This window comes from Luteimonas suaedae (assembly GCF_008312895.1).
Classification (GTDB): Bacteria; Pseudomonadota; Gammaproteobacteria; order Xanthomonadales; family Xanthomonadaceae; genus Luteimonas; species Luteimonas suaedae.
In genome coordinates, this window is the sequence record NZ_VSSP01000002.1 from 57,672 (window position 1) to 115,342 (window position 57,671).

Genomic DNA, 57,671 nt, shown 5'->3' on the forward strand with positions numbered 1-57,671 from the left:
CTGTCGCGACTTCCGTCGCTCCCACATGTCTCCGGCCTCCCCCAGGTGTTCTTCACTTCCGCCGGCATTTCAATCCGCCGCCGCCCCGTCGCGGATACAAGCGAATGCCGGCAACGTATGGCGTGCACTTAAAGCATCGTCATTCCCGCGCAGGCGGGAATCCAGGGACGGCAAACCATCGAAAATCAAACGTCCTTGGATTCCCGCCTGCGCGGGAATGACGAGCAAAAGCGGACGTCGTCGGTCAAGCAAGTCCCATTCAATGCCGGCACTTTTCCACGGCCGGCGGACCGTCTCCAGCGGCTGTGGTTCAATCACGCCTCGCCAACCGGAGTCCGCCATGTCCGTCACCGCCGTTCGCCGCACGCTCGCGATCCTGCTCTTCCTGGCACCGGCCGCCGCGCCGGCCGCCGACGCCGTGCTCCACTGCGGCAAGCTGTTCGACAGCCGCAGCGGCCGCATGCTGACCGAGCGCACGGTGACCATCGAGGATGGCCGCGTCGCCGCAGTGGCCGCCGGCTACCTGCCCGCGCCGACCGCCGGCGACGACGCGCGCTACGTCGACCTGCGCGCCCACACCTGCCTGCCCGGCTGGACCGACCTGCACGTGCACCTGGGCGGCCAGTCCAGCCCGCAAAGCTATTCCGAGGGCTTCCGCCTGGACCCGGTGGATTTCGCCTTCCGCGCCGTCGGCTATGCCGAGAAGACCCTCATGGCCGGCTTCACCAGCGTGCGCGACCTCGGCGGCGAGGTCAGCCCGCACCTGCGCGACGCGATCAACCAGGGCTTGGTGAAGGGGCCGCGGATCTTCGCCGCCGGCAAGTCGATCGCCACCACCGGCGGCCATGCCGATCCCAGCAACGGCTACAACTCGATGCTCTCGCACCTGATGGGCCCGCCTGGGCCGACCGAGGGCGTGATCAACTCGGTCGAGGACGCCCGCCAGGCGGTGCGCCAGCGCTACAAGGACGGCAGCGACTTGATCAAGATCACCGCCACCGGCGGCGTGCTCAGCTACGCGCGCTCCGGCGACGCGCCGCAGTTCATGACCGACGAAATCCGCGCCATCGTCGAGACCGCCAACGACTACGGCTACCGCGTCGCCGCGCACGCCCACGGCACCGAGGGCATGAAGCGCGCGGTCGAGGGCGGCGTGGCCAGCATCGAGCACGGCACCCACATGAGCGACGAGGTGATGCGGCTGATGAAGCAGCACGGCACCTGGTACGTACCGACCATCTATGCCGGCCGCTTCGTCGCCGACAAGGCCAAGGAAGACGGCTATTTCCCCGAGATCGTGCGGCCCAAGGCGGCGACCATCGGCGCGCAGATCCAGGGCACCTTCGCCAAGGCCTACAAGGCGGGCGTGCCGATCGCCTTCGGCACCGACATGGGCGTCGGCCCGCACGGCGACAACGCGCGCGAGTTCCTCTACATGGTCGAGGCCGGCATGCCCGCGTCCGAAGCCCTGCAGGCCGCCACGGTGCACGCCGCCGAGGTGCTGGGGGTCGACGACCAGGGCGTGATCGAGGCCGGCCGGCGCGCCGACATCATCGCGCTGGCGGCCGATCCGCTCGAGGACATCGAGGCGGTGCTGGACGTGCGCTTCGTGATGAAGGACGGCGAAGTGTTCCGCGGCCCGGATACGCGATGAGCCCGGACTGGTTCGGCTATGTCGCCGCCGCGCTGACCACGCTGGCATTCGTGCCGCAGGCGCTCAAGACCATTCGCAGCCGCGATACCCGCAGCATCTCGCTGGGCATGTACGTGGTGTTCACCGTCGGCGTCGGCTTCTGGTTCGCCTACGGCGTGCTGCTCGGCTCCTGGCCGATGATCGCCGCCAACCTGCTCACCTTCGGGCTGGCGGCCACCATCCTCGTGCTCAAGCTGCGCTACGGCTGACCCGACCTCCGTAGGAGCGCGCCACGCGCGCGATGCCGCGGGTCTCGGCAGGATCCGGCGGATGCCGCGATTCTGGACCGGCAGGTGCGCCGGTCGCCGGAATTCGCGGGCGGCGAAATGCCCGCGGCATCGCGCGCATGGCGCGCTCCTACGAGGGCGTCAGTAGCCCTGCCGCGATCCGGCCAGCCACGGCGCCAACGCCTGCCAGCCGAACCACGCCGCGAACGCGATCCGCTGCGCCAACGCCGGCGGCAGCGGTTCGACCGGCAGCACCGACAGGGCCGCCACCGCACAGGCGGCGATGATCCCGGGCAGCCGCAGGCCGCGCACGCCGGCGGCCAACAGCAGCGCACCGGGCACGAAGGCGATCCACCACACCATCCAGGCCGCGGCATGCAGGCGCCCGGCCTGGCCGTCGAGGTCGCGCGGGTCCAGCGGCAGCACCCCCTGCGCGGCGAATGCCAGCGCCGACAACAGCAGCAACCGTGCCCCGATCCGCGGCAGCCAGCCCGCCTGCGGCGGCAGTGCCCGGTACAGCGCCAGCGCCACCACGGCCGCCAGCAATCCCGGCAGCACCAGGCCCGCCATGTTGAAGACCCAGGCACCGGGCACGCCGTCGGCGCCGAGCAAGGCGACCGGATGCCAACGCTGCGAATAGCCCTCGAGCAGCGCCCCGCAGCCGAGCAGCGCGGCTGCGAACACCAGCGCCGCGACCCAACCCGCATGCCGCTCCACATGCCTCATTTCGGTTTGCAAGCCGTCGTCGCCCCGTTTCTCGCTGTCGACCGGCGAGCTTACATGCGGCCGCGACGTATCGACGTGTGGGAGCGGCGGCAGCCGCGATGCTCGGCTGAGCGAGGCGGCGCGATCCCGGGATCAGCCGTGCAGATATCGCGACTGCCCGACGGCGGCATGCCGCCGTCACTCCCACAGCTAGTGCGGACGGCGGCCGGGCGCCGACCGCGGGTTGGTTTCGCGCGCATCTGGCACCATCTGCCCCTGAACGCATTCCGGAAACCACGATGCCCGCCGAATCCACAACGCCCCACGTCTTCGACGCCACCGCCGCCAACTTCGAGACCGATGTTCTGCAGAAATCGCTGCAGACGCCGGTGCTGATCGATTTCTGGGCGGAGTGGTGCGGCCCCTGCAAGACCCTCGGCCCGATCCTGGAGAAGCTCGCCGCCGACTACAACGGCGCCTTCGTGCTGGCCAAGGTCGACGTCGACCAGGAGCAGCAGCTCGCCGCCGCGTTCCAGGTGCGCTCGATCCCGACCGTGTTCCTGCTGGTCAACGGCCAGCCGGTGGACGCGTTCCCGGGCGCATTGCCGGAAGGCGAGCTGCGCGAGTTCCTCAAACGCCACGGCATCGAGCCGGCGGCGCCCCCGCTGGCCGGCGTGGACATGGACGGCACCGGCGAGGCGCCGCCGCCGCCCGATCCCCACACCGAGGTCCTGCGCCTGCGCCAGGCGACCGCGGACGAGCCGGACAAGGAGGAGCTGAAGCTCGATCTCGCCCTGGCCCTGCTGCGCACCGGCGCCATGGACGAGGCCAAGCAGCTGCTCGATGCCCTGCCCGCCAACCTCGCCGCCGACGATCGCTGCGTGCAGGCGCGCGCACGTCTGGGCTTTGCCTCGATGCTCGATCACGCGCCCCCGACGGAGGCCCTGGAGGCCGCCATCGCCGCCGACCCGGACGACCTGCGCGCACGCCATCTGCTCGGCGTGCGACGCATCGTCGGCGGCGACGCCGAGGCCGGGCTGGAGCAGTTCATCGAGATGCTGCGGCGCGATCGCGATTTCGACGACGGCCTGCCCAGGCGGGCGTTGATCGATGCCTTCCGCGTGGTCGACGATGCGGCACTGGTCGGGCGCTACCGCAGGCGGATGGCGTCGCTGCTGTTCTGAAGAGCGAGAAACGAGTGGAGAGGAGTGAGAAACGAGTCAAGGGCTCATCCGCCTCCACCGGTCCTAGTCAGCTCCCTCGAGGCACCCTCTCGTTTCTCACTTCTCACTCTTCACTCCTCACTCCCCGATGAAGTCTTCCACCCTGCGCCGGGCCATGAACCTGTGGCCGCCCTTCCTGTTCTCCGGGATCCGGGTCGTCGAAGTCGCCGACGACTGGCGGCGCGCACGGGTCGAGCTGCGGATGCGGCCGTGGAACCGCAACTACGTCGGCACCCACTTCGGCGGCAGCCTGTTCTCGATGACCGATCCGTTCTGGATGATCCTGGTCAAGGAATGCCTGGGCCGCGACTACTACGTCTGGGACAAGGCGGCCGCGATCGAATTCGTCAAGCCGGGCCGCGGCACCGTGCACGCCACCTTTGCGCTGGACGAACCTACGCTCGAATCCCTCCGCGCCGCCACCGCCGGGGGCGACAAGCACCTGCATTGGTTCGCGACCGATGTCGTCGATGACGGGGGCGAGGTGATCGCGAAGCTTCGCAAGCAGATCTACGTACGGCGCAAGCGCGCCCACTGAGTCCGACAACCGCTCCCGGCGACCCGCTGGACGGGGCCGGGACCCCGGTATCGCGCTGCCACCCCAGGGCGACGCGGCAACGTGATCTGGATTCACAATACGTAGTCACCGGATCGCTATGCTGGCGGGCGAACAGGGGGTGGAATGCAAGACGCACCAGGCCAGCGCGACGCCACGCCGTTGCCGGAGATCGCCGGTTACCGGCTGCTGCGCGTGATCGCCCACGGCGGCATGTCGACCGTCTACCTGGCCAGGCAGGAATCGCTGGGGCGCGAGGTCGCGATCAAGGTCATGCGCCCCGAGGCCCTGGCCGATGAGGTCAGCCGGCGCCGGTTCGAGAACGAGGCCCGCACCATCGGCCGGCTCGAGCACCCGCACATCGTCGGCATCTACCAGATCGGCCGCACCGTCGACGACCTGCCCTACTACGTGATGCCGCACATGCCGCACGGCCACCTGGGCCAGCGCGACTTCGGCGGCGACGAGGGCCGGGTCCGTGCGATCCTGCGAGCGCTGCTCTCGGCACTGGCCTATGCGCATGCCCGTGGCGTGATCCATCGCGACGTTAAGGCCGAGAACGTGCTGTTCGACGAAGCCGAGCGCCCGCTGCTGGCCGACTTCGGCATCGCCCTGCGCCGCGGCTACGGCAGCCGCGTCACCAGTGCCGGGCTCGCGCTCGGCAGCACCGCCTACATGGCGCCCGAGCAGGCCCGCGGCGACGAGGTCGACCCCCGCGCCGACCTCTACAGCGTCGGCGTGCTGGCCTGGGAGCTGCTGACCGGAGAGCTGCCGTACAAGGCGGGCGACGCGCTGTCGATGGCGGTGATGCACGCGCAGGATCCGGTCCCACGGCTGCCGCGGCATCTGCGCCACTGGCAGCGTTTCATCGACCGTGCCATGGCCAAGGGGCCGCTCAGGCGCTACCACGACGCCGACGAGATGCTGCGTGCGCTGGAGGGCGTCTCGCTGCGCGGGCCGGGCCGCACGGCGGCATTGCAGGATGCACTGCAGGCGCTACCGGCAAGGCTACGGCGTCTGCCGAAGGCGACCTGGGTGCTGGGCGCGCTGGGCCTGGCCGCAGTGGTCGGAGTGGCGCTGCGGCAGACCGATCCCGTTGCCGCCGAGGGATTTTTCCGCGCACAACCGGCGAGCATCGAGACCGCCGGCGTCGGATCGTCCACACCCGCCGCGACGCGCATCGGCGTGCTTGCCAACCCGGACGACGCGCTGCTGCGGGCGGCACCCGAATCCGAGGCCAGCAAGCTGATCGCCGCGGCCGAACGCCAGACCGCGGCGCGGCGGCTGTACCGGCCGAAGCACGACAACGCCTACGACAGCCTGGTCGCGGCGGCGGCGGCCGATCCTGGCCACCTGCAACTGGCGCAGGCGGCGACGCAGCTGGCCGGCGCGCTGGCCGCGGAAGCGGACCGCAGGATCCGCGCCGGCGACGCCGCGGGCGCCGTCGAGCCGCTGCAGCGGATGGCGCGGCTGTCGCAACGGATGCCGGACAGTGAGATTCCCGGCCTCGCGAAGCTGCGCCGCGACGCCGCCACCGCGATCGCCGCGCGCATCGATGCCGAAGCCGCGCGCTTCGATCGCGAGCAGGCCCTGCGCCTGGTCGACATCGCCCGGGCGTCCGCGCTCGACGAGGCCAGCGTCGCAGCGCTGCGCAAGCGCGCGTCTGCGATTCCCGAAGTCGGGCAGACGGTTCCAGGCGAAGCCTCCGGCATGACGGTCATGCGCAAGGGCGACGGTGCCTACGCGATGGCGCGGCGCGCGGTCAGCCGCGACGAGTACCGCCGCTTCGTCGAAGCCACCGGCCGCGAGTCCGCGCTCTGCCGCGAACGCGCCTCGGTGCTGCGCGTGTTCTCGCCGCGCGACTGGACGTCGCCCGGCTACGGGCAGAGCGGCAGCGATGCAGTGGTATGCGTGTCCTGGGCCGACGCCGAAGCCTACGCGCAATGGCTGAGCCGCGAGACCGGTCACCGCTACCGCCTGCCCACTGCATCCGAAGCGCGCGAACGGGCACACGAGAGCGGCGCAACGCCGGTGGCGGAATGGCTGCTCGACTGTGCCGGCGACTGCGAGCGGCGCGCGGTGCGCGGAACCAGTTGGCGACGCGACGCGGCGACACGCGACGCCGACGCCGGGCGCGGCTACGACGACGTCGGCTTCCGGCTGGTGCGTGAGCCCTGAGGGGCGTGATTCGTGATTCGTGATTCGTGATTCGTGATTCGTGAAAAGCGTAAGTCACCGTCATCCCGGCGCAAGCCGGGATCCATTCCGCAGAAGCCTGGTCATTGCAAGGCAACGACAAGGCAGCTGGATCACGGCTTGCGCCGGGATGACGAGCAAAGACTGTTCAAGCTTTTAACGAATCACCAATCACCAATCACGAATCACGAATCCACGAATCCGCGAATCACGAACCCCCCGACCGCTCCGGTAAGATTGCGCCCATGCCCGCCTCCTCCTCCCGCGCGCGCCGCCTGCAGCGGTTGTTCCTCACCGGCCTGCTGACGCTGCTGCCGATCTGGCTCACCTGGGTAGTGGTCAAGTTCGTGTTCGTGCTGCTGGGCGATGCCAGCAAGCCTTGGGTCGGTCCGCTGTCGCGGCGGATCGCCGCCTGGTTCCCGGATGCCCTGGGCTGGTTCGATGCGCTCTGGGTGCAGAACGCGATCGCGCTGCTCGCCACACTGGCGCTGATCCTCGTCTCCGGCTGGATGGCCCGGCGCGTGGTCGGGCAGCGCCTGCTGGGCTGGTTCGAACGGCTGATCGCGCGCATTCCCCTGGCCAGCGTCATCTACTCCAGCGCGCGCAAGCTGCTCGATATCCTGCAGACCAAGCCGGGGACCACCCAGCGCGTGGTGCTGATCGACTTTCCGCACACCGAGATGAAAGCGGTCGGCTTCGTCACCCGGGTCATGCGCGAGCACGGCAGCGAGCGTGAACTCGCCGCCGTGTACGTGCCCACCACGCCCAACCCGACCTCCGGCTATCTCGAGATCGTGCCGGTGGAAAAGCTCACGCCGACCGATTGGACCGTCGACCAGGCGATGGCCTTCATCATCTCGGGCGGAGCTTCCGCGCCGGACACCATCCCCTTCACTCCTCCCGCCGCCGCCCCGCCGACGTGAGTGCGCGCCTGCTCGACGACCGTGCGACGCGATTGTTCATCGCGCTGGCGGCGTTCTTCTGTGTCAATGCGGTGCTGGCCGAGTTCATCGGGGTCAAGATCTTCTCGCTGGAGAGCACCCTCGGCATCGCGCCGTTGCAATGGGACCTGTTCGGGCAGAGCGGCGGGTTGAGCTTCACCGCCGGCACCCTGCTGTGGCCGATCGTCTTCATCTTCACCGACGTGATCAACGAATACTTCGGCCGGCGCGGCGTGCGCCTGATCTCGTGGATCGCGGTGGCGCTGATCGTGTACGGCTTCTGCTTCGCCTTTGCCGCGATCGCGCTGGCGCCGGCCGACTGGTGGGTGACCGCGGCGCAGCGTCAGGGCGTGCCGGACTACCAGGCCGCATTCGCGGCGGTCTTCGGCCAGGGCATGTGGACGATCGCCGGATCCGTGGTGGCGTTCCTGATCGGCCAGCTGATCGACGTCGCCGTCTTCCACCGCATCCGCCGCGCCACCGGCGAGCGCCTGGTGTGGCTGCGCGCCACCGGCTCGACCGCGGTGTCGCAGCTGATCGACAGCTTCGTGGTGATCTGGATCGCCTTCGTGCTCGGCCCGCAGCAGTGGCCGACCTCGCTGTTCCTCGCCGTGAGCTCGGTCAACTACGGCTACAAGATGGCCGCGGCGATCGCACTGATCCCGCTGCTGTATCTGATGCGGCGCGCGATCCGCGGCTACCTGGGCGAGGCCCGCGCCGCCGAACTGCGCGCGCAGGCAGCAGAAGCGTAGAAACGAGCGGAGAGGAGTGAGAAACGAGAGAGAGCCTGACGGTGCGCTCTCTCTCGTTTCTCACTCCTCGCTCCTCGCCCTTCGCCCCAATGACCTTTGACCCTTGCCGTTCGACGGCAGCAGCCCGACGCTGCCGCCTCCCCCGACCCGGAACCTCCCGCATGGCCGTCCGCCCGCTCGCACTCTCCATCTCCCTCGCACTGGCCGCCGCGCTGACGGCCTGCGGGCCCTCGACCACCACCACCGATACCGCGGAACGCACCGGAACCGCGACGACGCCGGCGACGGCCAGCGACAAGGCCGCGCAACTGGCCACGCTCTACGAAGGGTTCTGGGAAGAGAACCTGCAGCTCAATCCGGTCCAGGCCACCTTCCAGGGCGACCATCGCTACGACGACCAGCTGCCGGACTTCGGCTCGGCCGAGTACCGCCAACAGATGCACGAGTTCAACGACCGCTGGCTACGCCGGGTCGAGGCCATCGGCGAGGACGGGCTGGAGGGCCAGGACCTGCTGAGCTACCAGATCTTCGTCCGCGAGCGGCGCGATGCGCTGGAAGCCGAACGCTTCCCGGACTGGATGCTGCCGGTCAACCAGATGGGCAGCCTGGTCAGCTACGCGGTCATGCTCGGCTCCGGCTCGGTCGCGCAGCCGTTCAAGACGGTCAAGGACTACGACAACTGGCTGGCGCGCGCCGGACGCATCCCGGTCCTGATCGACACCGAGATGGCCAACATGCGCGCCGGCATCGAGGCCGGCGTGGTGCAGCCGCGCGTGGTGATGGAGAAGGTGCTGCCGCAGATGGACGCGGTGATCACCGACGCGCCGGAGGACAGCCAGTTCTGGGGCCCGATCACCAACATGTCGGCGGACTTTTCCGAGGCCGACCGCGAGCGCCTGACCGGCGCGTACCGGGCGCTGATCGGCGAGCAGCTGATGCCGGCGCTGCGCAAGCAGCGCGCCTTCATCGCCGACGAATACCTGCCGGCCACGCGTGACACGGTCGGCCTCGATTCGCTGCCCGAGGGCGAGGCCTGGTACGCCTTCTCCGCCAAGCAGAGCACCACCACCGAGCTGTCGCCGGCGCAGATCCACCAGATCGGCCTGGACGAGGTCGCCCGCATCCACGGCGAGATCCGCAAGGTGATGGCGGAAGTCGGCTTCGAAGGATCGCTGCAGGACTTCTTCGCCTTCATGCAGACGGACAAGCGGTTCGAGTTCGAATCCGAGGATGCGCTGCTCGCGCACTATCGCGCGCTGGAGGAGAAGGTCAACGCAAAGATTCCGGACCTGTTCTCGCTCACGCCCAAGGCCGGCTTCGAGATCCGGCCGGTGGAACCCTTCCGCGCCGAATCCGCCGCCGGCGGTTCCTACATGTCGCCGAGCGAGGACGGTAGCCGCCCCGGCATCTTCTACGTCAACACCTTCGACCTGCCCACGCGCAAGATCTGGGACGCGGAGGACCTGTTCCTGCACGAGGCGATTCCCGGCCATCACTTCCAGCTGGCGTTGCAGCAGGAGTTGGAAGGCGTGCCCGCGTTCCGCCGCTTCGGCGGCGAGACCGCCTTCATCGAGGGCTGGGGCCTGTACTCCGAAGGGCTGGGCAAGGACCTGGGCGTCTATACCGATCCCTACAGCTATTTCGGCCGCCTGCAGGGCGAGCTGTGGCGCGCGGTGCGGCTGGTGGTCGACACCGGCCTGCACAGCAAGGGCTGGACCCGGCAGCAGGTGCTCGACTACATGTTCGAGAATTCCTCGGTCAGCGAACCGGACGCCGTCGCCGAGGCCGAGCGCTACATCGCCTGGCCGGGCCAGGCGCTGGCCTACAAGATCGGCGAGCTGAAGATCAAGGAACTGCGCGCGAAGGCGGAACGCGAACTCGGCGATACGTTCGACATCCGCGCCTTCCACGCCGAGGTGCTGAAGGACGGCTCGGTGCCGCTGGACGTGCTGGAAGCCAAGATCGACCGCTGGATCGCGACGCAGGGCTGAGCCGGGCCCCAGGATCGCCGTCCCCGTAGGAGCGCGCCATGCGCGCGATGCCGCGGGCATTTCGCCGTCCACGAACTCCGATGGCCGGCGCGCCTGCCGGTCCAGGATCGCGGCATTCACCGGATCCTGCCGGCACCCGCGGCATCGCGCGCATGGCGCGCTCCTACGGAGGCCGCCACCGCGGCCCCAACCGAAAGACGAAAGGGCCGGCATTGCCGGCCCTTTCCTTTCCTGCAGTCGCGACCCGAAAAAATCAGGCGCGAGCGCCGCGGCGCGCACTGCCGGGCTTGCCGCTGCCACGGTGCTGCTTGGGCCCGGCATGCGGCTGCGCGCCGCGCACCTGCGGCTTGCCATGCGCGCGGTGCGCCGGCTTGCCTGCGGGGCGGCCCTGCGAGCGCTGGCCACTGCCGCCGTTCTTCGGGATCGGCGCGTTCAGATCGATCGGCCGGCTCGGCGCAAAGCCTTCCACCGTGTCCATCACGATGTCGGCCTTGAGCATGCGCTGGATCTGGCGCAACAGGCCGCCCTCCTCGGGTGCCACCAGCGACAGCGCCTCGCCCGAGGCGCCATTGCGGCCGGTACGGCCGATGCGATGGATATAGTCCTCGGCCACCATCGGCAGGTCGTGGTTGATCACCAGCGGCAGGTCGGGGATGTCGAGCCCGCGCGCGGCGACGTCGGTCGCCACCAGGATCCGCGCCCTGCCGGCCTTGAACGCGGCGAGCGCCTTCTGCCGCTGCGCCTGGCTCTTGTTGCCGTGGATCGCCACCGCCGGCAGGCCTGCCTTCTCCAGTTGCTCGGCGAGCCGGTTGCAGCCGTGCTTGGTCTTGCCGAACACCAGCACCCGCTCGGTGTGGCGCGTGGCCAGGATGTCGACCAGCAGGTCGTGCTTGCGGCCGGCATCGACCGGATGCACGCGGTGCACGATGGTGTCGGCGATGGCGTTGTTCGCCGCCACCTGCACCTGCTTCGGATCGCGCATGAACTCCAGCGCCAGCGCCTTGATGCGCGGCTCGAACGTGGCCGAGAACAGCAGCGTCTGTCGCGCCTTCGGCACCCGCGCCAGGATCCGCTTCATCGCCGGCAGGAAGCCCATGTCGAGCATGCGGTCGGCCTCGTCCAGCACCAGCACCTCGACGGCGTCGAGCTTGGCGTGGCCGTTCTCCATGTGGTCCAGCAGGCGGCCCGGGCAGGCCACCAGGATGTCCACGCCGCGGCGCAAGCTGTCGATCTGCGGGTGCATGCCGGCGCCACCGAACACGGTGGTGACATTGAGGCGCAGGTGACGGCCGTAGGCCTTGAGGCTGTCGCCCACCTGCACCGCCAGTTCGCGGGTCGGCACCAGGATCAGCGCGCGCGGCTTGCGCGGGCCCTTGGGCGGGGTTTCCTTCGCCAGTCGCTGCAGCAGCGGCAGGCCGAACGCGGCGGTCTTGCCGGTGCCGGTCTGGGCGCCGCCCAGCAGGTCGTGGCCGGCCAGCGCCAGCGGAATCGCCTCGGCCTGGATCGGCGTGGGCACGGTGTAGTTGGTTTCGGACAGCGCGCGCAGCAGCGCGGGCGAGAGCCCGAGGGTTTCGAACGTCATGAATCATTGCTCCGGGAGGTCCCGGCGCCGGAATACCGGGCACACGCGTCTGCGTCGTGTCCGGCCGGACGGCCGTGACGGCTTACTCGGAGCTATCCAGAACCGCGCTGCGAGTAATGGGTGACGGCTCGGAAGGTTCCGGACCGTGTCTGCGCGACGAATGACGTGCGGGATAAGGGCCGGAGCACGGGGCCGCGGCGGGTCTACCAGGATCGTCTCCGCCCGAAGGCGGGGGCAACCGTGTTGCAGGACGCCGCGGAGTCTACGCGAGCCAGGCCAAGACCGCCAGCACGGGCTCCGGCGCCCGTTCAGCCATCACGATCATTGCCTCTGCGTTCGGTACTCCCTCGCGTCAAAGGCCGAATCCTGCGCCGCGCTCATGCCCTGTGGGAGCGACGGAAGTCGCGACTGGGCCCCGCCTGCCCAGCGCCAATAGGGAGCCCATGTAGGCTGACGCCCTCTCCATGGCCTCATGGGGTGCGGCTCCGCTCGTCGCGACTTCCGTCGCTCCCACAGGGGGAGTGCAGCCGCGATCGTGGCGCGGCAATGGCATGCCGCTGCCGGCAGTCGTGACTTTCCGGTGCGTGGTCACCGGGCGTACCGCGCGTCGTCGTCCCGGGAACCCGGATCGCGGGCGATGCCCAGCGCACGGCGCAGCGGCTCGCGATAGCTGCGACCGGAGGTCATGCAGGTGCCGTTGCGCAGCCGCAGCCAGTACTGCGCGGCGCCGTAGGGCTCGATCTGGTCGATCAGGTCGAGGCGTACGATGCGCGAACGGTGGATGCGCACGAATCGCCGCGGGTCCAGGCGCCGGACGAAGCCGGTCATGGTCTCGCGCAGCAGCAGCGTGCGCTCGCCGAGATGCAGTTCCAGGTAGTTGCCCTGCGCCAGCACGTACTCGATGTCGTCGACGCGGATCATGCGCAGCCGCTGGCCGTCCGGCACCGCCAGGCGTTCCGGATAGTCCGCGGTTGCCGCCGGCGCGGCGGCCGCCTCTGCCGCCAGCCGCTGCCGCACCCGCGCCACCGATTCACCCAGCCGCTCCGGCGCCACCGGTTTGACCAGGTAGTCGATGGCGGAGGCGTCGAACGCGCGCAGCGCATGCGCCGAGAACGCGGTGACGAAGACCACCAGCGGTCGCCGCGCCGGCGGCAACCGCTCGAGCATCGCGAAACCGTCGGCATGCGGCATGCGCACGTCGAGGAAGACGACGTCGACCACCGCCGCCGCGAGACCGGCAGCGGCCTGCACGCCGTCGCCGTACTCGGCGACGACGTCGACGTCGCCCTCCGCCAGCAGCAGCCGCGACAGCCGCGCCCGCGCCAGCGGCTCGTCGTCGACAATGGCCGCACGCACGTGGCGGGTCATGCCGCCATTTCCTGGCGCGGGCACGGGATCCACAGCCGCACCGTGGTGCCGCCGGCATCGCCCGGGCCGATCTGGAAGCCGTGCGCATCGCCGAACAGGTACGCCAGCCGCGCACGGAGGTTGCGCAGTCCGGTGCCGTGGTGTGCGGTCGCCGGGCCGCCGCCGCCGTCGTCGCCGACCTCCAGCCACAGGCGCCCGCCTTCGCGCCGGACCGCCACTCGCAGCAGCCCCGGCGCGGTCTTGCCGGCGATCGCATGCAGGATCGCGTTCTCGGCCAGCGGCTGCAGCACCAGCGGCGGCACCGGCAGGTGGTCCAGGCCGGGCTCGACCTGCCAGTCCAGCCGCAGCCGCTCGCCCAGCCGCACCTTCTCGATCTCCAGGTAATGCCGCAGCAACCGCAGTTCCTCGTGCAGCGGCACCAGCTGCGAACGCTGGTGGTCGAGACTGCTGCGCAGCAGTTCGCCCAGGCCGACCAGCATGCGGTCGGCGGCGTCGGCGTCGCGGTGCACCATCTCGGCGATCGAGTTGAGTGCGTTGAACATGAAGTGCGGATTGAGCTGCGCACGCAGCGCATCGAGGCGGGTCTCCGTCAGCCGTGCCTGCAGCTGTTCGGCCTCGCGCTCGCGCGCCAGTGCCCGGCGCGCGTACAGCCAGACATGGGCGACGCCGACCATCAGCCACAGCAGCAGGAAGTTGTTGCCGAAGCTGGCCCACAGCAGCGCCGGCAACGTGGGCAGCTGCTGGTACCAGCCGATCCACGGGTTCAACGCCGCCACCGCGCCCGCGCGCAGGACCACCATCAGCAGTACGAGGCCGGTCATCGCCAGGGTCGAGCGCAACCATCTTCCGCGTTCGATCGGCCACCGCCGCACCCACCACAGCAGCAATCCGCTCAGCGGGATCCACATCAGCCCCGATGCCAGGCCCAGCCGCAGGGCGTGCGCCGCCGGCATGACGCCGCCGTCCGGGCCTTCCATGCCCAGCAGCTGGGCGGCCAGCAGCAGGCCGTACAGCGTCCACCAGCCCACCACCGCCACCAGGAGCTTGAGCGTATTCCCATGCATGCATCGCATGCTGCGACCGGCCGTGGACGCTTGCAACCGTCCGCAGACTGTTCGTCACCGCCTGCATGCGGTTGGTCCCGGCGCGATGGCCGCAGGCCGCGCGCGGGGGGATGTTCGACCCTGGTTTCGACCCGAGGAGTTCCGCATGCATGCCCGCCTGCTCGTGCCTGCCCTGGCGATCGCCCTGCTCGCCTGCACCACACGCCCTTCCGCCGCGGCGCCCCCGGCTGCCGCCGGGTCGCAACACTGTCCGGAGGTGGAGATGTTCGCCCCCGGCGTCATCAGCGACGCGGACTGGCAGTGGCGCATCAGCTTCACGCCGAACCGCTTGCGCGCCTACTGGTCGACCAGCAAGGGCTGGTGGCCCGGCACGCGCGAACGCGCGGTGATCATGAGCGCCTACCGCCTGCCCCGGGACCACTGGAGCCAGCCGGTGGTCGCGTCGTTCTCCGGCCTGCACGCCGACATGGACCCGTTCGTCTCGCCTGACGGACGCACGCTGTACTTCTCCTCGATGCGACCGCTCGACGGCGTCGAGCGCGGCGACATGGACCTGTGGATGGTCCGGCGCACCGCCCGCGGCTGGGGCGACCCGGTCCACCTCGGGCGCGAGGTCAACGTCGAGGGCCAGGACGAGCTGTATCCGAGCATCGACCGCCACGGCAACCTGTACTTCGCCCGCGTCGACGCACCGGTGCCGCTCGGGGACGTCGACATCTGGCGCAGCGAACGCCGCGCCGACGGCAGCTTCGCGCCGCCGACGCGACTCGGTGCCGGCGTCAACACGCCCGAACGCTGGGAATACAACCCGGAGATCTCGCCGGACGGCCGCACCCTGCTGTTTGCGCGCCTGGACCGGCGCGACGACGGCCTGCCCGACCTGGGCCACGGCTGGGGCGACCTGTACGTCAGCCGCCTGGGGCGGACCGGCTTCGCACCCGCCGCGAATCTCGGCCCCTGCATCAACAGCGCCGCCGATGAATATCATCCGACCATGCTGTGGGAGCGCAACGAGCTTTACTTCGTCCGCGATGCCGGCACGCCGGGCGACTTCTATCGGACCCGGCTGCGCCTTCCGCGCTGACGTCGGCCGGTCGCCGCCTGCACCCAGGACCCGATCGAGGCATCTTTGCTCGTCATTCCCGCGAAGGCGGGAGTGATGCTACCAAATAAGCGCCATTCGATCCCGGCACCGGAATGACCGACGCTCGGGACCCTCCTGAACGGCTCTCGGGTCCACGGGCAGCCCAATCCGCTTCACGGGACCCGGCCGCCCGGCTCCTGGCTGCGGGCGCTCATGCCACATACGGTCGGGTACTTTCATCCACTACAATGACCGCCGTGCAAGTACAGGCGCCGGCATTTGAAGCGTAGCCTCCGCAGTCACCCGCCACCGGACGGCCACGGAGCCCGTCAGGCAGCGCCGACTCCGTTTATGCGGCTCGCATGGCTGTTGCCGATGCTGCTGGCCCTGCTCGGCAGCACCACCGCATCGGCACAGGAGTGGCGCTATCGGGTCCGCCCCGGAGACACGATCTGGGACCTGAGCCGGACCTACCTGCGACACGATGTGCGCTGGCAGCGCCTGCAGGCGCACAACGATGTCGAGGATCCGTGGCAGATGGCGCCGGGCACGCAGTTGCGCATTCCGGTGGTCTGGCTGCGCGTGCAGCCGGCGAAGGCAACGGTCGTCGCACTGCGCGGCGAAGCGACGGCCGCCCCCGTGGACGCGCCCGACGAGGTCTCGCCGATCGCGCAGGACATGCGGTTGGGCGCCGGCACCGTGCTGCGCACGGCGGCGGACGCCACGCTCACCCTGCGCTTCGCCGATGGCTCGCGCCTGCTGCTGCATGGCGACAGCGAACTGCACCTCGACAGGCTCAGCGCCTATGGCGCCACCGGCATGGTCGACACCCGGATGCGGCTGATCCGCGGCCGTACCACCAATTCGGTCGAACGCGCGCGTGGACCGGCCTCGCGCTTCATCGTCGACAGCCCCGGCACCATGGCCACCGTGCGCGGTACGGAGTTCCGCATCGGCCGCGATGCTTCGCACACCCGCTCCGAGGTGCTGGACGGACGCGTACAGGTCAGCGGCGGCGGGCGCGCCCTGGAGCTCGATGCCGGCCATGGCACGCTGAGCGGCCAGGACAGCCGTCCACTGCCGGCCAGTCCGCTGCTGCCGGCACCCGACCTGTCGGGCTGGCCCGACGCGTTGCAGCGGATGCCAGCCGCCGTCGACTGGCCGGTGGTGGACGGCGCCGCCGGCTACCGCCTCCAGGCCAGTGCCGATCCGGAGTTCCTGACGCTGCTGCAGGACATGCGGGTGGATGCGCCCCGTGCCGAAATGATGGTGCCCGGCGATGGCGACTTCCACGCCCGGGTGCGGGCGATCGATGCACAGGGCCTGGAAGGCCACGACGCCACCCGTAGCTTCCGCGTCGCGGCGCAACCGGCGCCGCCGTTCGCCATCGCCCCGATCCAGGACGGCAGTGCCACCGGTCCGCGCCCGCGCTTCCGCTGGACCCTAAGCGAAGGCGACGACATGCGTTACCGGCTGCAGGTCGACCGCGACCCGGCGTTCGCCTCCCCGCTGATCGACCTGGACCGGCTGCGCCGCAACGAGCAGCGCGCGCCGGACGCGCTGCCGCCGGGCACGTACTACTGGCGCGTCGGGGCGACCGATGCCACCGGCAAGCACGGCCCATTCGGCGATCCGGTGCGCTTCGTCCTGCACGAAGCGGAGCCGGGCCCGGCGATCGGCGCCGACGGCGTCGAACGCAGCAAGCGCGACCTGCACGTCCGCTGGGCCGCCGGCAACGACGACCAGCGCTATCACTTCCAGTTGTCGCGCGATGCCGATTTCGCGCGGATCGAACTCGAGCGCACCCTGGACGAGAACCAGATCGCGCTGCCGGCACTGCGCCCCGGCACCTGGTACATGCGCTCCCGGCTGATCGACAGCGATGGCTACGCGCATCCGTTCGGCCCCACCCAGAGCGTCAAGGTCGGATGCTTGCCGTGCCGGATCGCGCTGGGCGCCGCCGGCCTGTTGCTGCTGGTGCTCTGAGCATGCGCGACGGACGCCGACGCAAGCTGGCGGCACGCCTGCTGATCGGCCTGCTCGCCGCGCTGTGTGTCGGCGTGCTGCTGTCGCAGCAGCTGACCTGGCGCATCGACACCTGGATCTACGACACCCTGCTGTCGCACTTCGAGCAGCCGGTGGACGAGCGCATCGTGATCGTGGCGATCGACGAGCGCAGCCTGTCCGAACTCGGGCGCTGGCCGTGGTCACGCGGCGTCCATGCCGAGCTCGTCGACCGCCTGCAGGGTGCCGGCGTGCGCGGGGTCGCCCTGAACATCGTGTTCGCCGAACCGGCCCGCGACGATCCCGCCGGCGATGCCCTGCTCGCCCAGGCACTCGCCGAAAGCGGCAATACCATCCTGCCGGTCATGGCCGAGCCCGCCGAACCGGGCGGCATGCTGATCGAAGTGATGCCGATGCCGTCGCTGATCGAGGCCGCCGCCGGCCTCGGCCACGTGGACGCCGAAACCGACCGCGACGGCGTCGCGCGCCATACCTATCTCCGCGCCGGGATGGGCTCGCCGCACTGGCCCTCGCTGGCAGTGGCGCTGCTGGACACGCGTGCCGAAACCGACGCCGACCGCGCGTTGCCGGGATTGCGCAGCACGCGACGGCAGCGCGCCGCGCCCTATCAGTGGGTACGCGACCATCACATCATGATTCCATTCGCCCCGAGCGGCGCATTCGCGCAGGTGTCCTACCTCGACGTGCTCGACGGCACGGTCGACGACGCACTGCTGCGCGATCGTTGGGTCCTGGTGGGTGCGACCGCCGCCGGCATCGACCAGGGCCTGCTGACGCCGCTGACCGAAGGCGGCCCGCGGCTCTCGGCCACCGAGTACCACGCCAACGTCCTCAACGCGCTGACCACCGGGCAGGCGATCATCCCGCTCTCCGGGCTGCGGCAATGGTTGCTGTCGATCGCGCTCGCGCTGCTGCCGCTGGCGCTGTACAGCGAGCGCAGCCCGTGGAGGCGGCCATGGGTCGCCGCCGCCACGGGCGCCGCCGCGACGCTGCTCTGCTGCGCGCTGCTGCTGCGCTATGGCCGCTACTGGTTCCAGCCGACCCCGACGCTGGCGGTGCTCGCGGCCGGCTACGTGGTATGGACGCTGTCGCGCCTGCGGCAATCGCAGCGTCAGGCGCATTCGGACGCGTTGACCCGCCTGGCCAACCGCCGCATGTTCGATCTCACGCTGACGCGCGAGGTGAAGGCAGCACAGCGTTCCGGCCGGCCGCTGTCGCTGCTGCTGATCGACGTCGATCATTTTAAGCACTACAACGATCGCTACGGCCACCAGGCCGGCGACGATGTCCTGCGCCGGATCGCCAACGTGATCGGCGTGCACGCACGCCGGCCGCGCGACCTGGCCGCGCGCTACGGCGGCGACGAGCTGACGGCGATCCTGCCCGAGACCTCGGCCGCCGCCGCCGCCGCCCTCGCCGAGGCGATCATCCGTGATGTCCGCGCGCTGCGGATCCCGCACCTGGGTTCCGAGATCGCACCCTGGATCACCCTCACCATCGGCATGGCCACGTTCGATCCGGCGCGCGAACCGGGTCCGGTCGACCTGGTGCAGCGTGCGGACGCCGCCCTGTATCGCGGCAAGCACGAGGGCCGCGACCGCAGCCAGCACGCGGCAGGGGTCGCGCTCGCCTGAACCGCGGGCCGTGCCGGTGCGATCGGCACGCGTCTGTGACACGATGCCCTCGGAGCCCACACGCGAAGGCCGACCCGCATGCGTCAAGCAAATCCCGCAATCGTATTGCCTCGGCTGCTGCTGGCCAGCATGTTCGTGGTGATGGGCAGTTGGCGCCTGTGGGGTGCTGCGCAGGGTGCGTCGACCAGCGGCGCCACCTTGACCTTCAGTGCCGCCGAACTGCTGCTCGGGCTGCTGATCGCACTCGGCTGGAAGCTGCGCTGGACCGCCCTGGCCGCGGCATTGCTGATGGTCGTCGACGCACTGCTTTCGCACCCGTTCTGGGCGGTGGCCGGAGCCGGCCACGATGCGCAGTTGCTGCACTTCATGAAGAACATCGGCATCGCCGGCGGCTTCCTGCTGCTGTCGCTGACGGCGCCCGCACACAGGCGCTGAGCCGCGACGGTCGCAGGCGAGGTCCGGCAATGGGTCGAACCTGTTACCATGTTGCGATGCAGCAGCAGTCGATCTTCGCACCCGACAGGACCGCCCCGCGCGGCAACCGCGCCGTGCCGGACGTGACGCCCGCAACGGCCCGGACGACGCCACCTTAGCGCCAGCGTCCTGATCCCGCCGCGCGCACCACCGGCGTTCCGCTCCGCCTCCCCGACCGTCTCCCATCGACCGCCCGTCTCCACGGCCGCGGTCCAGGATCCTGCCCCCAATGACATTTTCCAACTTGCGCGCGGAATGGTTTCCGAACGTCCGCGCCGACCTGCTTGCCGGCCTGGTGGTCGCCCTCGCCCTGATCCCCGAGGCCATCGCCTTCTCGATCATCGCCGGCGTCGATCCCAAGGTCGGGCTGTACGCCTCGTTCTGCATCGCCGTGGTGATCGCCTTCACCGGCGGCCGCCCGGGCATGATCTCCGCCGCTACCGGCGCGATGGCGCTGTTGATGGTGACCCTGGTGCGCGACCACGGCCTGCAGTACCTGCTGGTGGCCACCGTCCTCACCGGCGTGCTGCAGATCGCCGCCGGCTACCTGCGCCTGGCCGATCTGATGCGCTTCGTCTCGCGCTCGGTGATCACCGGCTTCGTCAACGCGCTGGCGATCCTGATCTTCCTGGCGCAGGTCCCGGAGCTGATCGCGGTGCCGTGGATGGTGTATCCGATGGTCGCGATCGGACTGGGCATCATCTACGGACTGCCGCGGCTGACCCGCGCGATTCCGTCGCCGCTGGTGGCGATCGTGCTGCTGACCGCGGCGGCGCTGCTGTTCGGCATCGAGGTGCCCACCGTCGGCGACAAGGGCGAACTGCCCGACAGCCTGCCGGTGTTCCTGCTGCCCGACGTGCCGTGGAACCTGGAGACGCTGCGGATCGTCCTGCCGGTCTCGCTGACGCTGATGGTCGTCGGCCTGCTGGAGTCGTTCCTCACCGCCAGCATCGTCGACGACCTGACCGACACGCCCAGCGACAAGCACCGCGAGGCCAAGGGCCAAGGCGTGGCCAACATCGCCGCGGGCTTCCTCGGCGGCATGGCCGGCTGTGCGATGATCGGGCAGTCGGTGATCAACGTGAAGTCAGGCGGCCGCGGCCGCCTGTCGACCCTGACCGCGGGCGTGTTCCTGCTGCTGATGGTGGTGTTCGCCAGCGACTGGGTGGGCATGATCCCGATGGCGGCGCTGGTGGCGGTGATGATCATGGTGTCGATCGGCACCTTCAACTGGCGCTCGGTCGCCAACCTGCGCACGCATCCCAAGACCTCCAGCCTGGTGATGATCGCCACCGTGGTGGTCACGGTGCTGACCCACGACCTGGCCAAGGGCGTGCTGACCGGCGTGCTGCTGTCGGCGCTGTTCTTCGCCCGCAAGGTCGGCCAGGTGCTGCACGTCGGTTCGGTCTCCGCCGAGGACGGCGCGGCGCGGCACTACACGGTGACCGGGCAGGTATTCTTCGCCTCGGCGGAGAGCTTCATCGCTTCGTTCGATTTCGGCGAGGTGCTGGACCGCGTCCGCATCGACGTCTCCGATGCGCACTTCTGGGACCTGAGCGCGGTCGGCGCGCTGGACAAGGTGGTGCTCAAGTTCCGCCGCGAGGGCACCGAGGTCGAGCTGGTGGGCATGGACGAAGCCAGCCGTACACTGGTCGACCGGCTGGGCGTGCACGACAAGCCCGGCGCCGAGCACCTGATGGGCGGACACTGAGGAGAGGAATCGGAAATGAGCGCAAACGGCTACGAAATTCCGGTCGACGGCAAGGTACTGGCTTGCATCGACGCTTCGGTTTACGCCGACAGCGTCGCCGACCACGCCGCCTGGGCCGCCCAGCGGCTCGGCGCGCCGCTGCAGTTCCTGCACGTGCTCGACCGCGAGGGGCATCCGACCGCCGCGGCCGACTACAGCGGCAACATCGGCCTGGAGGCGCAGGCGGAGCTGTTGCAGGAGCTGGCCGAACTCGACGAGAAGCGCAGCCGCCTGTCGACCGAACGCGGCCGCCTGCTGCTGGCGCGGGCGCGCACGCGCGCGGCCGAGGCCGGCGCCAAGGACGCCGAGGGCCTGCAGCGCCACGGCAGCCTGGCCGAGACCCTCACCGGGCTCGAAGCCGGCGTACGACTGCTGGTGCTCGGCAAGCGCGGCGAGTCGGCCGACTTCGACAAGGGTCACCTGGGCGCCAATCTCGAGCGAGTGGCGCGTGCGGTGCATCGTCCGCTGCTGGTCGCCTCGCGCGCGTTCCGCCCGGTCGCACGCTTCGCGATCGCCTTCGACGGCAGCCCGACCACGCGCAAATGCGTGCAGATGGTGGCGCGCAGCCCGCTGTTCCGCGACCTGCCCTGCCACCTGGTCAGCGCCGGCGAAGGCAACGACGCGCTGCGCGAGGCACAGGCCTGGGCCAACGGCGTGCTGACCGAGGCCGGTTTCGAAGTGCACGCCTCGATCGCCGCCGGCGACGCCGAGTCGGTGATCGGCAACCACGTGCGCGAGCACGGCATCGACCTGCTGGTGATGGGCGCCTACGGGCATTCGAAGATCCGCCAGCTGATCGTCGGCAGCACCACCACCACGATGATCCGCAGCTGCCTGGTCCCGGTGCTGCTGCTGCGGTAACCGCGCAGGCCGAAGCGCGCGTTTCCCGCCCCAGCCGCTAGCAGCCATGTCTACTGCAGACCATGCCCCGCTGATCGCGCAACTCGAACGCAAGCGCAGTGCGCTGCTCGATGCGCTCGCCGCGCCGGACGAGTCCGCCCGTCCCGTGGCGCTGGACCAGACCCTGCAAGGGCGCGTCAGCCGCATCGACGCCATTGCGCAGCAACAGATGGCGAAGGCCGGACGCTCGCGGCTCAAGCCGGAACTGGACCGGATCGACGCCGCACTGGAGCGGCACCGGCGCGGCCGTTACGGCCGCTGCTGCCGTTGCGGCGAAGACGTTCCGCTGCCGCGGCTGCAGGCCGACCCTGCGACGCCGTTCTGCCGCGACTGCGCCGACGAGTTGGCGGAAGAACGCGAGAACGCCGGGCGCGGCTACCGCGACTAGAGCGGTTCTGGCGCAAGCGTCGGCGGATCCCTTCTCCCGCTCGCGGGGTGAGGGCGTGCTGCTTGCGGGCTCAGCGCGATGTCGACGCCGGGACGGCCGCCGATGTTGAATGCGGCTGGAGCCGCTGCGGCCGCCGGCTGTGGCGCGACGGGCCGATCCGCCCATGACCTTCGACACCCCTGCCCCGGCACCGCGGGGCGTACAGTGCCCGGTGCCCCGCCGTCCGGGGCCTTCCTGTCGATCTGATGCCCAAGCGGGCGGAGTGTGCGCGTGAATTCCTGCAAACCGAACATCCTGCTTCTGTCGCTGGCGGTGACGCTGGCGCTGTCCGCCTGCAACCGCGAGGCGCCCGACGCCGCGGCCGATGCCACGGCCGACGCCGATGCACCGGCGCCGGTGCTGACCTTGGACGAAAGCGCGCTGCCGCCGGTCAACCGCTTCCAGGGCAGCGACCTGGACCAGGCGATCGGCGCCTGCCAGGACTTCAACGCCCACGCCAACGGCAAGTGGCTGGCCGCCAACGACATCCCCGGCGACCGCACCTCCTGGGGCTCGTTCGAGATGCTGGGCGAGCGCACCCTTGCGATCCAGCGCCAGCTCGCCGAACAGGCCGCCGCGGATGAAGGCGCCGCCGGCGTGGAAAAGATCGCCGGCGACTTCTGGGCAACCGGCATGGACCGGGCGCGCATCGAGGAACAGGGCATCGCGCCGCTCCGCGAGCGCCTGGACCGCATCGAGGCGCTCGACGGCCCCGAGGCCGTCGCAGGGTACCTGCGCGACAGCGCCGCCGCCGGCGAGAACGTCCTGTTCGGCTTCGGCGCCAGCCCGGACTTCAAGGACTCGAAGGTCAACATCGCCTATGCGATGCAGGGCGGCCTGGGCCTGCCGGACAAGACCTACTACTTCGAGGACGGTCACAAGGACAAGCTGGCCGCCTACCAGGAGCACGTGGCGCGGGTGCTGGCGCTGTCCGGCGTGGCCGCCGACGGCGCCGCGGCGCAGGCCGAGGCGATCGTCGCCTTCGAGACGCGCCTGGCCGACAAGTCCAGGGCACGGGTCGAACTCGCCCGCGACGCCGAGCTGCGCTACAACCCGGTGACCCCGGCCGAGGCCGACGCGCTCACCCCGAACTTCCCGTGGACGCGGTTCTTCGAATCCCAGGGAATCGACACGCCGGAGATGTTCTCGCTGGCGATCCCGGAATTCCACCGGGAAGTCGACGCCATGCTCGTCGACGTGCCGGTAGACACCTGGAAGGCCTACCTGCGCTTCCGCACCGTCGATCGCGCCTCGCCGTTCCTGTCGGACGACTTCGTGCAGGCCAACTACGACTTCTATGGCAAGACCCTGCGCGGGCAGCAGGAAATCGAGCCGGAATGGAAGCGCACCCTGGGCACCATCAATTCGCAGGTCGGCGAGACGCTCGGCCAGCTGTACGTGCAGGTCGCATTCCCGCCGGAATCGAAGACGCGCATGGACGAGCTGGTGAAGAACCTGAGCGATGCGTTGAAGGTGCGCATCGAGAACCTCGAGTGGATGGGCGAGGAGACCAAGCAGAAGGCGATGGAGAAGTGGGCCACCTTCAAGCCCAAGATCGGTTACCCGGACAAGTGGCGCGACTGGAGCGGGCTGGAGACCGGCCGCGACAGCTATATCGGCAACGTGCTGGCCGCCAACGCATTCAACTACCGCTGGAACATCGACAAGATCGGCCAGCCGGTCGATCCGGACGAGTGGTTCATGCCGCCGCAGACGGTGAACGCGTACTACAGCTCGCAGCGCAACGAGATCGTGTTTCCGGCCGCGATCCTGCAGCCGCCGTTCTTCGACCCGGAAGCCGACGACGCCCTCAACTACGGCGGCATCGGCGCGGTGATCGGCCACGAGATGATCCACGGCTACGACGACCAGGGCAGCCGCTTCGATCCCAGCGGCAACTTCGAGAACTGGTGGACCGAGCAGGACTCGGCCGGCTTCAAGGCGCTGACCGACCGGCTGATCGAACAGTTCAACGGCTACGAGGCGGCGCCCGGACAGTTCGTCAACGGCAAGCTGACGCTCGGCGAGAACATCGCCGACCTCGGCGGCCTGGCGGTGTCCTACGACGCCCTGCAGCGCGCGCGCGAGGGCGAGCAGGACCCGATGATCGACGGCCTCACCCAGGACCAGCGCTTCTTCCTCAACTGGGCCACCGTGTGGCGCCGCAACTTCACGCCCGAGGAGCTGAAGGTGCGCCTGGCGACCGACTCGCACGCCCCAGCCGGTTTCCGCGCCGCGGGCGCGCCCTCGAACCTGCCGGCCTTCGCCGCCGCGTTCGAGTGCAAGCCGGACGATGCCATGGTGCGCGACGGCGAGGCGCGCATCGTCATCTGGTGACCCGCCGTCGCTAGCGCGGAATCAGACAAAGGCCCGGCGATGCCGGGCCTTTGTCGTTTCGGGCTGCATGGTCATCACGGACCGGCAGGCGGGCGATCCGATGCGGCGCGGCGGCGGTGACCGGGTGGTGAGCTTCCGCGACTGGCATCGCGCAGGCACCGAAAGAAAGGTCCGACATCCGGCCGGACCTTTCTTTTATGTGGCGGCGGCCGCGTTCAGCGTGACCGGGCTTGCTAGACTCCCGCGATCGTTTCGATGGATTCCGCGATGCCCAACACCAAACCGCTCACCCTCACCCTGGCCGCCTGCCTGGCGATTGGGATGTTCGCCACTGATGCCGGTGCCCAGCGCCGCGGCGCAGCCAAGACGCCCCCCGGGCCCACGGCCTGTACCGATTTCTACAGCTTCGTCAACAAGGACTGGTTGACCGCGAACATGATCGTGGGATCGGGCAGCGTGTCGGCCTTGGGCGAGCTGCAGGCGTTGGCCCTGCAACAGCAGCGCGCGCTGCTTGACGCGGCGATGCAGTCGCCGCAGAACAATGTGCAGCAGCTGCTCGGCGATTTCTGGGCCAGCGGCCTGGACGAGGCCGCGGTGGAGGCGGACGGGGCGCAGCCGATCGCGCCACTGCTCTCGCGCATCGACGCCATCCGCCGCGCCCGCGACATCCCGCCGGCGATCGCGGCACTGCACCAGGTCGGCATCCCGGTGGTGTTCAATTTCAACGCCGATGTCGACCTGGCCGACCTGACGCGCCACATCGGTTATTTCACCCAGGGCGGCCTCGCCCTGCCCGACCCCGCGTACTACACCCGCGACGACGCCGATACCAAGGCGATCCTCGACCGCTATCGCGACTACGTGCGCAGCATCCTGGCGCTGACCGGGGTCGAGGAGAAGGCGCTCGACGCCGAGACGGCCGCGGTGATCGACCTGGAGACCGAGATCGCGCGGCACTGGCGCGCGATCACCCTCGCCCGCGACCCGCGCAACAACTATGCGCCGGTGCCGACCGCCGGCTTCGACAAGCAGTACAAGCGCCTGCAGCTGGACGAATTCCTGGAGACCAACGGCATCGAGGCCGAAACGGTGTCGATGGCCAACCCGGAGCTGTTCGCCCGGCTCGACGAGCTCGTCGGCAGCGTGAAGCCGGCGCAGTGGAAGTCCTATCTGCGTTTCCACGTCGGCAACGCCATGGCGCCCTACCTGTCCGGGACCTTCCGCGAGGCCGAGTTCGCGTTCCACGGCCGCGTGCTGCGCGGCCAGGCCGAGCCACTGCCGCGGCAGACGCAGGTGCTGAACGCGATCAACAAGGCGGCGGGACCGATGCTCGGCCGCGAATACGTGGCCAGGCATCTGCCGGAGGGCACGCGCCTGCGCGCGACCACCATCGCCACCGAGGTCCGCGATGCGCTGCTGCGCGGCATCGACCGCAGCGCCTGGATGAGCGAGCCGACCAAGGCCGAGGCGCGCAACAAGATCCAGACGCTGCGGATCGAGATCGGCGCCCCCCGGCACGACCTCGACTACAGCGTGCAGCCGATGGGGCGCGGCAGTTTCGGCGGCAACATGCTGATCGCGTCCACGTGGCGCCACCGCGAGGAGATGCGGCGCATCGGCCGGAGCAACGCCGACCAGCGCTGGGACGTGCTGCCGCAGCAGCCGGCGCTGGCGTACGACATCGCCCAGAACCGGCTGATCGTGTCCGCGGCGGTGCTGCAGCCGCCGGTGCTCGACATGACGAAGGACGCCGCCGCGCACTACGGCAGCTATGGCGCGCTGGTCGGGCACGAGCTCGGCCGCAGCATCGACATCCGCGGGCGCGTGGTCGACGCCGCCGGCAACGTCCGCACCTGGTGGAACGACGGCGACGAGGCCGCCTGGACCGATCTCGCCAACCGCCTGTCCGGCCAGTACAGCGGCTACGCCTATCCCGCCGCCACCGCGCTGATGGTCAACGGCACCCAGACCCGCGACGAGAACGCCGCCGACCTGGCCGGCGTGGAACTGGCGTGGGACGCACTCACCACCGCCAATGCCGACCTGCCCAAGGAATCCGCGCAGGCGTTCTTCGAGGCCTGGGCGCAGCTGTGGCGGCAGCAGATGTCGCCGGACGTGGCCAGCCGCATGGCCGCCAGCAGCGTGCAGGCGCCCGGCCAGTGGCGCGCCAACGGCCCGCTGGTCAACCTGCCGGCGTTCGGCACCGCCTTCGACTGCAAGGCCGGCACCGCGATGCAGGCCGCCGAGGACGGGCAGGTGCGGATCTGGCGCTGACTGCGGGGAATCGGGAATCGGGAAGAGCGTATGCCCTTGCTCGTCATCCCGGCGCAAGCCGGGACCTGGTTTCGGAAGTCGCGAAAAAGCAAAGTGGATCCCAGCTTGCGCTGGGATGACGGTACGGGCGCTTTAGCTCGTCATTCCCGCGGAGGCGGGAATCCATGGACGTCATGCCGTCGAAAATCAACGTCCTTGGATTCCCGCCTTCGCGGGAATGACGGTGCTCAAGTAAGCGCCATTCGTCGCTGGGGGCCGGATGTTGAATCCGGAATGGCACCGGTCATCCGATGCCGGATCCACCTAGAACCGCCGGACGTTGTTGCCCGAGCGCCGGCTGAAGGGTGGCCGTCCGCGCCACTGCTGGATCAGCAGCCATCCGAACAGCATGCCGCCCAGGTGGGCGAAGTGGGCGACGCCCGAACGCGTGCCGCTGATGCCGAACGCCAGTTCGATCACGCCCAGCACGATCACCAGCGTGCGCGCCTTCATCGGGATCGGCGGGATCAGCAGCATCACCCGCTGGTGCGGGAACAGCATGCCGTAGGCCAGCAGCACGCCGAACACGCCGCCGGAAGCCCCCAATGTGGGGAACGCGCCACCGCCCTGCGCCAGCCCCCACGACACCACCACCAGCTGGCACAACCCGGCACCGACCACGCAGACCAGGAAGTAGGTCAGGAACCGCTTCTGCCCCCACGTGTACTCCAGCGGCGCGCCGAACATCAGCAGCACCAGCATGTTGAACATCAGGTGGAAGCCGCCGCCATGCAGGAACCCGTAGGTGACCAGCTGCCAGGGCAGGAAGCTCATGCCGCCGACCTCGGCGCCACCGAGCGGCCACAGCATGAACGGCCAGAACGGCGCGTTGCCGAGGACCAGTTGCAGGACGAAGATCACGCCGTTGAGGATCAGCAGCGTCTTGGTGACGGGGGGCAGATTGGAGAACATCCGGGTTCCTTCGAGCGACGCGCCATGATACCGGGATCACGAAGGACGCCCGTGATCCCGCGCTTCACGCGCGCGGGACGCAGCGTCCGGCGAATCGCGCATCAGCGCTCCGGCCCCCACAGCGCCGCATCCAGGTTCGCGGCGGGCTTCGCCATGCGTACCCGGCCCTGCTCCACCCGGACGCCCTCCGCACGCAGGCGCTGGACCTGTTCATGCCAGCCGCGGCTGTTCTCCGGCAGCGCGATGCGGCCGTCGCTGCGCAGCACGCGATGCCAGGGCAGCGCGGCGTCGGCGTTCGCGGACAGGATCCGCGCCACCAGCCGCGCCCGCCCGGGCAGTCCCGCGCGCCGCGCGACCTCGCCATAGCCGGCCACCTGCCCGCGCGGGATGGCGCGGATCGCGGCGAGGATCCGCGCTTCGGCAGACAGTTCGTCCATGGGGGATTAGGATAGCGGCACGATCCACCCCAGGCATCATCAGGTCCGACGCATGCAGAATTTCGAGCAGATCCGCAGCCATCTCCGCAGCGCGGACTTCCGCATCACCATGCAGGAACCGTACGTGATCTGCGTGGAACTCTCGCTCGACAACGGCCGGCGCCACCAGGCGATCTTCCTGTCCGAACTGCAGGACGACGACGGCCGCGCGTACCTGCGCGCGAGCACCGTGATCGCGCCGATCACCGGCGTCGATGCGCGACGCGCGCTGGTCTTCAACTGGGAGAGCCGGGTCGGCTATCTCGCCGTCGGCGACCTCGACGGCGTGCCCTACCTGCAGCTGTGCGAGAACCGCCCCTACGCCGCCCTCGACGCCGCCGAGCTGGGCCGCCTGGTACTCGAGATCGGCGGCATGGGCGACCGCCTGGAGCGCGCCCTCTCCGCCGACGGCGATTTGCTTTGAAGCTAGAAACGAGAAACGAGAGAGGAGCGCGGTGCCCTCTCTCGTTTCTCACTCCTCTTCACTCGTTCCTCGCTCCTACGCCCAGCCCATCGCCTGGAACAGCCGGAACAGGCCATAGGCGATCCCGCCCGACATCGGGATGGTCAGGATCCACGCCCAGATCATCTTGTGCACCACGCTCCACTTGATCGCGTTCAGGCGCTTGGCGGTGCCCACGCCCATGATCGCCGAGGAGATGTTGTGCGTGGTCGAGACCGGGATGCCGAGCGAGGACGCCGCCAGGATCACCGACGCCGCGCTGGTCTCGGCGGCGAAACCGTGGATCGGGTGCAGCTTGACCAGCTTGTGGCCCAGGGTCTTGATGATCCGCCAGCCGCCCGCGGCAGTGCCCGCCGCCATCACCAGGGCGCAGGTCACCTTGATCCACAGGTCGATGTCGCCCTCGGCCAGCGCCGCCTCGGACGGGTGAAGAAAAGCCAGCAACGCCGGCAGGCTGTCCATCGTGCCCGCCGCCTCGGCGCTGATCAGGGTCAGGGCGATGATGCCCATGGTCTTCTGTGCATCGTTCATGCCATGGGCGAAACCCATGCTCGCGGCGCTGACGATCTGGCTCTTGCCGAAGAACGCGTTGACCCAGCGCGGCCGCGCGATCCGCGCCAGCCAGCCGCCCGAGCGCGCCATCATCGCGATCGCAAAGAACAGCACCCCCATCATCAGGAAGCCGGCCATGAAGCCGAGCACCGGCGAGCTGACCATCGGCACGATCACCTTCCACAGCACCCCGGCGCTCTGCCACACCGGCTCGGCCGGCTGCGACCAGATCACCACGTCGAAATTCATCGACGCCGCGGCCAGTGCGGCGCCGAGCAGGCCGCCGATCAGCGCATGCGAGGACGACGACGGCAGGCCCCACCACCAGGTGATCAGGTTCCAGACGATGGCGCCGATCAGCGCGCACAGGATCAGCTGCGACCCGACGTCGACCACCCCGGCGTCGATCAGCCCGGAGGCGATGGTCTTGGCGACCGCGGTGCCGGCCAGCGCACCGATCAGGTTCATGACCGCGGCCATGCCCACCGCCTGCATCGGCGAGAGCACCTTGGTGGCGACCACGGTGGCGATCGAATTGGCGGTGTCGTGGAAGCCGTTGATGTATTCGAACACCAGCGCGGTGAACACCACGATCAGGACCAGGGTCAGCATCCATGGCCCCTCAAGGGGGCGGTCCCGCCGCACCGCGGCGAGACCGGGGTTGGGGAGGAATGACGCAAAGGCATCGGCGCAGCCGATGCCCTTTTCTTCGGTGCCGGCAAACAGCCATCCGTCAGCGCGACGATCAGCATCCCATAGCCCCCCTTAAGTTAAGAGGGGCGGCCTCGCCGCGCAGCGGCGAGGCGGGGGTTGTGGAGGAATGACGCAAGGGCATCCGCGCAGCGGATGCCCGCCACTCCGGAGCCCGGGATCCAGAAGCTCGAAAGAGAGTCATTACGAATTCTTCAGCACGATTTCGTACGCGACCACGCCGGCGCCGCGGCAACGGTCGATCGCCTTCTCCAGGATCTCGAAGAACTCCTTGAGCAGGAACATCTGCAGCGGATCGAGCTTGCCGGAATAGATGTCGCCGTAGAGCTCCAGCATCAGCCGGTCGGCCTCGGTCTCGATGGTGCGCAACTCGTCGCTGAGCGCCTTCATCGGCTCCAGCTTCATCTTGCGCAGGTCGCGGACCATCTTCACCACGACCCCGGCGGCCTGCTCGAGCATCGCCGCGCGCGGGGCGAAATCGATGTGCTCCAGGTGCTGTATCGCCAGCGAATAGCGGTCGGCGAACTTCTCGATCTGCTTGGGGATCTTGTACAGCGCCGATGCCAGCGCCTCGATGTCCTCGCGCTCGATCGGGGTGATGAAGCTGTCCACCAGCTCCTGGCTGATCTGGTTGGAGACCTCGCGCTCGCGCATCCGCGCCAGGCGGAAGGCGTCCAGCGCCGGCTGGCGGTCGGATTCGCGCAGCATCGCGTGCAGGGCCCGGGCGGCGTCGTGCGCGGCCACGGCGGCTTCTTCCAGCAGGTTGTAGAACTGGTTGCCGCGGCCGAAGATGGTTTGCAGGGAGAGCATGCGTGGCCCTTGTCGATGCCCCCGGCAGGCCGCCGGAGCTTCCGGATGCGGATTATGACGGTTTGATGACGGCAATGCCCACCCGTCCGGCCACCGCCGGCGCCGCGCCCGCCCGGCCTGCACGGCCCGTTCACGCCGGCTGCTATGATTCCCTTCCGCGCTGCCGCGCCCCGATGCCGATGGCTGACGACCCAAGACCGCCGCCCCGCCTACCGCCCCGCCCCGACAGCGCTCCGGCCCGCTTCCGCCCCGACCCGACCCAGGAATTCCGACGATGCTGGAATTCCTGATCGTCCTGGTGCTGATCGTCTGCAACGCCTTCTTCGCGTTGTCGGAGATGTCGGTGGTGACCTCGCGCAAGGCGCGGCTCAAGCAGGCGGCCACCAGCCGCGGCGCACGCAAGGCGCTGGAACTGGCCGAGCACCCGGAGCGCTTCCTGTCCACGGTGCAGGTCGGCATCACCCTGATCGGCATCCTCACCGGCATGCTCGGCGGCCAGGCGATCGGCGCCTCGATCGGCGCGCGCCTGGCGGAAGGCATTCCGGCACTGTCGGACTACGCGGACACCGTCGGCGTGGTGCTTGCGGTCGGGCTGATCACCTACCTGACCATCGTGCTGGGCGAACTGCTGCCCAAGCGCCTGGCACTGCTGGCGCCGGAGCGGCTCGCGGCGACGGTGGCGCTGCCGATGCACGTGATTTCGCGGATCGCCACGCCGGCAGTCTGGCTGCTCAGCGCCAGCGTGCGCGGCGCCTTGCGGCTGCTGCGGCTCAACAACACCCAGGCCGCGCACGTCTCCGAAGAGGAAATCCGCTTGCTGGTGAGCGAGAGCCACGAGCAGGGCGTGATCGACGTCGAGGAACGCAACATGATGAACCGCGTGCTGCGGCTGGGCGACCGCAGCACCGAAAGCCTGATGACGCCGCGCACGCGCATCGCCTGGCTCGACGCCAACGAGAGCTTCGCCGAGAACCTGGCGGCGATGCGACAAACCCCGTTCTCGCGCTACCCGGTGCTGCGCGGCAACGACGCCGACGTGGTCGGGGTGCTGGAGGTCAAGTCGCTGCTCGACCGCATCGACGAAACCGAGTTCGACCTGTTCAAGTACCTGCGCGAGGCCCTGTTCGTCTCCGAGTCCACCCCGGCGCTCAAGCTGCTGGAGATCTTCCGCGAGGAACAGCAGTCACTGGCGCTGGTGGTCGACGAATACGGCGACGTCACCGGCCTGGTCACGGTGCACGACCTGCTGGAGGCGGTGATCGGCCGCACCCAGAGCGGCGAAGGCGCCGAATCCACGCCGCTGGTGACCGTGCGCGAGGACGGCTCGTGGCTGGTCGACGGCGCCCTGACCGCCGACGGCGTGCGCGAACTGCTCGGCGGCGGCGCCCTGCCGGACGAGGAGGCGCACGACTACCACACCGCCGCCGGCATGGTCATCGCCCACTTCGGTCGCATCCCCGATACCGGCGAATCCTTCCGCTGGAACGGCTGGCGGATCGAAGTCGTCGACCTCGACGGGCCGCGCATCGACAAGCTGCTGCTGCAGCGCCTGCCCGAACCGGTCGATGATGCCGAGTGACACGCCCCCGCCGCGGCACCGGGCGGGCGACGCCGAAGCAGACGGTCGCCGGCATCGCCGCCGCGGCCCCCGGGAAGCCGGCATCCGCGCCCTGCTCGCCGCGTATGCCGTCGGCGACCCGGACGACGTCCTGACCCTGCGGATCCTGCTCTCCGGCCTCGGCAAGCGCATGTTCGGCATGCTGCTGCTCATCGCCGCGCTGCCGGCCTTCATCCCGATCCCGATCGGTGGCGCGATCAGCGGCCCGCTGACGATCCTGATCGGCCTGCAGCTGCTGCTCGGCCTGCGCCGCCCATGGCTGCCGCAATGGATCGCCCGCCGCGGTCCGCGCCGGCACACGCTGCTGCGTTTCGAACGCAAGGTCGAACCCTGGCTCATCCGTCTCGAACACCTGATCAAGCCACGGCTGACGATCCTGCTCGACCAGCGCGTCGCGATCCTGCTCACCGGCGTGCTGCTGGTGGTACTTGGGGTGCTGCTGGCATTGCCGATCCCGTTCACCAACTACCTGTTCGGCGGTCTGATGCTGCTCTACGCCCTGGCCTTGCTGGAACGCGACGGCGTGCTGATGCTGGTGGCGTGGACGGCGGGGATCGCCGCGATCGCGGTATTCGGCGTGCTCAGTGGCGCGCTGGCAACCACCGCGATGCAGTGGATCGACGCATTGTTCTGAGATCGATCCGCCGGATAGTCGGTATGGTCGAGAAAGCACCCATGCAGCTGAAGCGAAATCTTCGTCAGACGATCAGCTGCGCCAGCTCCTGCACGCTCATCGGGTGCCCGAGCCAGTAGCCCTGGGCGAGATCGCAGCCGCGCTCGCGCAGCACGTCGAACTGGCCTTCCTGCTCCACGCCCTCCGCCACCACCGTGATGCCCAGCGAATGCGCCATGGCGATGATCGCGGTGGTGAGCGCCAGGTCGTCCGGATCGCGCAGCACGTCGGCGATGAAGCTGCGGTCGATCTTGACGCCGTCGATCGGCACCCGGCGCAGGTGGCTCAGGCCGGAGAATCCGGTGCCGAAGTCGTCCAGCCACACCTTCACCCCGGACTCGCGCAGCCGCGCCAGCAGGCTGCTGATGCGCAGTTCGTCGCCGATCACCGCGGTTTCGGTGAGCTCGATGTGCAGGCGCTCGGGCGCCATCGCGGTCTCACGCAGCACGTCCTCCACCTGGCGCGCCAGGTCGCCGGTACGCAGCTGCCGCGGCGACACGTTCACCGCCACGAACAGATCGGCGCCGCCAAAGTCACGCTGCCACTGCATGGCGTCCCGGCAGGCCGCGCGCAGCACCGACGGGCCGATGGTTTCGATCAAGCCGCTCTGCTCGGCCACGTCGATGAACACCGACGGCGCGACCATGCCCTGGGTCGGGTGGCGCCAGCGCAGCAGCGCCTCGGCGCCGACCAGCCGGTTGTCGGCGACGCGGAATACCGGCTGGTAGACCAGGCTCAGCTCGCCGCGCTCCCAGGCGCCGCGCAGGTCCTGCTCCATGCGCACCCGGCGCTCCACCGCCTGGTCCATCGCCCGGCTGTAGAACCGATAGCAGCCCTTGCCCGCCACCTTGGCCTGGTACATGGCGATGTCGCCGTTCTTCATCAGCATGGTGGCGCCCGAGGCGTCTTCCGGGAACAGCGTCACCCCGACCGAGACGCCCAGGAACACCTGCCGCCCCTCCACCAGGATCGGGCGCCGCAACTCGTCCACCAGCAGCCCCGCCAGGCGGCTGGACATCTCGCGGATGTCGTCCGTGCTCTCGAGCAGGATCACGAATTCGTCGCCGCCGAAGCGCGCCAGCAACGCACCATCGCCGCCGTAGCGGTCCACGATGTCGCTGATCCGGCCGCCGAACTGCACCAGCACCTCGTCGCCGACGTCGTGGCCGAGGGTGTCGTTGATGCGCTTGAAGTCGTCGACGTCCGCGAACAGCAACGCCAGCCGCCGCGCCGCGCCCTGCGACTGCAGCATCCGTGCATCCAGGATCTCGCGGAACGCGAGCCGGTTGGCGAGCCCGGTCAGGGGGTCGTTGTAGGCCATGCGGCGGATGTCGCGGTCGTGGCGGGCGATGCTCTCCCCCATGCGCCGGAAGCCGCGCATCAGCTCGCCGACCTCGTCGTTGCGCCGGCTCGCCGGCACCTCGGCGCCGTAGTTCCCGGCCTCGATCTCGCGCGCGGCATCGGCCAGCTGCCGGATCGGGCGCACCAGGGTTCGCTGCACGATCAGGCTCATCGCGATTCCGAGCGCGACCAGCGCCGCCAGCAGCCAGATCACCCATTGCAGATGGCGCTGGCTGATCTCATGCAGGGAGCGGCGCAGCGCGGCGCTCGCGTTGTCCTCGTCCGCACGCACCGCATCGAGCGAATAGCCGATGCGCACCCCGCCCAGCCGCTCCTCGCCGATGTAGATCGGCGCCGCCACATCGAGCACGCGGCCGTCGCTCTGGACCCGCACGCTCTCGGTCGAGACCGCGTCGTGGGCGAACACGTCGTCCATGGCCTGGCCATAGGTGGCGATGTCGCGCGAGCCGTCGTGGATGATGTCGCCGGCGGCCGAGTAGACCAGCACGTAGTCGATGTTCGGCTGGCGCTGGACATCGGCGATGGCGATGCCGATGGCATCGAGATCGAAGTAGTACAGCGGGTTGACCAGGCTCGTGGCGAGGCGCCGCGTCTGGCCCTCGCCGTACTCGCGCAGCCGGTCCTGCACCAGCTGGTGCAGGGAATCGCGGCTGTGCGACAGCATCTCCTCGCGCATTTCGCCCTGCCGCTGCAGGATCGATATCACCACCGCGACGGTGACCAGCATCGCCGCCAGCAGGACCGTGACCGAGCGGGCGTACAGGCCGTAGCGCATCATTCGATCTCTGCGCTCACGCGTGTCACCGCCCGGCGCAGGTAATCGAGCTCCTGCATCGCCGCGTCGTCCAGCGGCAGGAAGCGGCTGGTCCGGAAAAAGCCGAGCAGCGCCTCGGAGGCGTCGGGATCGCTGGCCGCCTGCAGCAGTACTTCGCGCAGGCGCGCCTGGATCGCCGGATCGAGATCGCCCCGCACCATTTCCAGCGCGCGCGGGTACTCCGGCGTCTCGTGCACGATCTGCAGATCGCGGCGATACACGGGCGGCATCGCGCCCGGATTGTTCCAGTCGAGGTTGCTCATCGCGCCGGCATCGACCAGGCGCTTGTGCACCCAGGTGGAGATGTTGGCCTCGGAGCGGGCGAACAGGTAACCGACCGACTCGGCCGGTGGCCGGTCCATCGGCGAGAGCAGGATCTCCAACGACAAGCCGCGCTCGAGCAGCTCCATCGCCGGCACGAAGTAGGCGCTGGTGGATGCGCGATTCTGGAAGGCGACACTGCGCCCGCCGAGCATGTCCAGCGATTCGATGCCGCTGTCGCGGCGGGCGAAAAACACCGTGCGATAACGGCTGACGCCGGTGCGTTCGGTCAGCAACAGCGGTGTCGCGCCGGCACGTTGCTGCAACAGCATCGCGCTGGCGGAGGTTTCGGTCACCCAGTCGACGCGGCCGCGCCGCAGGTAGCTCATCATCTGCTGCGGATCGCGCGCCATCAGGATGCGCCCTTCGCGGATGCCGACGCCCGCCATCCGTGGCACCACGTAGTCGAGCAGTGGCTTGAGCTGTTCGTAGTGCACGGCGGGATCGTCGGTGATCCGGCCCAGCACCAGCACCTGACGGTCGTTGCCCACGGCCGGCAACGCAACGGCAACGGTCATCGACAACCCGCACAACACGCGGCACAGCAGGCGAACGGGTGCGGTCAAGCGGGAATCACCTGGATGGCGGGCCACGCGAGACTAGCCGAAATGTCCGCCGCGCGACAGACGGCGGACAAGGACGAGAATCACTCCCGCCTGCCCGCCACCAAGCGCGCCATCCTTTGCGCATCGGCGAGCACGCCGCGCAGCAGCCGCACCTCGCGCGCATCGAGGTCGGCGCGCAGGAACAACCGGCGCAGCTTGTGCATCGCCGTCTCCGGAGTACGCCCCTTGTGGAAGTCGATCGCGTCGAGGGTGTCGGCGAGCTGGGTGAAGAAACCCTCCAGTTCGGCATGGCTCGCCGACGGCTGGTCGCGCGCCGGCACTGGGCCCGGCAAGGCCTCCAGCAGCGCCAGGCGCACCTCGTAGGCGAGCACCTGCACCGCCGCCGCCAGGTTGAGCGAGCTGTAGTCGGGGTTGGCGGGGATGTAGACCGCGGCGTGGCACAGCTGCAGCTCTTCGTTCTCCAGGCCGGTGCGCTCGCGGCCGAACACCAGCGCGACTTCGCTCCCGGCGCCAGCGCCAACGGTGCGCGCCGCCGCCTGGCGCGGGCTCAGCTGCTCCAGCGCGATGCGGCGGTCGCGGGCGGTGCATCCCAGCACCAGCCGACAGTCGGCGACCGCTGCGGCCAGGTCATCGAAACGTTCCGCCTGCGCGAGCAGGTCAGCGGCACCGGCGGCCATCGCCTCGGCGTCCGCGTGCGGGAATCTCTGCGGCGCCACCAGCGTCAGCCGCGACAGCCCCATCGTCTTCATCGCGCGCGCCGCCGCGCCGATGTTGCCCGGATGCTGGGTCCCGACCAGGACGATGCGGATGCGTTCGGCGGTGCGTGCGGCGGAATCCATGGTGCGGATGGTAAACTGCGCGCCCGGTCTTTGCGCCGGACCGTTCTTTGTCCCCGTCGATCCTTCCTGCGCCCGGAGCCCGTCCGCGATGCTACAACCAGCCGTCAATGTCATGGTCAAGGCGGCCCGCGCCGGCGGCAACGTGCTGCTCCGGCACATGCACCGGCTCGACGCGCTCAACGTGGTCGAGAAGGACCGGATGGACTACGCCAGCGAGGTCGACGGCCTGGCCGAGGCGGAGGTGATCAAGGAGCTGCGCCGCGCCAACCCCGATTACGCCGTCCTCGGCGAGGAAGGCGGCGCGCAGAAGGGCAACCGCGGCGCCAGTCGCTACACCTGGGTCATCGATCCGCTCGACGGCACCAGCAACTACCTGCGCGGCTTTCCGCACTGGTGCGTCTCGATCGCGCTGGTGGAGAACGGCGAGCCGCTGCACGGGGTGATCTTCGATCCGCTGCGCAACGAGCTGTTCACCGCCACCCGCGGTGGCGGCGCGCAGCTCAACGAGCGCCGCATCCGCGTCGGCGAGCGCAAGGAACTGCACGGCGCCATGATCGCCACCGGCTTCGCGCCGCGCGAGCGCGAACGTGCCGGCGCGCAACTCGAATGCATCCGCGAGCTGCTGCGCGAGGCCGAGGACGTGCGCCGCGCCGGCTCGGCCGCGCTCGACCTGGCCTACACCGCCTGCGGACGCGTCGACGCCTACTTCGAGGCCGGGGTCAAACCCTGGGACATCGCCGCCGGCGTGCTGCTGGTGCGCGAGGCCGGCGGCCGCGTCAGCGACTTCCGCGGCGCCGCGCTCGGCCCGATGGACGCCCGCGGCACCGCCGACCGGCAGGTGATCGCCGGCAACGTGCGCATCACCGAGCCGTTGCAGAAGGCCATCGCCGCGTCGGGCTACGCGCGGGCGTTTGGTTGATTGGTGATTCGTGATTCGTGATCGGTAAAAGCAGAAGGGCCGCGCAGTGCGCGGCCCTTCCTTTTCTGGGGTTCCGAAGGTTTCGGACTCCGCTCTTGCCAATCACGAATCACGAATCACCAATCACGGCCTCCGAGCCAGCGCCGCCTCGTCCTTGGCCTTCGGCAACAGGTCCTGCTTGGTGACCCTGAGGAAGCCGACCGTCAACAGCGGGCAGGCGATCAGGATCGACGACAGGGTGCCGACCACCACGCCGATCATCTGCGTCAGCGCCAGGCCTTCCAGCGAGCCGCCGCCGTACAGGTACAGCGCCAGCACCGACAGGAAGAACACCGCCGAGGTGATGATGGTGCGCGACAGGGTCTGGTTGATCGAGCGGTTGAAGATCTCATGGGGATCGGCCCGCATGGCGCGGAAATTCTCGCGCACGCGGTCGAACACCACGATCGTATCGTTGATCGAGAAGCCCATCACCGCCAGCAGGCCGGCGAGCACGGTCAGGTCGAACTCGCGCCCGCTGAGCGCGAAGTACCCCGCCACCACGCCGACGTCAAACAGCGTCGTCAACGACGCCACCACCGCGAACTTCCATTCGAAGCGGAAGCCGATGTAGATCAGGAATCCGACCAGCACGAACAGCACCGCCTCGGTCGCCTTCTCCGCCAGCTCGGCGCTGACTTGCGAGCCGATCGACTCGCGGTCGAGGATATGGGCGGGGTTCTCCGGCGTCGTGACCGCCTCCTGCACGTCGCGGGCGAGCTGCTCGCTATCGTCGACGGTGTCCTGCCCTTCCTCCGCGCGCATCCGCACCAGCAGGTCGGTGCCGCTGCCGAAGGTCTGCACCTGGGCGTTCTCGTGCCCGATCTCGGCCATCCGCGCACGCACCGCGTCGACGTCCGCCGGCTGCTCGAAGCGCAGCGTGAGCGCGGTGCCGCCGGTGAAGTCCAGGGCGAAATTGAAACCCTTGACGGCCACCGCGCCGGCGGCGGTGGCAAACACCAGCAGCCCGAGCACCAGCGTCACCCAGCGGATACGCATGAAATCGAAATTGGTGTCGCTGGGAATCAGCGTCAGCGGGAAAATTTTCATAGGGTGTGTCCTCCCGTCAGACGGCCAGCGACTTGAGCTTCTTGCGGCGCGCGTAGATCAGCGTGGCGATGCCGCGGGTCACGGTGAGCGCGGTGAACATCGACGCCAGGATGCCGACCACCAGGGTCATCGCGAAGCCGCGCAGCGGACCGGTGCCGAACGCGTACAGCGCCACGCCCGCCAGCACACCGGTGATGTTGGCGTCGACGATCGAACTCGCGGCCTTGTCGTAGCCGGTCGCGATCGCCGCCTTCGGCGGCATGCCGTTGCGCAGTTCCTCGCGTATGCGTTCGTTGATCAGCACGTTGGCGTCGACCGACAAGCCGATCGACAGCGCCAGGCCGGCGAAACCAGGCAGGGTCATGGTGGCGCCGAAGATCGACAACACCGCGGCGACGATCAGCAGGTTCAGCAGCAGCGCCGCGCAGGTGATCAGGCCAAACATGCGGTAGTAGGCCATGAAGAACACCAGGGTGAACAGGAACGCGAACAGCACCGCGGTCACGCCGCGCTCCACGTTCTCCTGGCCCAGGCTGGGCCCGACGATGCCCTCGCCGATGAAGTCCATCGGCGCCGCCAGCGAGCCGGAACGCAGCTGCCGGGCGAGATCGTCCGCCTCCTGCTTCTCCAGGCCGGTGGTCTGGAACTGGCGGCCGAACACGCCGTTGATGTTGGCGACGGAGATGATCTCCTCACTCACGCGGAAGCTGCGCACCTCCTCGCCGTCGACCGTCCGCACCTGCGGGATCCGCTCGATGTAGACCACCGCCATCGGCTTGCCGACACTGGCGCTGGTGAAGTCGAACATGCGCTTGCCGGCAGCGGCGTTGAGGGTGACGCTGACCGCCGGCAGGCCGTCCTGGTCGTAAGTCGACTGCGCGGTCACCATCTCCTCGCCGGAGGCGATCACGCGGCGGCTGAGGATGTACGGGATCGGCTTGCCGTCGGGGCCGGTACGGCGATGGTGGTAGATCTTGCCGCCCGCCGGCACCACGCCGCTTTCCTGCGCAGCGTAGGCATCGCCCTCGATCACCGCGCGGTATTCCAGCGTCGCGGTGGCGCCGATCATGCGCTTGGCCTCGGCGGTGTCCTGCACGCCCGGCAGCTGCACGACCACGCGGTCGTCGCCCTGGCGCTGGATCACCGGCTCGGAGACGCCGATCTCGTCGATGCGGTTGCGCAAGGTGGTGATGTTCTGCTCGATGGCGTCGGCCGAGATCTGGTCGACCTCGGCCTGCGGCAGGCGGATGACGATCCGGTTGTCAGCGAGATCGCGGTTGAGCATCGGCTGCGCCGCCGCCAGCAGCGACAGCGCGCGCTCGGCGTCGGCGTCCGGCGCCAGCACCGCGAGGATGCTGCCGTCGCCGCGGCGCTCGACCGACTGGTAGCGGATGCGGTTCTCGCGCAGCGTGGCGCGCGCCTCCTCGGCGTAGGCTTCGACGCGCTTGTCCAGCGCCGCCTGCTGATCCACCTGCAGCAGGAAATGCACGCCGCCTTGCAGGTCCAGGCCCAGCAGCATCGGCTTGGCGCCGAACGAGCCCAACCAGTCCGGTACCGTCGAGGCGAGGTTGAGCGCGACGACGTAGTTCTCCCCCAGTTCCGAGCGCAGGGCATCAGAGGCGCGGGTCTGCGCCTCCAGGTCGGACAGCCGCACCAGCAGGGTGTCGCCGTCGACGTCGATCGCCTTGGGCGCAACATCCGCCTGCTGCAGCACGTCGTCGACGGTTTGCCGCATTGCGGCGTCGACGACGGCGCCGCGCTGCGCCGTGATCTGCACCGAGGGGTCCTGCGGATAGATGTTGGGCAGCGCGAACAGCGCGCTGACCAACACCACGGCCAGGATGAGAACGTACTTCCAGCGGGGAAACTCGAGCATTGCGAAGCCCTGCGCGCGGGGTCGACCGACCGGCGCCTAGAGAGAAAGAGCGGAAGAGGCGATCAGGCCGACTTGAGCGTGCCCTTGGGTAGCACGGTGCCGACGGCGCCCTTCTGCACGCGGATCTCGACACGGTCGGCGATTTCCACGGTGACGAAGCTGTCGCCGATCGCGCGCACGGTGCCGGCGATGCCGCCGCCGGCGATGACCTCGTCGCCGACCGACAGTTTTTCCAGCATCGCCTTGTGCTCCTTGGCGCGCTTCATCTGCGGACGGATCAGCAGGAAGTACATGATCGCGATCAGGATCAGCGGGAACATCAGGGTGGAGAGCAGGCTCGGGCCGCCCGCGGCGCCTGCGGCGGCGTGGGCGGGAGCAATCAGGAAGTCCAGCAGATTCATCGGTGGGTCCGTCAATGGAAAAAACAGCGGGCAATTATGGCACGCGGCCGCCGCGCCATGCAGACATCTCCGTGTGCGGTGAGATCAGGCCATCGCCACGGGCGGTGCCGATGACGAGCCGCACCAGGCAGACCTCGACGCCGCGGCGAGACAGGGCCGGCGCTAGGCAGGCCAGTCACACGCCAGGCCGCTATCGCCCCGACGCGCCAATGGAGCCCGGCTCGCGCCGGGATGACGGTGCGGGCGGCTCGCCGATTGCCGGCGACCCGTGGGCCGCCCGGCACAACGCTACCGGCCGCCGCCTCGCGCCGCGTAGAAGGACTCGCGGAAGGCCGCGAAGGTTCCCGCCGCGATCGCCGCGCGCAGGTCGGCCATCAACCGCTGGTAGTGCCGGAGGTTGTGCAGGGTGCCCAGGATCGGGCCGAGCATCTCGTTGCAGCGGTCCAGGTGGCGCAGGTAGGCGCGGCTGAAGCCGCCGCTGCAGGCCGGGCAATCGCAGGCCTCGTCGATCGGGCGCAGGTCGTTCTCGTATTTCGCGTTGCGGATGCGCACCGTGCCGGTCGAGGTGAAGAAGTGCCCGTTGCGCGCGTTGCGGGTCGGCATCACGCAGTCGAACATGTCGACCCCGCGCGCCACCGACTCCACCAGGTCCTCGGGCCGGCCGACGCCCATCAGGTAGCGCGGCCGGTCCTCGGGCAGCTGCGGGCAGGTGTGCTCGAGCATGGCGTTGCGCTCCGCCTCCGGCTCGCCCACGGCGAGGCCGCCGATGGCGTAGCCGTCGAAACCGATCGCCCGCAGCTGTGCCGCCGAGCGCGTGCGCAGGTCATGGTGCACGCCGCCCTGGACGATGCCGAACAGCGCCGCGTCGTTGCCCTCGTGCGCGCGTTTCGAGCGCTCGGCCCAGCGCAGGCTGAGCTCCATCGACGTGCGCGCGACCGCTTCCTCGGCCGGATAGGGCGTGCACTCGTCGAAGATCATCACGATGTCCGCATCGAGCGTCTTCTGGATGCGCATGCTCTCTTCCGGCCCCAGGAACACCGTGCTGCCGTCGGTCGGCGCCTGGAAAGTGACGCCGGCCTCGGTGATCTTGCGCCGGTGCGCCAGCGAGAACACCTGGAAACCGCCGGAATCGGTCAGGATCGGACCGTCCCAGCGCCCGAACCCGTGCAGCCCACCGTGCGCCTCGATCACCTCCAGCCCCGGCCGCAGGTACAGGTGGAAGGTGTTGCCGAGGATGATCTCGGCGCCGGTCGCGCGCACCTGCGCGGGCAGCATGCCCTTGACCGTGCCGTAGGTGCCGACCGGCATGAACGCCGGCGTCTCCACCGTGCCGCGGGGGAATGTCAGGCGGCCGCGGCGCGCGGCGCCGTCGCTGGCGAGCAGCTGGAATTGCAGTCGGGACATGGGGACGTGTCTGGAACGGCCGGCCATTGTCGCGGATCGCGCGCGCAATGGCAGCGCTTCGGGACCGGCATTTTCGTAGGAGCGCGCCATGCGCGCGATGCCGCGGGTGCCGGCAGGATCCGGTGGATGCGGCGATTCCGGACCGGCAGACGCGCCGGCCACCAAGATCCGCGGGCGGCGATGCGCCCGCGGCATCGCGCGCATGGCGCGCTCCTACGGCGGCGTCAGCGCGGGAATGTCACCAGTCGATGTTCGACCAGCCGCAGCGCCAGCACCTCCCCGGGCTGCCGCGGCGCCCCTTCCGGCAGGTCGATCTCGACCAGTTCACCCGTGGCCAATCGCACGCTGCCGACGTAGCCCGGCCCGCGGAAACCGACCTCGACCAGCGTCGCCCGGATCGGGCCCTCCGGATCGTGGTGCAGGCATTCCGGCCGCAGCAGCGCTTCCACGTCATCCGCCAGGCCAAGCGCGGCGCCCGGCACCAGCGTGCCGCGGCCGATGAAATCGGCGATGAAACGATCCGCCGGGCGCCGGTAGAGCGCCTCGGCATCGTCCCACTGCACGATGCGGCCCCGCTCCATCACGCCGATGCGATCGGCAATGGCGAACGCCTCGGCCTGGTCGTGGGTCACCAGCAGCACGGTGGTGCCGGTGGCCTTGAGCAGCGCGCGCAACTCGCCGGCTAGGCGCTGGCGGGTGTCGATGTCGAGGTTGGAGAACGGCTCGTCGAGCAGCAGCAGGGCCGGTTCCGGCGCCAGCGCACGCGCCAGCGCGACTCGCTGCTGCTGGCCGCCGGAAAGTTCGTGCGGATAGACCTCGGCGCAGTCCCGCAGCCCGACCAGGGCCAGCATCGCCTCCACCCGGGCCCGGCGCGCGGAACGCGGCATGCGGAGCAGGCCAAAGCCGACGTTCGCGGCGACGTCCAGGTGCGGGAACAACGCGTAGTCCTGGAACATCATCCCGACCCGGCGATGCTCCGGCGGCAGTGCCGTCGTCGCCGTAGCGATCGCCTCGCCCAGCAGTGCGATACGGCCCGCGCGCAGCGGCTCGAAGCCCGCGATCGCGCGCAGCACGGTGGTCTTGCCGCAGCCGGACGCACCCAGCAGGCAGCCGATCTCGCCGGCACGCAATGCCAGCGAGAGATCGTTGACGACCACGTGCAGCCCTCCGCTGGCCGGATAGCCGACGCGGATCCGCTCGAGCTGCAGCAAAGGGTCGATCCTCATCGGTGCGTTCATGGCAAACGTTCCTGCAGGTCGGGGCCCTGCCCGTAGCGCAGGCCGGCGCGCGCCAGCAGGATCACCGGCAGCAGCCCCACCAGCACGATCAGCAGCGCCGCCACCGCGCCCTCCTCGTAGGTGCCGCGCGCGGCCTCGCCGTAGAGCCAGGTCGCCAGGGTCTCGAAATTCAGCGGCCGCAGCAGCAGCGTCGCCGGCAGCTCCTTCATGGTATCGACGAATACCAGCAACGCGGCCGCGGCCACTGCCGGGCGCAGCAGCGGCAGGTGCACCCGCCACAGCGTGGCGGCGGCGCCGTGGCCGAGCCCCGCGGCCGCCTGCTCGAGCGAGACCGGGATCCGCGTCAGCCCGGCCTCGATCCCGCCGGCGGAGATCGCCAGGAAGCGCAGCAGATAGGCGAGCACCAGCGCCGTCGTGGATCCCATCAGCAGCATCCGCGGCGCACCGCCGAACGCCTGCAGCAGGCCGTTGCCGACGTCGTCGAACCAGGCCAGCGGCGTCAGCAGGCCGATCGCCAGGACCGTGCCGGGAATCGCGTAGCCGAGGCTGGCGATGCGCAGGCTCGCCGCGGCCATGCGCGGACGCCGCCGCGCCTGCGCCAGCCGCAGGGCCCAGGCCACGACCAGGCCCGCGATCAGGGTGACCGCGGTCGCGAGCAGCGCCACGTACACGGTGTTCCAGGCGCTTTCGACGAGCTGGCGTGATACGCCGCCGTAGCGCAGGCGTTCCAGCGTCTTCCACAGCAAATAGGCCGCCGGCACCAGGAAACCGACCAGCACCGGCAGCAGTCCCAGCAACAGCGCGACCGCGGCACCGACGCCGCGCAACCGCAGCGGCTGCGGCGGCCGCGGCCGCTGGGTGGCGGCGTAGCGTTGGCGACGACGGCCGTAGCGCTCCAGCGCGATCACCGCCACCACGATCGCCAGCATCGCCAGCGCGATCTGCGCCGCGCCGGGCAGGTCGCTGCGGGTGACCCAAGTGGTGTAGATCGACACCGTCAGCGTGCGCACGCCGAGGAACTCGGAGGCGCCGATGTCGTTGAGCGTCTCCAGCAGCGCCAGCGCCGCGCCGATCGCGATCGCCGGCCGCGCCAGCGGCAGCGCGACCCGCAGGAACAGCGCCGCGCGGCCGGCGCCGAGCGAGCGCGCCGCCTCCAGCAGGCTGCCCGCCTGGGTCATGAACATCGCGCGCGTGGTGAGATACACGTAGGGATAGAGCACGAAGCCCAGCAGCAGTACGGCGCCCGCCAGCGAGCGGATGTCCGGCAGCCGGAAATCGCGCGGACCGTCGTAGCCCAGCAGCGCGCGCACCGCGCCCTGCACCGGCCCCAGCGGATGCAGCAGGTCGAGGTAGGCGAAGGCGACGATGTAGGTCGGCACCGCCAGCGGCAGCAGCAGCGCCCAGGCCAGGACGCGCGACCCCGGAAACGCATACGCGGTGACCAGCCAGGCGCTGCCGGTGCCGATCGCCGTCACCAGCACGCCGACGCCCGTCAGCAGCAGCAGCGTGTTCACCGAGGCCCGCGGCAGCACGTGCACGGCGATGTGCGACCACAGGCCGTCGCTGCCCTGCGCCGCCGTCCAGGCCAGCGCCAGCAGCGGCAGCAGCACCATGGCGGCGATCGCCGCCGCCGCGAACTGCCACGGGTCGGCCCGGTTTGGCGTCACCGGCGCTGCCGTCGCGCCACGCCCGGGCCCGGAGTGCCGGTCTCAGTCGTCAAAGCCGACCTTGTCGGCCAGCTCGCTGGCCTGCCTGCGGTATCGGGCGACTTCGGTCAGCGGCAACGGATCGATCTTCATCTCGCCGAAGCCGGCGACCACCGGGTCGAGCTCCACCCCCGCCTTCACCGGATATTCGTAGTTCGCCTTCGCGTACAGGCTCTGCGCCTCGTCCGAGACCAGGTATTCCATCAGCTTCACCGCGTTGTCGCGGTTGGGCGCGTGGCGGGCCACGGCCGCGCCGCTGATGTTGACGTGGGTGCCGCCGTCCTCGGCGCCGGCGAACACCGGCCGGATCACCTGGATCGCATCGCCCCACTGGCGCTGCTCCGAGCCTTCCTCGGCGTTCTTCATCCGGCCGACGTAGTAGGCGTTGGCGATGCCGATGTCGCAGATGCCGGCGAGGATGTCGCGGGCGACATCGCGGTCGCCGCCGGCGGCCTTGCGTGCCAGGTTGGCCTTGACCCCGCGCAGCCAGCGTTCGGTGGCCTCGACGCCGTTGTGCGCGATCATCGCCGCGAACAGGCTGGTGTTGTACGGGTGCTGGCCGGAGCGGATGCACACCCGGCCCTTCCACTGCGGATCGGCCAGGTCCTCGTAGGCGAAGCCGTCGAGCGCGAGGTCCTTGTCGGCGTACAGCACGCGATCGCGCAGCGACAGCGTGAACCACTGGCCGTCGCCGCCGCGCAGGTGCGCCGGGATCGCCGCCTCCAGCGTCGGCGACTGCACCGGCTGCGTATGGCCGGCCTCGACCACGTCGAGCAGGTTGCCGGTATCGACTGTCATCAGCACGTCGGCGGGCGAACGCGCGCCCTCGGCGCCGAGGCGCTCGAGCAGCCCGTCCTTCAGGAACACGGTGTTGACCTCGACGCCGGTGTCGTCGCTGAAGGCGTCCAGTAGCGGCTGGATCAGGCCCGGTTCGCGCGTGGTGTAGAGATTGACCTCGCCGCCGGCGACAGGGGCCGCGGGCGTCTCCGCGGCCGGGTCGGCAGTCGGCGGCGCCTGCTGGCTGCACGCGGCCAGCAACAGGCCGGCGCAGGCGGCGGCGAACAGGGGCATGGCAGGTCGCGGATGGATGACGGAACGATCGGAACGCATGGGGAGCATCTCCTGGAAGTGGATTCGGTTCGACCGGCCCTGGCGGCGCATTGCGCGGTTGGCTGGAGCGGAGATGAGAATTCTAATCATTTACGGCTCGGCCACCCAAGAAGCCCGCACGACTGGACGGTGTGCACATGGTCGGTCGCTGGCGTCGGGCGTATGGCGCGCTCCACGGAAGCGCCGCGGCGCCCACCGCATTCGTAGGAGCGCGCCATGCGCGCGATGCCGCGGGTGCCGGCCGGATCCGGTGGATGCCGCGACTCCGGATCGGCAAGCGCGCCGGTCACCAGAATTCGCGGGCGCCGAAATGCCCGCGGCATCGCGCGCATGGCGCGCTCCTACGGAGGGGCGGCGCGGTCCGACGCGGCGGGAAACAGCAGCATCGCGTCGCCGTAGGAGAAGAACCGGTAGCGCTCGCGCACCGCATGCCGGTACGCGGCGAAGATCCGTTCCTGGCCGGCGAAGGCCGACACCAGCATCAGCAACGTCGATTCTGGCAGGTGGAAGTTGGTCAGCAGCGCATCGACGCTGCGGATGCGGTAGCCGGGGAAGATGAAGATCCGGGTCTCGCCGGCAAACGGCTGCAGTTCCCCCTCGTGCAGGGCACTCTCGAGCGCACGCACCACGGTGGTCCCGACCGCGATCACGCGGCCGCCGGCCTCGCGCGTGCGGCGGATCTGCGCGATGAGCCCGGCGCCGACGTTGAGCCATTCGCTGTGCATCCGGTGCTGGTGCACGTCTTCCACGCGCACCGGCTGGAAGGTGCCGGCGCCGACGTGCAGGGTGATGTGCCCGAACTGCACGCCGCGCGCGCGTAGTGCATCGAGCAACGCGTCGTCGAAGTGCAGGCCCGCCGTGGGCGCCGCCACGGCCCCGATCCGGCGCGCGAACACGGTCTGGTAGCGCTCGTCGTCATCGTGCCCGGGGGCGCGCCGGATGTACGGCGGCAACGGCATGCGCCCGGCCTGCAGCAGCCAGGATTCCAGCGCGTCCGGCACCTCGAAGCGCAGGTGGTAGAAGCCGGCGTCGTCGCGCGACAGCACCTCGGCGTTGCCGCCGCCGTCGAGCGCGATCCGCCCACCCGGCTTCGGCGCCTTGCTGGCGCCGATTTGCGCCCGCGCCTCGTTGTCGGGCAGCAGCCGCTCGATCAGGATCTCGACCCGGCCGCCGCTGTCCTTCTGCCCGAACAGCCGCGCCGGGATCACCCGGGTGTCGTTGAACACCAACAGGTCGCCCGGCTGCAGCAGCGCCGGCAGATCGCGGACGCGGCGGTCGTCGAACGCGCCCTCCCCCGGCGGCACCACCAGCAGCCGGCTGGCCGAACGCTCGGGCAGCGGCGCCTGGGCGATCAGCTCCGGCGGCAGGTCGTAGTGGAAATCCGATTTCTTCAAGACGGCGAGTCGTGCGGGGCGCGGGCATTGTAAGGCGCGGGTGCTTGCTGCCCGTCAGCCTTTCCTTCACGGCTCGAACAAGCGGGCAGGCTCGCCAGCTTCGGAGCCAGCGACGCCCGGGCCGGGAGATGTGTACCCCCGTCGCAACTCGCACCCCGCGTGGTCGGTCGAAGCAGCTCTTCCTCGGACCAATTCTAAGGCGGCTAGTCACTGGCGCTGTGGCGGCGGTGGTGCCTCATCGCGACGGGTGGCGCTGCCTGGCGCGGCTTCGGAGGCAGCGGCGTCCGGTCCGGGTAATGCTCCCCGGCTCGGTCGGGGCCATCCATGGCCCGACCGAGCCGCCGCAGACCGTCCCTGGTCTGCTGTCCGCATCACCCGCCCCAGACGCCGCGTCGGAAATTCGCTTTCGCGATGCTCGGCCTCTCCTTCCTCCGAAGCCAACTGACGTCCCAGCGGGAGCTGTGCCGGGGGTGTTGCGGAGAGCTGCACAGGGATGTGCAGCGGCCCTGAGTACGGCCATGGATGGCCGGACCGAAGGGCGGAGCAATACCCCCGGCGCGGCTCCCGCCCCGCAAAGTCAACCGAAGCCGCTCTTCGCTATACGGCACGAATCGAGCGAATCAGCGCTGAAACTTGGTCGACAGCACCAGCGAGGACGTCGTGCGCTCCACGCCCTCGAGGGCACCGATGCGGTCGGTCAGTTCATCCATCTCGCCGATGGTCGGCACCGCGGCGGCCGCCACCAGGTCCCACGGTCCGCTCACCGACTGCACGCTGCGCACCCCGGCCATGCCGCGCAGCGCCTCCACCACCGCCGGCATCTGTTTGGGAAACACCGTCACCATGATCAGCGCGCGGATGCGCTCGCGCTCGTAGTCCTCATTGAGCCGTACCGTGTAGCCGGCGATCACGCCCTGCCGCTCCAGCCGCTCCAGCCGGCTCTGCACCGTGGTCCGCGACAGCTGCAGGCGGCGGGCGAGTTCGGCGGTGGACGCGCGGGCGTTCTCGCGCAGCAGCGACAGCAGGGCCTCGTCGGCGTCGGTGAGCTTCATTGCGGTCCCGGGTTCGTCGATCTGACGATTTCTACATGAATTTCGAGCAAATCGCACCTGTTAATCGACGAAATCATTGCGATAATAGGGTGATGCCTGCCGCAAGCGCGGCGCCCGGCCCCATCCAGCCCCCGGAGGACCACATGTCCGTAATCGATACCCTCGCCCCGCTCCGCGCCCGCAAGGGCGAACGCCGCACCACCGGCCTGGATGACGCCACCATCGTCGACTTCGCCGCCGGGCACCCCGAGCTCGTCGCCGCGATCGATGCCGCCGCCGCGGAGTTCGCGCGCGTCGAGGGCGACTTCGCCGAGCTGCTCGACCTCGACGAGGATGCCCAGGTCGTGGCCGTACAGGGTGATTTCGTCAACTTCTATCCACAGGACGGGGTGAATCCCTACGTCGCCCTGGCCGCGCGCGGGCCGTGGATCGTGACGCTCAAGGGCGCGGTGCTCTACGACACCGGCGGCTACGGCATGCTCGGCTTCGGCCATGCGCCGCAGGCGGTGCTGGAAACGATGGCCAAGCCGCAGGCGATGGCCAACATCATGACCCCCAGCCTGTCGCAGCTGCGCCTGGCCCGCGCGCTGCGCGCAGAGATCGGCCACACGCGTCAGGCAACGGCAGATGGCGGCTGCCCGTTCGCCGCCTTCATGTGCCTCAACTCCGGCTCGGAATCGGTGGGCCTGGCCGCGCGCATCGCCGACACCCATGCCCGGGCGATGACCGACGACGGCGGGCGCCATGCCGGCCGGATCATCAAGCGCCTGGTGGTCAAGGGCAGCTTCCACGGCCGCACCGACCGTCCCGCGCTGTACTCCGATTCCACCCGCAAGACCTACATGCAGTATCTGGCCAGCTATCGCGGCGAGGACAGCGTGATCGCGATCGAGCCCTATGACATCGACGCGCTGAAACAGGCCTTCGCCGATGCCGACGCCAACGGCTGGTTCATCGAAGCCATGTTCCTCGAGCCGGTGATGGGCGAAGGCGACCCCGGCCGCCGCGTGCCGGTGGCGTTCTACGCCGCCGCGCGCGAGCTCACCCGCGCACACGGCGCGCTGCTGCTGGTCGACTCCATCCAGGCCGGCCTGCGCGCGACCGGCACGCTGTCGATCGTCGACTACCCAGGCTTCGAGGCGCAGGACGCCCCAGACCTGGAGACCTATTCCAAGGCACTCAACGCCGGCCAGTACCCGCTGTCGGTGCTGGCGCTCAGCGAGGGCGCCGCCGCCATCTACCGGCGCGGCACCTACGGCAACACCATGACCGCCAATCCGCGCGCGGCCGACGTGGCCTGCGCGGTGCTGGGTGCGATCACCCCGGCGCTGCGGGCCAATATCCGCGAACGCGGTCGCCAGGCACTGGAAAAGCTGGAAGCGCTGAAGACGGAGCTGGGCGGGCTGATCACCAAGGTCCAGGGTACCGGCCTGCTGTTCTCCTGCGAACTGGCCAAGGACTTCAAGGGCTACGGCGCCGGCTCCAGCGAGGAATGGCTGCGCGAGCACGGCCTGGGCGTGATCCACGGCGGCGAGAACTCGCTGCGCTTCACCCCGCGCTTCGACATGGGCGAGGACGAGCTGGACCTGCTGGTGACCATGGTGCGCCGGGTGCTGCTCGAGGGCCCGCGCCAGCGGCAGGCCGAAGCCGCCTGAGGATCGCCTGGTTCGCCGCCGCCGTAGGAGCGGGCCACGCCCGCGATGCCGCGGGTGTCGGATGTACGGACGCAACCTGATTGCGCCGGGTCCGCAAGTGCGGGGCATCGCGCGCATGGCGCGCTCCTACGGAAAGCCGCATTGCCCGCCACCACCGTAGGAGCGGGCCATGCCCGCGATGCCGCGCGGGAGTCGGATGTACGGACGCAACTCGGTTGCGCCGGGTCCGCAAGCGCGGGGGCATCGCGCGCATGGCGCGCTCCTACGGAAAGCGTTGTGTCGCCCGCCGCCGTCGGTGGGGTGGGCTCATTCCCAGCAGCGGTCCTCGCGGCCCTTGGGCGATGTCGTGCGCGGGCAGTCGCGTTGGCCGATCCGTCCCTCGACGTGCTCCTCGATGCGTCGCGCGCCATCGGCATCGCGATGCAGCGAGAAGGCGTCGTACAGGCGCCCGGTGGCGGTGCGCGCCTCGTAGCGGAGCGCGTCGCCGTCGATACGCAATACCTGGAACAGCTGCGTGTCCTCGGCCGTCGGAGACATGTCGCGGCGTGCCGCTTGCGACAACCGGTATTGCTTGGCGCCAGCCACCGACACCACGTACTGCGGCGTCGCCTGCCCCGCGACCGGCCCGCCGCGGCGCCCGTAGACATGGTCATGGCCCTGCAATACCAGGTCGACGCGATGGCGTTCGAGCACCGGCAGCAGGTGCTCGCGCAGCAGCGCGTTGTCGCGATCCTGGCGCGGCGAGAACATCGGCTGGTGGATCAGCGCGATGGTCCAGCGCGAGGCGGCGCCGTCCAGCACGTCCTCCAGCCAAGCGGCCTGCGCCTGCGCGGTGCCCATGTCGAGCGCCGAGGTGCCGTCCAGCACCACCACGCGCACGCCCTGGATGTCGAACCAGTAGCTGGTCGCCTCCGCACCGCGCGCGCCGTTGCCCGGCAGCGCGAACGTCGACGGCCAGTGCGCGCCGAGCACGCGCCGCTCCTGCGGCGTGTCCTCGAACTCCTCGAAATGCTCGTGGTTGCCGGCCGCCGGCGCCACCATCAGCAGCGACGGCAGCGGACCGGCGGCGTCGAACCACTCGCCCCACTCGTTGTCGTCCTCGCCGTCGCCGCCGCTGACCAGGTCGCCGGCGTACAGCGCCAGTCGCGCGTCGGGCGCATGCCGCAGCGCCTCCAGCGTGACCCGGGTGGTCAGGCTGGCGTTCTTGTTCTGGGTGTCGCCGAAGTACAGCAGCGTCAACGGTGCATCGGCGGCCGCGGCGGTGCGCAGCTGCCGCCACGGGCTCCAGGTGCGATCGCCCTGCACGCGCCACGCGTACAACGTGTCCGGCTGCAGGTCTCCGACCTCGGCGCGATGATGATGCGCCGGGCCGTTCTCGGTCGTGAGCGCCTGCGTCGTTGCGCGGATGCGCTGCGGCACGCCCATATCCGGCGAGTCACCGGCCTCGACGATCTCCAGCCACGGCGTCTCGACCATGGCGCCGGTGCGCCACGCCACCGCGAAGCCGGTGGCCGCGTCCTGTGCCGGCGAGGCGACGATGCGGTCGGGAAAGCCGCTCGGCGCATAACGGATCACGCCGGCAGGGACCAGCGTATTCGGCTCCGCTACGCGTCGCGGCGCGGCCTCGCCGGCAATCGCCGACATCGCCAGCAGCATCGCCGCGATCGTGCCCGCGACACCCGCCACTCCACGGCGTACCAGCGGCGCCGTTGCGACCGCCGTGCCGGTCACGGTGCCTCGCAATCGGGCAGCGACAGCGCCGTGGCGATCTCGCGCCAGTCGAACGCGGCCACCGCCTGGTCGTCGTCGATGGCGTAGAACACCCCCTGCGGGAAGCGGGCGTCGCTGCTCTGGTCGAGCCAGACCCCGTCGGTATTGGCGGTGCGCTCGCCGGCGAACGCGCCGATGTGGTCGAGCGACACGCGGTCGAACAGATGGAACACGGTGCGGTCCTTGAACTGGTCGCTGACGATCCAGTAGCCCGCACCGCCCGCGCACCGCATCAAGGCCATGCCCTCGGCCTGGGCGCGGAACACATCGGCACCGACATCGCGACCACGGTAGCGTCCGTCGAGTCCGTACTCGCGCAGGCGCGTGCCGGTGGCGACGTCCTCCTCCGCCAGCAGCAGCCGGTCGTGCTCCGGGTCGCCGAACAGCGACTCGGCGATCCGGATCGCGCCGGCCTCGTCGGTGGCCCCGAAGGTACCCAGCAGCCGCGCCGCCCAGTCCCTACCCTCGCCGGTCACCCGGTAGCGCTTGAAGCGTCGGTCGAGCTCGGCCAGCGGCGGCGGCACGTCGTCGTCCTGCGGCGACATGTAGTTGTCGCTGACCAGCACCTCGTAGCCGTCGTCGAGCGGGTGCACCCAGAGCCCGTACGGCTGCAGCAGGTCCGGCTCGCCGAAGGTCGCCAGCGGCGTGAAGTCCGGCAGCCGCAGCAGCTGCACGCGGCGGTTGTCGCGCTCCACCACCCACAGAAGATCGTCGGTGACGGCGATGCCGTTGGGCCGGTTGAACTGCCCGGGCCGCGCGCCCGGGCCGCCCACGGTCCGCAGCAGGCGGCCGTCGTCGCCGGCGTAGACCAGCAGGCGATGGGTGTCCTTGGCGGTGGCGATCACCCAGCGGCTACCGTCGGCTGCGCGCCAAGCCGCCGGCGAGTCGACGTTTTCCTGTGGTGCGGCTTCGGTCACGAACGCTTCGGCCATTACCACGTGAGGCACCTGCGCCTCGCTCAGCAGCGGGTCCTGCTCGAAGGCGGCCTCGTCCGGTTCGCGAGCGCCGGGCGACGGAGTGGCGCAGCCGACGAGCGCGAGCACGGCGAACAGGAGCGGCAGAAACGGCTTCATGGATTTTCCCGGGAATGAATTCGGAGTCGTGGCTGTTTACGACACCAATGTGTCCATGTCATGTCAGCGTCGCTGCTTTACGACAATCGTGTTGCGCAATTGCGTCCGGTGCGCGCATGCGACAGCTGTCTTTGAATGGTCATTTGCTCGCCATATGACCGGCGTACAACGAGCCGCCAACGTTCGCTCTCCGGAAAACCGCCTGATGAAATGCCACCCGCGCGCCTCGAGCCTGTCCCGGGCGCTCGCGCTTGCCCTGTTGCCGACGATCGCACCGGTCGCGCTTGCCCAAACGACTCCAGACGGCAGCATTGCCGGCGATCCCAAGCAGCTCGACACGATCGTGGTCCAGGGCGAGATCGCCTACCGCAACCGCACCGACGACACCGCACCGGTGCTGTCCTACGACCTCGAGTACTTCCAGCGCTTCGAGCCGAACACCGTCGGCGACATGGTCAAGCGCGTCCCGGGCGCCGCCTTCGTCGGCTCCGACATCATGGAATTCGACGGCGTGCAGCTGCGCGGCCTGGGCGGCGGCTACACCCAGGTGCTGATCAACGGCAAGAAAGTGCCGGGCGCCGGCGACGACCGCTCGTTCTGGGTGGACCGCATCCCGGCGGAAATGGTCGACCGCATCGAAGTCCTGCGCAGCAACAGCGCCAACCGCTCGGGCGACGCCGTGGCGGGCGCGATCAACATCGTCCTGCGCGATGCCTACGAGTTCGACGGCAGCTACCTGCGCCTGGGCGCGAACCGCGCATTCGACGGCGAAGTGAACCCGACCTTCGGTGCCGTGACCAGCACCGAGGCCCTGGGCGGCCGCTTCCTCGCCGGCGTCAACGTGCAGGACCGCTACCGCGCCAAGAACAAGCGCTCGGACCGCTTCAGCGACCCGTCGATGGAAGAACTGGTCAGCTGGGAAGACCAGGTCGAAGTGAAGGACGGCCGCGACTATTCGGGCAACATCTCCTACACAGCCGATGTCGGCGACACCGGCCGCCTCAGTATCGACGGCTTCTACGTCAAGACCGACCGCGACGTGACCGAAGTGTCGTTCGAGGAAGAGTACGACGACGACGACGTGATCACCGCCGACGTGCCGGGCATGGCCACCGTCGACCAGGCCAACTGGGGCCTGGGCCTGGAATACCGGTTCGACATGGCCGGCGGCACCACCGAATTCGACGTCGACCACGCCCGCTTCACCGACGAGAGCTGGGAAAGCGAAGACGAGCACGTCTACGAGAACGGCGAATGGGACGAATCGGTGGGCGAAGCCGAATACATCGACGCCAAGGACGCCGAGACCAGCTTCAAGCTCGCGCACCAGCGCTCCGTCGGTACCGCGGCCGACATGGAGTTCGGCATCGACTACCGGCGGAAGAAACGCGATTTCGCCTTCACCACCTACGAGTGGGAAGCCGACAGCGAAGGCGACGCCGCGGCCTATGAACTGGACGGCACCGTCGCCTCCGTGATCGAGGAAAAGCGCCTGGACCCGTACATCCAGTTCAACGGCAAGGCTGGCGTCCTGGCCTGGGAAGCCGGCCTGCGCTACGAAACCACCCAGTCCGATATCCGCTACAACGAGGACGGTGACGAACCGGAAGGCATCGCCAGCAAGGACTATAACGAGCTGCTGCCGTCCGCGCACCTGCGCTGGGACCTGACCGATGCCGACCGCATCAGCCTGTCGCTGGCCAGGAGCATCAAGCGGCCGAACTTCAACGAGCTGATCCCGGCCCTGCTGGACGGCGAATTCGGCGACAACGACTACATCGGCAACCCGCAACTGGACCCGGAAACCGCCAACGGCATCGACCTGGGCTGGGAACACCGCCTCGGCCGCAACGGGGTGGTCGGCATCAACCTCTTCTACCGCGACGTCAAGGACTTGATCGAAGTGGTCAACACCGGCGCGCCGAGCGAGGAAATGCTCGATACCTGGGAAGACATGGTCGACGACGGCGAAGTCGCCAGCATCGAGGAAGCCATGGTCGCCGAACCGGCGGACAGCTGGGTGTTCACCTCGGCCAACGTCGGCGACGGCAAGGTCTACGGCGTCGAGTTCGACCTGTCGACCCCGTTGAACGTGTTCGGCCTGGACAACACCGGCGTGTTCCTGAACTACTCCTGGGTGAACTCCGAGGTCGACGATTTCCTGGGCGAGCGCCGCTTCAACAACCAGGCCAGATCGGTCTACAACGTCGGCTTCATCCAGGACCTGCCGTCGCTGGCCGCCAGCTTCGGCGTGTCCTACCGCAAGCAGGGCGATGCCTACGAACGCATTCTGGGCGAGGAGGTGACCGTCGAATACGGCGGTGACCTGGAGGCCTTCGTCGAGAAGCGATTCGGCAAGCGCCTGTCGGTGCGCCTGTCGGCCGCCAACCTGCTGGATGCCTCGAAGGACGAGTCCTTCCACAAGTTCGACACCCTGGGCGACCAGGTCGAACGCGACTACGACGAGTACGAGTTGGAGACCGAGGAAGCGGGCCCGAGCTACCAGTTGGTCATGCGCTGGGCGTTCTGAGCGCGAGCCACGCGCGTCATCGGGGAAGCCGGCGCGAGCCGGCTTCTTCTTTGTGGGACGGCCGGGTTTGATGCAAACTTCCGGCACGCTTCCCGCCCCGGCCCGCCATGAAGATCGTCGAAGTCCGCCATCCGCTGGTGCAGCACAAGCTCGGCCTGATGCGCCGCGCCGACAACAGCACCAAGACCTTCCGCGAACTGTCGGCGGAAGTCGCCACCCTGCTCACCTACGAGGCGACGGCGGACCTGGAGACCGAGGACACCGACGTCGATGGCTGGGCCGGTACCGTGCGCGTGCGCCGGATCAAGGGCCGCAAGATCACCCTGGTGCCGATCCTGCGCGCCGGCCTGGGCATGCTGCCGGGCGTGCTGGAACTGATCCCCGCGGCCAAGGTGAGCGTGGTCGGCATCAAGCGCGACGAGGCCTCGCTGCAGGCGATGCCGTACTACGAGAACCTGGTCGGCGGCATGCGGGATCGCACCGCGCTGATCCTCGATCCGATGCTCGCCACCGGCGGCACCTTGATCGCCACGGTGGAGATGCTCAAGGCCGCAGGCGCGTCGCGGATCAAGGGCCTGTTCCTGGTCGCGGCACCGGAAGGCCTGCGCGCGATCGAGGCGACGCATCCGGACGTCGAGGTCTACACCGCTTCGATCGACGAGCGCCTCAACGAGAAGGGCTACATCCTGCCCGGCCTGGGCGACGCCGGCGACAAGATCTTCGGCACCCGCGCCGACTGAGCCGTCGCCGCCCCGCTCTTCTTCCGTAGGAGCGCGCCATGCGCGCGATACCGCGGGCATTTCGCCGCCACGGAAGTCCGGCCACCGGCGCGCCTCCCGGCTCGCGACGGGGCCGCCAATCGACAGGCCCTAAACGTCGCCGGCATCGCGCGCATGGCGCGCTCCTACGGAGGCGGCGCGCGGCGGCGGTGGCGGTGACGGATGGCGACCAGGATGGCGACGATCAGCAGCAGCAGGCCGCCCACCCACGGCGTGTAGTTGCGCACCTCGCCCTCGCCGTCGGCCGGCGGCACCTCGGCGGAGTCGGCCGACGGCGCCTCGGCAGGAACGGCCGGCGCGTCGGCGACGACCCAGG

At 69.6% G+C, this 57,671-nt stretch carries 49 protein-coding genes (1 of these 49 only partly in view); 24 read left to right on the plus strand and 25 right to left on the minus strand.

What is annotated here, in order from left to right; translation table 11 throughout:
• Positions 1-69: 69 nt before the first annotated feature.
• The gene (locus tag FXO19_RS04425) at positions 70-318 is read right to left on the minus strand and encodes a hypothetical protein (protein WP_149193886.1); all 249 of its coding nucleotides are present in this window, start codon (positions 316-318) and stop codon (positions 70-72) included.
• Between the two features lie 22 nt (positions 319-340).
• Here FXO19_RS04425 and FXO19_RS04430 point away from each other — a divergent pair, with 22 nt between their 5' ends.
• Together FXO19_RS04430 and FXO19_RS04435 are read left to right on the plus strand one after the other, a co-directional pair.
• A complete protein-coding gene (locus tag FXO19_RS04430) occupies positions 341-1,654 on the plus strand; it encodes a metal-dependent hydrolase family protein (RefSeq protein WP_149193887.1) in 1,314 nt (437 codons plus the stop codon).
• Positions 1,651-1,902 (plus strand): SemiSWEET transporter, encoded by a 252-nt coding sequence (locus FXO19_RS04435; RefSeq protein ID WP_149193888.1) that lies wholly within the window; start codon positions 1,651-1,653, stop codon positions 1,900-1,902. The genes FXO19_RS04430 and FXO19_RS04435 overlap by 4 nt, the downstream gene beginning before the upstream one ends.
• Positions 1,903-2,061: 159 nt before the next feature.
• Here FXO19_RS04435 and FXO19_RS04440 read toward each other — a convergent pair whose 3' ends face one another.
• Positions 2,062-2,646, minus strand: a complete 585-nt coding sequence (locus tag FXO19_RS04440) for a DUF998 domain-containing protein (RefSeq protein ID WP_149193889.1) — start codon at positions 2,644-2,646, stop codon at positions 2,062-2,064.
• 278 nt (positions 2,647-2,924) lie between these two features.
• On the opposite strand from FXO19_RS04440, the gene trxA reads away from it, so the two are divergent.
• The 6 genes from trxA to FXO19_RS04470 all read left to right on the plus strand — a co-directional run bounded on the left by trxA (position 2,925) and on the right by FXO19_RS04470 (position 10,284).
• Entirely contained in the window at positions 2,925-3,809 is an 885-nt protein-coding gene (gene trxA / locus FXO19_RS04445; RefSeq protein WP_149193890.1) for a thioredoxin, read from the plus strand.
• Positions 3,810-3,936: 127 nt separating this feature from the next.
• On the plus strand, positions 3,937-4,386 hold the full coding sequence (locus FXO19_RS04450) for a DUF4442 domain-containing protein (RefSeq protein ID WP_149193891.1): 450 nt from the start codon (positions 3,937-3,939) through the stop codon (positions 4,384-4,386).
• Between the two features lie 144 nt (positions 4,387-4,530).
• The gene (locus tag FXO19_RS04455; RefSeq protein ID WP_149193892.1) at positions 4,531-6,582 is read left to right on the plus strand and encodes a bifunctional serine/threonine-protein kinase/formylglycine-generating enzyme family protein; all 2,052 of its coding nucleotides are present in this window, start codon (positions 4,531-4,533) and stop codon (positions 6,580-6,582) included.
• A gap of 263 nt (positions 6,583-6,845) precedes the next feature.
• Entirely contained in the window at positions 6,846-7,523 is a 678-nt protein-coding gene (locus FXO19_RS04460; RefSeq protein WP_149193893.1) for a DUF502 domain-containing protein, read from the plus strand.
• Complete coding sequence (locus FXO19_RS04465; RefSeq protein ID WP_149193894.1) at positions 7,520-8,293, plus strand: queuosine precursor transporter; 774 nt, start codon at positions 7,520-7,522, stop codon at positions 8,291-8,293. The genes FXO19_RS04460 and FXO19_RS04465 overlap by 4 nt, the downstream gene beginning before the upstream one ends.
• A gap of 161 nt (positions 8,294-8,454) precedes the next feature.
• Complete coding sequence (locus FXO19_RS04470; protein WP_149193895.1) at positions 8,455-10,284, plus strand: DUF885 domain-containing protein; 1,830 nt, start codon at positions 8,455-8,457, stop codon at positions 10,282-10,284.
• A 253-nt stretch (positions 10,285-10,537) separates the two neighbouring features.
• Here FXO19_RS04470 and FXO19_RS04475 read toward each other — a convergent pair whose 3' ends face one another.
• The 3 genes from FXO19_RS04475 to FXO19_RS04485 all read right to left on the minus strand — a co-directional run bounded on the left by FXO19_RS04475 (position 10,538) and on the right by FXO19_RS04485 (position 14,298).
• Complete coding sequence (locus FXO19_RS04475) at positions 10,538-11,866, minus strand: DEAD/DEAH box helicase (RefSeq protein WP_149193896.1); 1,329 nt, start codon at positions 11,864-11,866, stop codon at positions 10,538-10,540.
• Between the two features lie 588 nt (positions 11,867-12,454).
• Complete coding sequence (locus FXO19_RS04480) at positions 12,455-13,234, minus strand: LytR/AlgR family response regulator transcription factor (protein ID WP_149193897.1); 780 nt, start codon at positions 13,232-13,234, stop codon at positions 12,455-12,457.
• On the minus strand, positions 13,231-14,298 hold the full coding sequence (locus FXO19_RS04485; RefSeq protein WP_187775625.1) for a sensor histidine kinase: 1,068 nt from the start codon (positions 14,296-14,298) through the stop codon (positions 13,231-13,233). Before FXO19_RS04485 ends, FXO19_RS04480 begins: the two co-directional genes overlap by 4 nt.
• Before the next feature lie 145 nt (positions 14,299-14,443).
• Here FXO19_RS04485 and FXO19_RS19135 point away from each other — a divergent pair, with 145 nt between their 5' ends.
• From FXO19_RS19135 to FXO19_RS04530, 9 genes are all read left to right on the plus strand, one after another.
• Positions 14,444-15,382: a TolB family protein gene (locus tag FXO19_RS19135; protein WP_187775626.1), complete on the plus strand. Its 939-nt coding sequence runs from the start codon at positions 14,444-14,446 to the stop codon at positions 15,380-15,382.
• A 351-nt stretch (positions 15,383-15,733) separates the two neighbouring features.
• A complete protein-coding gene (locus FXO19_RS04495; RefSeq protein ID WP_149193899.1) occupies positions 15,734-17,368 on the plus strand; it encodes a FecR family protein in 1,635 nt (544 codons plus the stop codon).
• Between the two features lie 2 nt (positions 17,369-17,370).
• Positions 17,371-19,041 (plus strand): CHASE2 domain-containing protein, encoded by a 1,671-nt coding sequence (locus tag FXO19_RS04500; RefSeq protein ID WP_187775627.1) that lies wholly within the window; start codon positions 17,371-17,373, stop codon positions 19,039-19,041.
• A 78-nt stretch (positions 19,042-19,119) separates the two neighbouring features.
• The gene (locus tag FXO19_RS04505; RefSeq protein ID WP_149193901.1) at positions 19,120-19,476 is read left to right on the plus strand and encodes a hypothetical protein; all 357 of its coding nucleotides are present in this window, start codon (positions 19,120-19,122) and stop codon (positions 19,474-19,476) included.
• Positions 19,477-19,744: 268 nt separating this feature from the next.
• Positions 19,745-21,226, plus strand: coding sequence for a SulP family inorganic anion transporter (locus FXO19_RS04510; protein WP_149193902.1), 1,482 nt, complete (start codon positions 19,745-19,747; stop codon positions 21,224-21,226).
• Positions 21,227-21,241: 15 nt separating this feature from the next.
• Complete coding sequence (locus tag FXO19_RS04515; protein ID WP_149193903.1) at positions 21,242-22,126, plus strand: universal stress protein; 885 nt, start codon at positions 21,242-21,244, stop codon at positions 22,124-22,126.
• 46 nt (positions 22,127-22,172) lie between these two features.
• On the plus strand, positions 22,173-22,553 hold the full coding sequence (locus FXO19_RS04520; protein WP_149193904.1) for a TraR/DksA C4-type zinc finger protein: 381 nt from the start codon (positions 22,173-22,175) through the stop codon (positions 22,551-22,553).
• Between the two features lie 270 nt (positions 22,554-22,823).
• Positions 22,824-24,929: a M13 family metallopeptidase gene (locus tag FXO19_RS04525; RefSeq protein ID WP_149193905.1), complete on the plus strand. Its 2,106-nt coding sequence runs from the start codon at positions 22,824-22,826 to the stop codon at positions 24,927-24,929.
• 267 nt (positions 24,930-25,196) lie between these two features.
• A complete protein-coding gene (locus FXO19_RS04530; RefSeq protein ID WP_149193906.1) occupies positions 25,197-27,203 on the plus strand; it encodes a M13 family metallopeptidase in 2,007 nt (668 codons plus the stop codon).
• A gap of 303 nt (positions 27,204-27,506) precedes the next feature.
• Here FXO19_RS04530 and FXO19_RS04535 read toward each other — a convergent pair whose 3' ends face one another.
• Together FXO19_RS04535 and FXO19_RS04540 are read right to left on the minus strand one after the other, a co-directional pair.
• The gene (locus FXO19_RS04535; protein ID WP_149193907.1) at positions 27,507-28,154 is read right to left on the minus strand and encodes a rhomboid family intramembrane serine protease; all 648 of its coding nucleotides are present in this window, start codon (positions 28,152-28,154) and stop codon (positions 27,507-27,509) included.
• Positions 28,155-28,255: 101 nt separating this feature from the next.
• Entirely contained in the window at positions 28,256-28,591 is a 336-nt protein-coding gene (locus FXO19_RS04540; RefSeq protein WP_149193908.1) for an MGMT family protein, read from the minus strand.
• Positions 28,592-28,643: 52 nt separating this feature from the next.
• Between FXO19_RS04540 and FXO19_RS04545 the strand changes: the two genes are divergently transcribed.
• Positions 28,644-29,054 carry a hypothetical protein gene (locus FXO19_RS04545; protein ID WP_149193909.1) on the plus strand — a complete coding sequence of 137 codons (411 nt, stop codon included), beginning with the start codon at positions 28,644-28,646 and terminating at the stop codon, positions 29,052-29,054.
• Positions 29,055-29,129: 75 nt separating this feature from the next.
• On the opposite strand, the gene FXO19_RS04550 is transcribed toward FXO19_RS04545, so the two are convergent.
• On the minus strand, positions 29,130-30,257 hold the full coding sequence (locus FXO19_RS04550) for an inorganic phosphate transporter (protein ID WP_149193910.1): 1,128 nt from the start codon (positions 30,255-30,257) through the stop codon (positions 29,130-29,132).
• Between the two features lie 282 nt (positions 30,258-30,539).
• Positions 30,540-31,166, minus strand: a complete 627-nt coding sequence (locus tag FXO19_RS04555) for a DUF47 domain-containing protein (protein ID WP_149193911.1) — start codon at positions 31,164-31,166, stop codon at positions 30,540-30,542.
• Between the two features lie 274 nt (positions 31,167-31,440).
• Here FXO19_RS04555 and FXO19_RS04560 point away from each other — a divergent pair, with 274 nt between their 5' ends.
• Positions 31,441-32,745 carry a hemolysin family protein gene (locus FXO19_RS04560; protein ID WP_149193912.1) on the plus strand — a complete coding sequence of 435 codons (1,305 nt, stop codon included), beginning with the start codon at positions 31,441-31,443 and terminating at the stop codon, positions 32,743-32,745.
• Positions 32,732-33,418 carry an exopolysaccharide biosynthesis protein gene (locus FXO19_RS04565; RefSeq protein ID WP_255516293.1) on the plus strand — a complete coding sequence of 229 codons (687 nt, stop codon included), beginning with the start codon at positions 32,732-32,734 and terminating at the stop codon, positions 33,416-33,418. Before FXO19_RS04560 ends, FXO19_RS04565 begins: the two co-directional genes overlap by 14 nt.
• 64 nt (positions 33,419-33,482) lie before the next feature.
• Here the strand turns inward: FXO19_RS04565 and FXO19_RS04570 are convergent, their stop codons facing one another.
• From FXO19_RS04570 to FXO19_RS04580, 3 genes are all read right to left on the minus strand, one after another.
• A complete protein-coding gene (locus tag FXO19_RS04570; protein WP_149193913.1) occupies positions 33,483-35,597 on the minus strand; it encodes a putative bifunctional diguanylate cyclase/phosphodiesterase in 2,115 nt (704 codons plus the stop codon).
• Positions 35,594-36,472 (minus strand): phosphate/phosphite/phosphonate ABC transporter substrate-binding protein, encoded by an 879-nt coding sequence (locus tag FXO19_RS04575; RefSeq protein WP_149194187.1) that lies wholly within the window; start codon positions 36,470-36,472, stop codon positions 35,594-35,596. Before FXO19_RS04575 ends, FXO19_RS04570 begins: the two co-directional genes overlap by 4 nt.
• A gap of 128 nt (positions 36,473-36,600) precedes the next feature.
• Positions 36,601-37,359, minus strand: coding sequence for an RNA methyltransferase (locus FXO19_RS04580; protein ID WP_149193914.1), 759 nt, complete (start codon positions 37,357-37,359; stop codon positions 36,601-36,603).
• 88 nt (positions 37,360-37,447) lie between these two features.
• Here FXO19_RS04580 and FXO19_RS04585 point away from each other — a divergent pair, with 88 nt between their 5' ends.
• Positions 37,448-38,278, plus strand: coding sequence for an inositol monophosphatase family protein (locus tag FXO19_RS04585; protein WP_149193915.1), 831 nt, complete (start codon positions 37,448-37,450; stop codon positions 38,276-38,278).
• A 123-nt stretch (positions 38,279-38,401) separates the two neighbouring features.
• On the opposite strand, the gene secF is transcribed toward FXO19_RS04585, so the two are convergent.
• From secF to FXO19_RS04635, 10 genes are all read right to left on the minus strand, one after another.
• Positions 38,402-39,367, minus strand: coding sequence for a protein translocase subunit SecF (gene secF / locus FXO19_RS04590; RefSeq protein ID WP_149193916.1), 966 nt, complete (start codon positions 39,365-39,367; stop codon positions 38,402-38,404).
• A gap of 16 nt (positions 39,368-39,383) precedes the next feature.
• On the minus strand, positions 39,384-41,243 hold the full coding sequence (secD, locus tag FXO19_RS04595; RefSeq protein WP_149193917.1) for a protein translocase subunit SecD: 1,860 nt from the start codon (positions 41,241-41,243) through the stop codon (positions 39,384-39,386).
• A gap of 62 nt (positions 41,244-41,305) precedes the next feature.
• Entirely contained in the window at positions 41,306-41,644 is a 339-nt protein-coding gene (gene yajC, locus FXO19_RS04600; protein ID WP_149193918.1) for a preprotein translocase subunit YajC, read from the minus strand.
• Positions 41,645-41,932: 288 nt separating this feature from the next.
• Entirely contained in the window at positions 41,933-43,048 is a 1,116-nt protein-coding gene (gene tgt, locus FXO19_RS04605; RefSeq protein WP_149193919.1) for a tRNA guanosine(34) transglycosylase Tgt, read from the minus strand.
• A 224-nt stretch (positions 43,049-43,272) separates the two neighbouring features.
• Positions 43,273-44,286, minus strand: a complete 1,014-nt coding sequence (locus FXO19_RS04610; RefSeq protein WP_187775628.1) for an ABC transporter ATP-binding protein — start codon at positions 44,284-44,286, stop codon at positions 43,273-43,275.
• Positions 44,283-45,953, minus strand: coding sequence for an ABC transporter permease (locus FXO19_RS04615; protein WP_223115425.1), 1,671 nt, complete (start codon positions 45,951-45,953; stop codon positions 44,283-44,285). The genes FXO19_RS04610 and FXO19_RS04615 overlap by 4 nt, the downstream gene beginning before the upstream one ends.
• Before the next feature lie 42 nt (positions 45,954-45,995).
• Positions 45,996-47,063 (minus strand): Fe(3+) ABC transporter substrate-binding protein, encoded by a 1,068-nt coding sequence (locus FXO19_RS04620; RefSeq protein ID WP_149193920.1) that lies wholly within the window; start codon positions 47,061-47,063, stop codon positions 45,996-45,998.
• Between the two features lie 125 nt (positions 47,064-47,188).
• Entirely contained in the window at positions 47,189-47,434 is a 246-nt protein-coding gene (locus FXO19_RS04625; protein WP_149193921.1) for a hypothetical protein, read from the minus strand.
• 9 nt (positions 47,435-47,443) lie between these two features.
• Positions 47,444-48,496 carry a tRNA preQ1(34) S-adenosylmethionine ribosyltransferase-isomerase QueA gene (gene queA / locus FXO19_RS04630; RefSeq protein WP_149193922.1) on the minus strand — a complete coding sequence of 351 codons (1,053 nt, stop codon included), beginning with the start codon at positions 48,494-48,496 and terminating at the stop codon, positions 47,444-47,446.
• Positions 48,497-49,116: 620 nt separating this feature from the next.
• Positions 49,117-49,548, minus strand: a complete 432-nt coding sequence (locus FXO19_RS04635; protein ID WP_149193923.1) for an Lrp/AsnC family transcriptional regulator — start codon at positions 49,546-49,548, stop codon at positions 49,117-49,119.
• Between the two features lie 143 nt (positions 49,549-49,691).
• Here FXO19_RS04635 and FXO19_RS04640 point away from each other — a divergent pair, with 143 nt between their 5' ends.
• Entirely contained in the window at positions 49,692-51,203 is a 1,512-nt protein-coding gene (locus FXO19_RS04640) for an aminotransferase class III-fold pyridoxal phosphate-dependent enzyme (RefSeq protein WP_149193924.1), read from the plus strand.
• Between the two features lie 306 nt (positions 51,204-51,509).
• On the opposite strand, the gene FXO19_RS04645 is transcribed toward FXO19_RS04640, so the two are convergent.
• Entirely contained in the window at positions 51,510-52,859 is a 1,350-nt protein-coding gene (locus tag FXO19_RS04645) for a purple acid phosphatase family protein (protein WP_149194190.1), read from the minus strand.
• A gap of 71 nt (positions 52,860-52,930) precedes the next feature.
• Positions 52,931-54,046 (minus strand): phytase, encoded by a 1,116-nt coding sequence (locus FXO19_RS04650; protein WP_149193925.1) that lies wholly within the window; start codon positions 54,044-54,046, stop codon positions 52,931-52,933.
• 205 nt (positions 54,047-54,251) lie between these two features.
• On the opposite strand from FXO19_RS04650, the gene FXO19_RS04655 reads away from it, so the two are divergent.
• Positions 54,252-56,576 (plus strand): TonB-dependent receptor plug domain-containing protein, encoded by a 2,325-nt coding sequence (locus FXO19_RS04655; RefSeq protein WP_149193926.1) that lies wholly within the window; start codon positions 54,252-54,254, stop codon positions 56,574-56,576.
• 107 nt (positions 56,577-56,683) lie between these two features.
• Positions 56,684-57,316, plus strand: a complete 633-nt coding sequence (gene upp / locus FXO19_RS04660; RefSeq protein WP_149193927.1) for a uracil phosphoribosyltransferase — start codon at positions 56,684-56,686, stop codon at positions 57,314-57,316.
• A gap of 164 nt (positions 57,317-57,480) precedes the next feature.
• Here upp and FXO19_RS04665 read toward each other — a convergent pair whose 3' ends face one another.
• Positions 57,481-57,671 carry the 3' portion of a TMEM43 family protein gene (locus tag FXO19_RS04665; protein WP_149193928.1) on the minus strand. It continues 529 nt past the right edge of the window, so 191 of the gene's 720 nt are visible here — the last part of the coding sequence; its start codon lies off the right edge, out of view — the gene reads right to left on this strand; its stop codon occupies positions 57,481-57,483.

Bases quoted from the DNA above. Each gene is read 5' to 3' on its own strand.
- FXO19_RS04430 (WP_149193887.1), top strand. From the start codon at position 341: ATGTCCGTCACCGCCGTTCGCCGCACGCTCGCGATCCTGCTCTTCCTG.
- FXO19_RS04435 (WP_149193888.1), top strand. From the start codon at position 1,651: ATGAGCCCGGACTGGTTCGGCTATGTCGCCGCCGCGCTGACCACGCTG.
- FXO19_RS04440 (WP_149193889.1), bottom strand. From the start codon at position 2,646: ATGAGGCATGTGGAGCGGCATGCGGGTTGGGTCGCGGCGCTGGTGTTC.
- trxA (WP_149193890.1), top strand. From the start codon at position 2,925: ATGCCCGCCGAATCCACAACGCCCCACGTCTTCGACGCCACCGCCGCC.
- FXO19_RS04450 (WP_149193891.1), top strand. From the start codon at position 3,937: ATGAAGTCTTCCACCCTGCGCCGGGCCATGAACCTGTGGCCGCCCTTC.
- FXO19_RS04455 (WP_149193892.1), top strand. From the start codon at position 4,531: ATGCAAGACGCACCAGGCCAGCGCGACGCCACGCCGTTGCCGGAGATC.
- FXO19_RS04460 (WP_149193893.1), top strand. From the start codon at position 6,846: ATGCCCGCCTCCTCCTCCCGCGCGCGCCGCCTGCAGCGGTTGTTCCTC.
- FXO19_RS04470 (WP_149193895.1), top strand. From the start codon at position 8,455: ATGGCCGTCCGCCCGCTCGCACTCTCCATCTCCCTCGCACTGGCCGCC.
- FXO19_RS04475 (WP_149193896.1), bottom strand. From the start codon at position 11,866: ATGACGTTCGAAACCCTCGGGCTCTCGCCCGCGCTGCTGCGCGCGCTG.
- FXO19_RS04480 (WP_149193897.1), bottom strand. From the start codon at position 13,234: ATGACCCGCCACGTGCGTGCGGCCATTGTCGACGACGAGCCGCTGGCG.
- FXO19_RS04485 (WP_187775625.1), bottom strand. From the start codon at position 14,298: ATGCATGGGAATACGCTCAAGCTCCTGGTGGCGGTGGTGGGCTGGTGG.
- FXO19_RS19135 (WP_187775626.1), top strand. From the start codon at position 14,444: ATGCATGCCCGCCTGCTCGTGCCTGCCCTGGCGATCGCCCTGCTCGCC.
- FXO19_RS04495 (WP_149193899.1), top strand. From the start codon at position 15,734: ATGCGGCTCGCATGGCTGTTGCCGATGCTGCTGGCCCTGCTCGGCAGC.
- FXO19_RS04500 (WP_187775627.1), top strand. From the start codon at position 17,371: ATGCGCGACGGACGCCGACGCAAGCTGGCGGCACGCCTGCTGATCGGC.
- FXO19_RS04505 (WP_149193901.1), top strand. From the start codon at position 19,120: ATGCGTCAAGCAAATCCCGCAATCGTATTGCCTCGGCTGCTGCTGGCC.
- FXO19_RS04510 (WP_149193902.1), top strand. From the start codon at position 19,745: ATGACATTTTCCAACTTGCGCGCGGAATGGTTTCCGAACGTCCGCGCC.
- FXO19_RS04515 (WP_149193903.1), top strand. From the start codon at position 21,242: ATGAGCGCAAACGGCTACGAAATTCCGGTCGACGGCAAGGTACTGGCT.
- FXO19_RS04520 (WP_149193904.1), top strand. From the start codon at position 22,173: ATGTCTACTGCAGACCATGCCCCGCTGATCGCGCAACTCGAACGCAAG.
- FXO19_RS04530 (WP_149193906.1), top strand. From the start codon at position 25,197: ATGCCCAACACCAAACCGCTCACCCTCACCCTGGCCGCCTGCCTGGCG.
- FXO19_RS04535 (WP_149193907.1), bottom strand. From the start codon at position 28,154: ATGTTCTCCAATCTGCCCCCCGTCACCAAGACGCTGCTGATCCTCAAC.
- FXO19_RS04540 (WP_149193908.1), bottom strand. From the start codon at position 28,591: ATGGACGAACTGTCTGCCGAAGCGCGGATCCTCGCCGCGATCCGCGCC.
- FXO19_RS04545 (WP_149193909.1), top strand. From the start codon at position 28,644: ATGCAGAATTTCGAGCAGATCCGCAGCCATCTCCGCAGCGCGGACTTC.
- FXO19_RS04550 (WP_149193910.1), bottom strand. From the start codon at position 30,257: ATGCTGACCCTGGTCCTGATCGTGGTGTTCACCGCGCTGGTGTTCGAA.
- FXO19_RS04555 (WP_149193911.1), bottom strand. From the start codon at position 31,166: ATGCTCTCCCTGCAAACCATCTTCGGCCGCGGCAACCAGTTCTACAAC.
- FXO19_RS04560 (WP_149193912.1), top strand. From the start codon at position 31,441: ATGCTGGAATTCCTGATCGTCCTGGTGCTGATCGTCTGCAACGCCTTC.
- FXO19_RS04565 (WP_255516293.1), top strand. From the start codon at position 32,732: ATGATGCCGAGTGACACGCCCCCGCCGCGGCACCGGGCGGGCGACGCC.
- FXO19_RS04570 (WP_149193913.1), bottom strand. From the start codon at position 35,597: ATGATGCGCTACGGCCTGTACGCCCGCTCGGTCACGGTCCTGCTGGCG.
- FXO19_RS04575 (WP_149194187.1), bottom strand. From the start codon at position 36,472: ATGACCGTTGCCGTTGCGTTGCCGGCCGTGGGCAACGACCGTCAGGTG.
- FXO19_RS04580 (WP_149193914.1), bottom strand. From the start codon at position 37,359: ATGGATTCCGCCGCACGCACCGCCGAACGCATCCGCATCGTCCTGGTC.
- FXO19_RS04585 (WP_149193915.1), top strand. From the start codon at position 37,448: ATGCTACAACCAGCCGTCAATGTCATGGTCAAGGCGGCCCGCGCCGGC.
- secF (WP_149193916.1), bottom strand. From the start codon at position 39,367: ATGAAAATTTTCCCGCTGACGCTGATTCCCAGCGACACCAATTTCGAT.
- secD (WP_149193917.1), bottom strand. From the start codon at position 41,243: ATGCTCGAGTTTCCCCGCTGGAAGTACGTTCTCATCCTGGCCGTGGTG.
- yajC (WP_149193918.1), bottom strand. From the start codon at position 41,644: ATGAATCTGCTGGACTTCCTGATTGCTCCCGCCCACGCCGCCGCAGGC.
- tgt (WP_149193919.1), bottom strand. From the start codon at position 43,048: ATGTCCCGACTGCAATTCCAGCTGCTCGCCAGCGACGGCGCCGCGCGC.
- FXO19_RS04610 (WP_187775628.1), bottom strand. From the start codon at position 44,286: ATGAACGCACCGATGAGGATCGACCCTTTGCTGCAGCTCGAGCGGATC.
- FXO19_RS04620 (WP_149193920.1), bottom strand. From the start codon at position 47,063: ATGCCCCTGTTCGCCGCCGCCTGCGCCGGCCTGTTGCTGGCCGCGTGC.
- FXO19_RS04625 (WP_149193921.1), bottom strand. From the start codon at position 47,434: ATGCGCGCGATGCCGCGGGCATTTCGGCGCCCGCGAATTCTGGTGACC.
- FXO19_RS04635 (WP_149193923.1), bottom strand. From the start codon at position 49,548: ATGAAGCTCACCGACGCCGACGAGGCCCTGCTGTCGCTGCTGCGCGAG.
- FXO19_RS04640 (WP_149193924.1), top strand. From the start codon at position 49,692: ATGTCCGTAATCGATACCCTCGCCCCGCTCCGCGCCCGCAAGGGCGAA.
- FXO19_RS04645 (WP_149194190.1), bottom strand. From the start codon at position 52,859: ATGCTGCTGGCGATGTCGGCGATTGCCGGCGAGGCCGCGCCGCGACGC.
- FXO19_RS04650 (WP_149193925.1), bottom strand. From the start codon at position 54,046: ATGAAGCCGTTTCTGCCGCTCCTGTTCGCCGTGCTCGCGCTCGTCGGC.
- FXO19_RS04655 (WP_149193926.1), top strand. From the start codon at position 54,252: ATGAAATGCCACCCGCGCGCCTCGAGCCTGTCCCGGGCGCTCGCGCTT.
- upp (WP_149193927.1), top strand. From the start codon at position 56,684: ATGAAGATCGTCGAAGTCCGCCATCCGCTGGTGCAGCACAAGCTCGGC.